The 55,632-nt window shown below is 62.3% G+C and carries 53 protein-coding genes and 3 tRNA genes (2 of these 56 running past the window's edge); 25 read left to right on the top strand and 31 right to left on the bottom strand.

What is annotated here, in order from left to right:
* From BLU15_RS11960 to BLU15_RS11950, 3 genes are all read left to right on the top strand, one after another.
* Positions 1–683, top strand: partial view of a BMP family ABC transporter substrate-binding protein gene (locus BLU15_RS11960; RefSeq protein ID WP_090295794.1) — the 3' portion only. 388 nt of this gene lie to the left of the window's left edge; only the last 683 of its 1,071 coding nucleotides appear in the window; the start codon falls outside the window, past its left edge; it ends in the stop codon at positions 681–683.
* Between the two features lie 219 nt (positions 684–902).
* On the top strand, positions 903–1,682 hold the full coding sequence (locus tag BLU15_RS11955; protein ID WP_051659212.1) for a FadR/GntR family transcriptional regulator: 780 nt from the start codon (positions 903–905) through the stop codon (positions 1,680–1,682).
* 166 nt (positions 1,683–1,848) lie between these two features.
* Complete coding sequence (locus tag BLU15_RS11950; RefSeq protein ID WP_090295591.1) at positions 1,849–3,141, top strand: hemolysin family protein; 1,293 nt, start codon at positions 1,849–1,851, stop codon at positions 3,139–3,141.
* A gap of 276 nt (positions 3,142–3,417) precedes the next feature.
* Here the strand turns inward: BLU15_RS11950 and glp are convergent, their stop codons facing one another.
* The 5 genes from glp to BLU15_RS11925 are packed head-to-tail and all read right to left on the bottom strand — an operon-like array spanning position 3,418 to position 8,872.
* Positions 3,418–4,629, bottom strand: coding sequence for a molybdopterin molybdotransferase MoeA (glp, locus tag BLU15_RS11945; protein ID WP_090295588.1), 1,212 nt, complete (start codon positions 4,627–4,629; stop codon positions 3,418–3,420).
* 4 nt (positions 4,630–4,633) lie between these two features.
* Complete coding sequence (moaC, locus tag BLU15_RS11940; RefSeq protein ID WP_090295584.1) at positions 4,634–5,122, bottom strand: cyclic pyranopterin monophosphate synthase MoaC; 489 nt, start codon at positions 5,120–5,122, stop codon at positions 4,634–4,636.
* Positions 5,122–5,937, bottom strand: a complete 816-nt coding sequence (trpC, locus tag BLU15_RS11935) for an indole-3-glycerol phosphate synthase TrpC (RefSeq protein ID WP_090295582.1) — start codon at positions 5,935–5,937, stop codon at positions 5,122–5,124. The genes moaC and trpC overlap by 1 nt, the downstream gene beginning before the upstream one ends.
* Positions 5,938–5,951: 14 nt before the next feature.
* A complete protein-coding gene (trpD, locus tag BLU15_RS11930; protein WP_090295580.1) occupies positions 5,952–6,965 on the bottom strand; it encodes an anthranilate phosphoribosyltransferase in 1,014 nt (337 codons plus the stop codon).
* A gap of 17 nt (positions 6,966–6,982) precedes the next feature.
* Positions 6,983–8,872: a peptidylprolyl isomerase gene (locus BLU15_RS11925; RefSeq protein ID WP_090295578.1), complete on the bottom strand. Its 1,890-nt coding sequence runs from the start codon at positions 8,870–8,872 to the stop codon at positions 6,983–6,985.
* 350 nt (positions 8,873–9,222) lie between these two features.
* Between BLU15_RS11925 and BLU15_RS11920 the strand changes: the two genes are divergently transcribed.
* A complete protein-coding gene (locus BLU15_RS11920) occupies positions 9,223–10,869 on the top strand; it encodes a Na/Pi cotransporter family protein (RefSeq protein ID WP_034791009.1) in 1,647 nt (548 codons plus the stop codon).
* An 11-nt stretch (positions 10,870–10,880) separates the two neighbouring features.
* Here BLU15_RS11920 and BLU15_RS11915 read toward each other — a convergent pair whose 3' ends face one another.
* Positions 10,881–12,641, bottom strand: coding sequence for a hypothetical protein (locus BLU15_RS11915; RefSeq protein WP_090295576.1), 1,761 nt, complete (start codon positions 12,639–12,641; stop codon positions 10,881–10,883).
* A 243-nt stretch (positions 12,642–12,884) separates the two neighbouring features.
* Here BLU15_RS11915 and glmU point away from each other — a divergent pair, with 243 nt between their 5' ends.
* The 4 genes from glmU to BLU15_RS11895 all read left to right on the top strand — a co-directional run bounded on the left by glmU (position 12,885) and on the right by BLU15_RS11895 (position 17,530).
* Positions 12,885–14,255: a bifunctional UDP-N-acetylglucosamine diphosphorylase/glucosamine-1-phosphate N-acetyltransferase GlmU gene (gene glmU / locus BLU15_RS11910; protein WP_090295573.1), complete on the top strand. Its 1,371-nt coding sequence runs from the start codon at positions 12,885–12,887 to the stop codon at positions 14,253–14,255.
* A gap of 231 nt (positions 14,256–14,486) precedes the next feature.
* Complete coding sequence (gene glmS, locus BLU15_RS11905; RefSeq protein ID WP_034791015.1) at positions 14,487–16,313, top strand: glutamine--fructose-6-phosphate transaminase (isomerizing); 1,827 nt, start codon at positions 14,487–14,489, stop codon at positions 16,311–16,313.
* Positions 16,313–16,810, top strand: a complete 498-nt coding sequence (locus BLU15_RS11900; RefSeq protein ID WP_034791382.1) for a GNAT family N-acetyltransferase — start codon at positions 16,313–16,315, stop codon at positions 16,808–16,810. Before glmS ends, BLU15_RS11900 begins: the two co-directional genes overlap by 1 nt.
* An 18-nt stretch (positions 16,811–16,828) precedes the next feature.
* Complete coding sequence (locus BLU15_RS11895) at positions 16,829–17,530, top strand: DUF502 domain-containing protein (protein ID WP_034791018.1); 702 nt, start codon at positions 16,829–16,831, stop codon at positions 17,528–17,530.
* A gap of 40 nt (positions 17,531–17,570) precedes the next feature.
* Here the strand turns inward: BLU15_RS11895 and recG are convergent, their stop codons facing one another.
* The gene (recG, locus tag BLU15_RS11890; RefSeq protein ID WP_090295567.1) at positions 17,571–19,676 is read right to left on the bottom strand and encodes an ATP-dependent DNA helicase RecG; all 2,106 of its coding nucleotides are present in this window, start codon (positions 19,674–19,676) and stop codon (positions 17,571–17,573) included.
* 155 nt (positions 19,677–19,831) lie between these two features.
* On the opposite strand from recG, the gene BLU15_RS11885 reads away from it, so the two are divergent.
* Together BLU15_RS11885 and mfd are read left to right on the top strand one after the other, a co-directional pair.
* Positions 19,832–20,137 carry an FAD assembly factor SdhE gene (locus BLU15_RS11885; protein ID WP_034791024.1) on the top strand — a complete coding sequence of 102 codons (306 nt, stop codon included), beginning with the start codon at positions 19,832–19,834 and terminating at the stop codon, positions 20,135–20,137.
* Positions 20,138–20,144: 7 nt separating this feature from the next.
* Positions 20,145–23,648 (top strand): transcription-repair coupling factor, encoded by a 3,504-nt coding sequence (mfd, locus tag BLU15_RS11880; RefSeq protein WP_060517410.1) that lies wholly within the window; start codon positions 20,145–20,147, stop codon positions 23,646–23,648.
* 77 nt (positions 23,649–23,725) lie between these two features.
* On the opposite strand, the gene BLU15_RS11875 is transcribed toward mfd, so the two are convergent.
* Together BLU15_RS11875 and BLU15_RS11870 are read right to left on the bottom strand one after the other, a co-directional pair.
* On the bottom strand, positions 23,726–24,388 hold the full coding sequence (locus BLU15_RS11875) for a DsbA family oxidoreductase (protein WP_060517076.1): 663 nt from the start codon (positions 24,386–24,388) through the stop codon (positions 23,726–23,728).
* Positions 24,389–24,476: 88 nt separating this feature from the next.
* A complete protein-coding gene (locus BLU15_RS11870) occupies positions 24,477–26,291 on the bottom strand; it encodes an extracellular solute-binding protein (RefSeq protein ID WP_090295566.1) in 1,815 nt (604 codons plus the stop codon).
* A 272-nt stretch (positions 26,292–26,563) separates the two neighbouring features.
* Here BLU15_RS11870 and BLU15_RS11865 point away from each other — a divergent pair, with 272 nt between their 5' ends.
* Positions 26,564–27,193: an invasion associated locus B family protein gene (locus BLU15_RS11865; RefSeq protein ID WP_034791027.1), complete on the top strand. Its 630-nt coding sequence runs from the start codon at positions 26,564–26,566 to the stop codon at positions 27,191–27,193.
* A 78-nt stretch (positions 27,194–27,271) separates the two neighbouring features.
* Here BLU15_RS11865 and hspQ read toward each other — a convergent pair whose 3' ends face one another.
* The 3 genes from hspQ to BLU15_RS11850 all read right to left on the bottom strand — a co-directional run bounded on the left by hspQ (position 27,272) and on the right by BLU15_RS11850 (position 29,698).
* The gene (gene hspQ / locus BLU15_RS11860) at positions 27,272–27,601 is read right to left on the bottom strand and encodes a heat shock protein HspQ (RefSeq protein ID WP_034791060.1); all 330 of its coding nucleotides are present in this window, start codon (positions 27,599–27,601) and stop codon (positions 27,272–27,274) included.
* Positions 27,602–27,884: 283 nt separating this feature from the next.
* Positions 27,885–29,294 (bottom strand): type I glutamate--ammonia ligase, encoded by a 1,410-nt coding sequence (gene glnA / locus BLU15_RS11855; RefSeq protein ID WP_034791062.1) that lies wholly within the window; start codon positions 29,292–29,294, stop codon positions 27,885–27,887.
* 65 nt (positions 29,295–29,359) lie between these two features.
* On the bottom strand, positions 29,360–29,698 hold the full coding sequence (locus BLU15_RS11850; protein WP_003528058.1) for a P-II family nitrogen regulator: 339 nt from the start codon (positions 29,696–29,698) through the stop codon (positions 29,360–29,362).
* A 343-nt stretch (positions 29,699–30,041) separates the two neighbouring features.
* On the opposite strand from BLU15_RS11850, the gene BLU15_RS11845 reads away from it, so the two are divergent.
* On the top strand, positions 30,042–31,517 hold the full coding sequence (locus BLU15_RS11845; protein WP_090295563.1) for an NAD(P)H-hydrate epimerase: 1,476 nt from the start codon (positions 30,042–30,044) through the stop codon (positions 31,515–31,517).
* Between the two features lie 71 nt (positions 31,518–31,588).
* On the opposite strand, the gene gpt is transcribed toward BLU15_RS11845, so the two are convergent.
* Positions 31,589–32,086, bottom strand: coding sequence for a xanthine phosphoribosyltransferase (gene gpt, locus BLU15_RS11840; protein ID WP_034791068.1), 498 nt, complete (start codon positions 32,084–32,086; stop codon positions 31,589–31,591).
* 129 nt (positions 32,087–32,215) lie between these two features.
* Entirely contained in the window at positions 32,216–32,971 is a 756-nt protein-coding gene (locus tag BLU15_RS11835) for a competence/damage-inducible protein A (protein ID WP_090295560.1), read from the bottom strand.
* A gap of 164 nt (positions 32,972–33,135) precedes the next feature.
* Here BLU15_RS11835 and wrbA point away from each other — a divergent pair, with 164 nt between their 5' ends.
* From wrbA to BLU15_RS11820, 3 genes are all read left to right on the top strand, one after another.
* Entirely contained in the window at positions 33,136–33,735 is a 600-nt protein-coding gene (gene wrbA, locus BLU15_RS11830; protein ID WP_034791083.1) for an NAD(P)H:quinone oxidoreductase, read from the top strand.
* 229 nt (positions 33,736–33,964) lie between these two features.
* Complete coding sequence (locus BLU15_RS11825) at positions 33,965–34,207, top strand: DUF2188 domain-containing protein (protein WP_034791085.1); 243 nt, start codon at positions 33,965–33,967, stop codon at positions 34,205–34,207.
* 80 nt (positions 34,208–34,287) lie between these two features.
* Positions 34,288–34,506, top strand: coding sequence for a hypothetical protein (locus BLU15_RS11820; protein ID WP_034791089.1), 219 nt, complete (start codon positions 34,288–34,290; stop codon positions 34,504–34,506).
* A gap of 84 nt (positions 34,507–34,590) precedes the next feature.
* On the opposite strand, the gene BLU15_RS11815 is transcribed toward BLU15_RS11820, so the two are convergent.
* The 5 genes from BLU15_RS11815 to BLU15_RS11800 all read right to left on the bottom strand — a co-directional run bounded on the left by BLU15_RS11815 (position 34,591) and on the right by BLU15_RS11800 (position 37,854).
* A tRNA-Leu gene (locus BLU15_RS11815) sits at positions 34,591–34,675 on the bottom strand.
* A 70-nt stretch (positions 34,676–34,745) separates the two neighbouring features.
* The gene (locus BLU15_RS40635; RefSeq protein ID WP_255380875.1) at positions 34,746–34,880 is read right to left on the bottom strand and encodes a hypothetical protein; all 135 of its coding nucleotides are present in this window, start codon (positions 34,878–34,880) and stop codon (positions 34,746–34,748) included.
* A 132-nt stretch (positions 34,881–35,012) separates the two neighbouring features.
* Complete coding sequence (locus tag BLU15_RS11810) at positions 35,013–35,723, bottom strand: HAD family hydrolase (protein ID WP_210187439.1); 711 nt, start codon at positions 35,721–35,723, stop codon at positions 35,013–35,015.
* Positions 35,724–35,727: 4 nt separating this feature from the next.
* Entirely contained in the window at positions 35,728–36,318 is a 591-nt protein-coding gene (locus tag BLU15_RS11805) for a hypothetical protein (RefSeq protein ID WP_034791097.1), read from the bottom strand.
* 81 nt (positions 36,319–36,399) lie between these two features.
* On the bottom strand, positions 36,400–37,854 hold the full coding sequence (locus BLU15_RS11800; RefSeq protein WP_034791099.1) for a TrkH family potassium uptake protein: 1,455 nt from the start codon (positions 37,852–37,854) through the stop codon (positions 36,400–36,402).
* A 155-nt stretch (positions 37,855–38,009) separates the two neighbouring features.
* On the opposite strand from BLU15_RS11800, the gene ilvA reads away from it, so the two are divergent.
* Together ilvA and BLU15_RS11790 are read left to right on the top strand one after the other, a co-directional pair.
* Positions 38,010–39,257: a threonine ammonia-lyase gene (gene ilvA / locus BLU15_RS11795; protein WP_090295555.1), complete on the top strand. Its 1,248-nt coding sequence runs from the start codon at positions 38,010–38,012 to the stop codon at positions 39,255–39,257.
* Between the two features lie 74 nt (positions 39,258–39,331).
* A complete protein-coding gene (locus tag BLU15_RS11790) occupies positions 39,332–39,652 on the top strand; it encodes an HlyU family transcriptional regulator (protein ID WP_090295552.1) in 321 nt (106 codons plus the stop codon).
* A gap of 171 nt (positions 39,653–39,823) precedes the next feature.
* Here the strand turns inward: BLU15_RS11790 and BLU15_RS11785 are convergent, their stop codons facing one another.
* Positions 39,824–41,797: a bifunctional 2',3'-cyclic-nucleotide 2'-phosphodiesterase/3'-nucleotidase gene (locus BLU15_RS11785; protein WP_090295792.1), complete on the bottom strand. Its 1,974-nt coding sequence runs from the start codon at positions 41,795–41,797 to the stop codon at positions 39,824–39,826.
* 42 nt (positions 41,798–41,839) lie between these two features.
* On the opposite strand from BLU15_RS11785, the gene BLU15_RS39515 reads away from it, so the two are divergent.
* Both BLU15_RS39515 and BLU15_RS11780 read left to right on the top strand, forming a co-directional pair.
* Positions 41,840–42,016, top strand: a complete 177-nt coding sequence (locus BLU15_RS39515) for a hypothetical protein (protein ID WP_156552957.1) — start codon at positions 41,840–41,842, stop codon at positions 42,014–42,016.
* A 23-nt stretch (positions 42,017–42,039) separates the two neighbouring features.
* On the top strand, positions 42,040–43,287 hold the full coding sequence (locus tag BLU15_RS11780) for a GGDEF domain-containing protein (protein WP_176960284.1): 1,248 nt from the start codon (positions 42,040–42,042) through the stop codon (positions 43,285–43,287).
* Between the two features lie 14 nt (positions 43,288–43,301).
* On the opposite strand, the gene BLU15_RS11775 is transcribed toward BLU15_RS11780, so the two are convergent.
* A complete protein-coding gene (locus BLU15_RS11775) occupies positions 43,302–43,763 on the bottom strand; it encodes an Lrp/AsnC family transcriptional regulator (protein ID WP_034791115.1) in 462 nt (153 codons plus the stop codon).
* A gap of 155 nt (positions 43,764–43,918) precedes the next feature.
* Here BLU15_RS11775 and ald point away from each other — a divergent pair, with 155 nt between their 5' ends.
* Entirely contained in the window at positions 43,919–45,037 is a 1,119-nt protein-coding gene (ald, locus tag BLU15_RS11770; protein ID WP_034791117.1) for an alanine dehydrogenase, read from the top strand.
* A gap of 53 nt (positions 45,038–45,090) precedes the next feature.
* Here the strand turns inward: ald and BLU15_RS11765 are convergent, their stop codons facing one another.
* From BLU15_RS11765 to BLU15_RS11750, 5 genes are all read right to left on the bottom strand, one after another.
* Positions 45,091–45,558 carry a DUF1203 domain-containing protein gene (locus tag BLU15_RS11765; RefSeq protein WP_090295550.1) on the bottom strand — a complete coding sequence of 156 codons (468 nt, stop codon included), beginning with the start codon at positions 45,556–45,558 and terminating at the stop codon, positions 45,091–45,093.
* 92 nt (positions 45,559–45,650) lie between these two features.
* Positions 45,651–46,214, bottom strand: a complete 564-nt coding sequence (locus BLU15_RS39975) for a GNAT family N-acetyltransferase (protein ID WP_034791121.1) — start codon at positions 46,212–46,214, stop codon at positions 45,651–45,653.
* A gap of 4 nt (positions 46,215–46,218) precedes the next feature.
* Positions 46,219–47,073, bottom strand: a complete 855-nt coding sequence (gene sseA, locus BLU15_RS39970) for a 3-mercaptopyruvate sulfurtransferase (RefSeq protein WP_244546735.1) — start codon at positions 47,071–47,073, stop codon at positions 46,219–46,221.
* 16 nt (positions 47,074–47,089) lie between these two features.
* Complete coding sequence (locus BLU15_RS11755; RefSeq protein WP_090295547.1) at positions 47,090–47,839, bottom strand: alanyl-tRNA editing protein; 750 nt, start codon at positions 47,837–47,839, stop codon at positions 47,090–47,092.
* A gap of 7 nt (positions 47,840–47,846) precedes the next feature.
* Complete coding sequence (locus BLU15_RS11750) at positions 47,847–48,887, bottom strand: cysteine synthase A (protein ID WP_090295546.1); 1,041 nt, start codon at positions 48,885–48,887, stop codon at positions 47,847–47,849.
* 283 nt (positions 48,888–49,170) lie between these two features.
* Between BLU15_RS11750 and BLU15_RS11745 the strand changes: the two genes are divergently transcribed.
* Entirely contained in the window at positions 49,171–50,010 is an 840-nt protein-coding gene (locus BLU15_RS11745; protein WP_090295543.1) for an SDR family NAD(P)-dependent oxidoreductase, read from the top strand.
* Here BLU15_RS11745 and BLU15_RS11740 read toward each other — a convergent pair.
* The 5 genes from BLU15_RS11740 to BLU15_RS11720 form a co-directional block, all read right to left on the bottom strand.
* Entirely contained in the window at positions 49,998–50,324 is a 327-nt protein-coding gene (locus BLU15_RS11740; RefSeq protein WP_034791131.1) for an SMR family transporter, read from the bottom strand. The genes BLU15_RS11745 and BLU15_RS11740 overlap by 13 nt on opposite strands.
* Entirely contained in the window at positions 50,311–50,682 is a 372-nt protein-coding gene (locus tag BLU15_RS11735) for an SMR family transporter (RefSeq protein ID WP_060517105.1), read from the bottom strand. The genes BLU15_RS11740 and BLU15_RS11735 overlap by 14 nt, the downstream gene beginning before the upstream one ends.
* A 78-nt stretch (positions 50,683–50,760) precedes the next feature.
* Positions 50,761–52,014 carry an SAM-dependent methyltransferase gene (locus BLU15_RS11730; protein ID WP_090295540.1) on the bottom strand — a complete coding sequence of 418 codons (1,254 nt, stop codon included), beginning with the start codon at positions 52,012–52,014 and terminating at the stop codon, positions 50,761–50,763.
* Between the two features lie 85 nt (positions 52,015–52,099).
* Entirely contained in the window at positions 52,100–53,563 is a 1,464-nt protein-coding gene (locus BLU15_RS11725; RefSeq protein ID WP_090295538.1) for a cryptochrome/photolyase family protein, read from the bottom strand.
* Between the two features lie 98 nt (positions 53,564–53,661).
* Positions 53,662–53,736: transfer RNA gene (locus tag BLU15_RS11720), tRNA-Asn, on the bottom strand.
* 159 nt (positions 53,737–53,895) lie between these two features.
* Between BLU15_RS11720 and BLU15_RS11715 the strand changes: the two genes are divergently transcribed.
* The 4 genes from BLU15_RS11715 to BLU15_RS11700 form a co-directional block, all read left to right on the top strand.
* The gene (locus BLU15_RS11715) at positions 53,896–54,189 is read left to right on the top strand and encodes a hypothetical protein (protein WP_090295787.1); all 294 of its coding nucleotides are present in this window, start codon (positions 53,896–53,898) and stop codon (positions 54,187–54,189) included.
* A 222-nt stretch (positions 54,190–54,411) separates the two neighbouring features.
* Complete coding sequence (locus BLU15_RS11710) at positions 54,412–55,146, top strand: thermonuclease family protein (RefSeq protein ID WP_090295536.1); 735 nt, start codon at positions 54,412–54,414, stop codon at positions 55,144–55,146.
* 152 nt (positions 55,147–55,298) lie between these two features.
* Positions 55,299–55,372, top strand: a tRNA-Cys gene (locus BLU15_RS11705).
* Positions 55,373–55,569: 197 nt separating this feature from the next.
* Positions 55,570–55,632, top strand: partial view of a hypothetical protein gene (locus tag BLU15_RS11700; RefSeq protein ID WP_034791197.1) — the 5' end (the start) only. Its footprint extends 279 nt past the window's final position; 63 of the gene's 342 nt are visible here — the first part of the coding sequence; its start codon is at positions 55,570–55,572; the stop codon falls past the right edge of the window.

Raw genomic sequence — 55,632 nt, 5'->3', positions numbered from 1 at the left:
GCCGCTTCTATGAAGGCCGCTACATCCAGGGCGTGATCGCCGCCAAGATGTCGCAAAAGGGCGTCGCCGGCTACATCGCCTCCTTCCCGATCCCGGAAGTGGTGATGGGCATCAACTCCTTCATCATCGGCGCGCGCTCGGTCAACCCGGACTTCAAGATCAAGGTCGTTTGGGCAAACACCTGGTTCGACCCCGGCAAGGAAGCCGATGCTGCCAAGGCATTGGTCGACCAGGGCGTCGATATCCTGACGCAGCACACCGACACGACGGCACCGATGCAGGTTGCCGCCGAGCGTGGCATCAAGGCCTTCGGCCAGGCCTCCGACATGATCAAGGCCGGCCCGGAAACGCAGCTGACGGCGATCGTCGATACCTGGGGCGCCTACTACATCAAGCGCACGCAGGCCTTCCTCGATGGCAAGTGGGAAACGACGTCGAGCTGGGACGGCCTGAAGGACGGCATCTTGACGATGGCGCCCTACACCAACATGCCTGACGACGTGAAGAAGCTCGCTGAGGACGCCGAAGCCAAGATCAAGTCGGGCGAACTGAAGCCCTTCACCGGCCCGCTGAAGAAGCAGGACGGCAGCGAGTGGCTTGCTGGAGGGGCGACGTCTGACGACGGCACGCTGCTTGGCATGAACTTCTACGTCGAAGGCGTCGACGATCAGCTGCCGAAGTAAGCAAGAGCCTACGAAACAGAATGCAAACCCCGCCATTTCGGCGGGGTTTGTCGTTTGGAAAACGCGTAAGGGTTGTTTCATCGTTCGGCGGTGCGCGGTTTACGGTTTTGCGGCCACCCTGGGGCTTTCCGGAATCGACTGTTCAAACTACATTCATTTGCGCAGGTTTAGGGGTGCCCCGCGTGCTCCGCACGAAGGCCTTGTGGCGCGTCGCGCCGTATGAAATCAGGCAGGGGAGTGCCTGGAGGAGATGGATTGAACAGGAGTTTGCTGGAAACCGTCGTGTCCGGCTCGCGCAAGCGCACGAGCCACGCACATGTTGTCGATCAACTCGGCAAGGCAATCATATCCGGCGAATTTCCGGTCGGCTCCATTCTTCCGGGTGATCCGGAACTTGCGGCACGCTTCAAGGTATCCCGAACTGTTCTGCGCGAAGCCATGAAGACGCTGGCCGCCAAGGGGCTGGTCGTGCCGCGTGCCCGCATCGGCACCCGCGTGACGCCGCGCAACGACTGGAACCTGTTCGACAACGACATCCTGACCTGGCACTTCGAATGCGGTGTCGACGAGGACTTCCTCTATCACCTCAGCGAAGTGCGCCTGGCCTTCGAGCCGCATGCGGCAGCACTTGCGGCGCGAAACGCGTCTGAGGCCGAAATCAGCCGCATGATGCGGCTCGCGGTTGCGATGGGCGAGGAGGGGCATAGCGCCGAGAGCCTCGCAAGCGCCGACCTGAAGTTCCACCTGGCTGTCGCCGAGGCCTCCGGCAACCCATTCATGCGCACGGTCGGCGGGCTGATCGAAGCGGCGCTGGTCGGTGTCTTCAAGCTGAGCTCTCCGGTCGCCGAAAAGGGCGGCATAGACGAGGTTGCCCGCAACCACATCCGTATCGTTGAGGAGATCGGCAGGCGTGACGAGGTCGGCGCACGGCTTGCCATGGAAAACGTGATCAAGATCGGGCGCGAGCGCGTTCGCAGCGCGCTGCAAAGTCGCAGTTGAGGCTGCGACCGGTCGAGATTGTTCAACAAAACAGCGCTCGGCCCTTCCAATGTTCAGAAGATTGCAGCGATTTCATTGCTTGTGCTTGCTCGGATCGCGCGCTGGCCTTATTTGGTGAGGGCTCGCTCCTTGTGGAGCGGCTTTCGTCAACGGTGATCTGGAGACCATGTCCGAGTTTTTTGTCATTTTCGTCCTGCTTTTGATCAATGCATTTTTTGCTCTCTCGGAAATGGCAATCGTCTCGGCAAGCAAGCCAATGCTTCGCCAGATGGCAAAACAGGGAAATGCCCGCGCCGAAGTGGCGCTGAGGCTCGCTGAAGATCCCGGCAAGTTTCTTTCTACCGTACAGGTCGGCATCACGCTCGTCGGCACCTTAGCCGGCGCCTACGGTGGCGCGACAATCGCTGCGAAATTTGCACCGCTGCTCGATGAGGTCGCTTGGATCAATCCTTACGGCAACACGGTTGCCCTCGTACTCGTCGTTACCCTCATCACCTTCCTGTCCGTGGTTATCGGCGAGCTCATTCCGAAGCAGCTGGCGCTGAAGAATTCCGAGGCGCTGGCCATGTTCGTCGCGCGCCCGATGCACTTCTTGTCGCGGATCACCGCGCCGGTCGTCTATCTCTTCGAGACCGCGGCGTCGCTTGCCATGCGTCTCCTCGGCATCCGTCCTGACGATCCTGATCATGTGACGGAAGAGGAAGTCCACGCGATCATGGCCGAAGGCGTCGAAAGCGGCGCCATCGAAAAGTCCGAGCACGAGATGCTTCGGCGAATCATCCGCCTCGGCGACCGCAACGTGAAGTCGATCATGACCCACAGGACCGAAGTGAGCTTCATCGACGTCAATGACAGCTTGGAAACGGTCGGTCGTAAGATCGATCAGTTCGGCCATTCCCGCTATCCGGTGGTCGATGGTCCGAGCGGCGACGTTCTCGGCGCGGTTCTCGCCAAGGAAATCCTGAACGCGCCGACCTCCGGTCCGTTCGACGTGCGTAGATACATCAAGGAAATCCACACCTTGCCGGAGACGGCGTCGTGCCTAAAGGCACTGGAAGCCTTCAAGTCGTCAAGCATCAACATGGCGATGATCGTCGACGAATATGGAAGCACTGAGGGCATTATCACCATCGCCGACATTCTCGAGGCGATCGTCGGCGTGCTGCCGTCGAACTACGACGACATCGAGCATGCGTTGATCCGCCAGCGCGAAGACGGAAGCTACCTTGTCGACGGCCGCACGCCGATCGACGAAATCCACCTGACGATCGGCATCGAGGGAATCGACGCCGACGGCAACTTCGAGACCATCGCCGGCTTCCTGGTGCAGCAGTTGCGCAAGACGCCGGAGGAGGGCGATGTCGCGATTGCCCATGGCTACCGCTTCGAAGTGGTCGACATGGATGCGCGCCGCATCGACAAGATCCTGGTCAGCCGCTCCGACGAGACGGTCAACTGATCCATGCGCGGCCAGGGGCGCACCCCGGCCTGCTGCGGCAAGAGCGGTGGCTGCCCCATGCGGCCACTTACACCGCTGCAAAGTGCTTCGTCACAAAACGTAGAGGGTCCGTGTCACGGCGCCGAATTGATGGCGCTCAATGACGAGGCCACGTGATCATCGCTGAGATTGTCCGAATAAGGATGATCGAGAGGACCCGCCATGAACGCGAAAAAGGTCGGGTTCTGCCCGGTCTTTTGTTTTTGCGCTCCCAGAGGTGGCTCGCGCTTGGTTCGTTCAGCGAAGCCTGAGAATGTCGCAGGTTGTGCCCGCAGGCGCTTCGGTGGCGTGCGGCGGGCGCACGATCAGGCAATCAGACTGCGCGAAAACCTTCATCATCGACGAGTCCTGCCGCGAGAAGGGATGGGCGACCAACGTGCCGTCGCTGTCCCGCGTAAGGCGCGCGCGCACATAGTCCTGCCTGACGTCGTTGCCCGGAAGCGGGCCTGCAAGCCGCGCGGTCGTTATGCGGTCGCGCGATGGTAAGCGGGCGAGCTTACGGGTCAGCGGCTCGAGGAAGAGCAGGGCGCAGACGAGGCTGGAGACCGGATTGCCCGGCAGGCCCAGCACCGTGGCCGTTCCGAGCTGGCCCACCATGAGCGGCTTTCCCGGCCGCATGGCGATGCGCCAGAAGTCGAGCGTCATGCCGCAGGCAATGAGCGTCGATTGCACCAGGTCATGGTCACCGACCGAAGCGCCGCCGAGCGTGACGATCACGTCGACATCGGCGTCCTGCGCCCGCCTGACCTCGGCACTGATCGCGTCCCGATCGTCGTAGACGATGCCGAGATCGATGACCTCGGCGCCGTTGTCGCGCGCGATCGCCGCGACGCCGAAGCTGTTGGAGGCGATGATCTGATCGTCGCCCGGCTTGTTGCCCGGAGCCACCAGCTCGTCGCCCGTGGCGAGGATTGCGATCCGCGGGCGCTTGAAGACCGGCAGGCTCGCATGGTTCATCCCCGCAGCGAGCGTCAAGCGTCCGGCGTCGAGCACGTCGCCCGCCGAAAGTGCCGCTTCGCCGGCGATAAAATCCTGGCCGGCCGTTCGAATATGCCGCCCCTTGCCGGGCACGAATTTGGTGCGGATCCGGTTGCCCGGCAACCGCTCGGTATCCTCCTGGATGATCACCGTATCGGCGCCCAATGGCACCGGCGCACCGGTGAAGATGCGCACGGCTTCGCCCGCTTTCATCTCCCCCTTGAAGCCGTGGCCCGCAGCCGATTGGCCGATCACGGTCAGTTCGGCCCCGACGGTCTCAATGTCCCCGTGGCGCACGGCGTAGCCATCCATCGCCGAATTGTCGAAGGCCGGATGGGTGACGCGCGCCGGGATATCTTGAGACAGCACGCGGGCGAGCCCGTCATGGAGGCCGACGAGCTCTGTCAATTGCGGTGGCGTGGCGCCGTGTAGGATCCGCTCGAGCGCGTCTTCGACGGACAGCAACACCATGGCCTCAGTTCCCTTCGCGTCGATAGTCGCCGGATCGCCCGCCGGACTTGCTGACCAGCTGGATGCCGCCGATTTCCATCTCGCGATCGGCCGCCTTCGCCATGTCATAGATCGTAAGGCAGGCGACGCTCACGGCCGTCAGCGCCTCCATCTCGACGCCGGTGCGTCCCGTCAGCTTGGCAAGCGCCTCGACCCGGAGGCCAGGAAGCGCCGGGTCCGGCGTGATATCGACCGTTACCTTGGTCAGCATCAACGGGTGGCAGAGGGGAATGAGGTTGGCCGTCTGCTTGGCGGCCATGATGCCGGCAAGCCGCGCCGTACCGATGACATCGCCCTTCTTGGCGTCGCCTTCGAGAATGAGTGTCAGCGTTTCAGCCTTCATGCTCACATGGCCTTCGGCGACGGCGATGCGTACCGTCTCGGCCTTGTCGCCGACATCCACCATGTTCGCTTCGCCGCTGCCACCGATATGCGTGAGCTTCGGCTTGCTCATCACTCGGCCGCCAGCGTGGTCGTAGCGCCGGTCAGGAGCGTGCGCGTTGCCGATTCGACGTCGCTCTTGCGCATCAGGCTCTCGCCGACGAGGAAGGTGGTGATGCCGCTCTTTTCCAGCCGCTGGCAATCCGCATGCGTGAAGATGCCGCTTTCGCCGACGAGCAGACGGTCGGCAGGCACCATTCCCGCAAGCTGCTCGGAAACCGAGAGATCAACCTCGAAGGTCCTGAGGTTGCGGTTGTTGATGCCGACGAGCGGCGAGGTGAGCTTCAGTGCCCGTTGCATCTCTTCGGCGTCGTGCACCTCGATCAGCACGTCCATGCCAAGCTCGAGGGATGCGTCTTCGAGGCGGCGGGCGTCGTCGTCGCTGAGCGAAGCCATGATGAGAAGGATGCAGTCGGCGCCCCAGGCGCGCGCCTCGAACACCTGGTAGGTGTCGAACATGAAGTCCTTGCGCAGCGCCGGCAGGGCGCAGGCCGCACGCGCCGCTTCGAGAAAGGCAGGCGCACCCTGAAAGCTCGGGGCGTCCGTCAGCACCGACAGACAGGCCGCTCCACCCGCTTCATAGGCCTTGGCGAGCGCCGGCGGATCGAAATCCGGGCGGATCAGTCCCTTCGACGGGCTTGCCTTCTTGATTTCGGCGATCAGTCCGAACGTGCCGGCGGCCTTGCGTGCGGCGAGCGCCGCATGAAAGCCGCGCGGGGTGGCCTGATCAGCGATACGCGCCTTGAGTTCGTCGAGCGAAACGTTCGACTTGGCAGCGGCGATCTCGTCGCGCTTGTAGGCTTCGATCTTGCGCAGGATATCCGTCATGTGCTGATCCTTCCTCAGGCCGCGTTCGATACGCTGATCAGGCGCTGCAGCGCGGTCTTGGCGCTGCCGCTTGAAAGCGACTGGCGCCCAAGCGCCATGCCTTCGGTGAGGTCCTTTGCCCGTCCGGCTATCATCAGCGATGCGGCCGCATTGGCAAGGGAAATGTCCCGGTAGGGGTTCTCGGCACCATCGAGCACTGCCTGGAGCGCGACCGCATTGTACGCGCCGTCGCCGCCCTTGAGCGCATCGATCGTCACCGTCTGAAGGCCGAAATCGGCGGGCGTCAGGGTGAAGGTGGAAATCTTGCCGTCCTTGAGTGCTGCGACCTCGGTCGTGCCGGTCGTCGTGATCTCGTCGAGGCCATCGCCGTGAACGACCCAGACATTGTCCGAGCCGAGATCACGCAGTACTTCGGCCAGCGGCTGCACCCATTGCGGCGCGTAGACGCCGACGAGCTGGCGCTTGACGCCTGCGGGGTTGGAAAGCGGGCCGAGCAGGTTGAAGATCGTGCGCGTTCCGAGCTCCACCCGCGTCGGGCCGACATGGCGCATGGCGGAATGGTGCTGCTGGGCGAACATGAAGCCGACACCGGCCTCGCGGATGCATTTCGATATGGCGTCCGGACCGATGTCGAGCTTGACGCCGAGGCAGGAGAGCGCGTCGGCGGTGCCTGACTTCGAGCTCAGCGCGCGGTTGCCGTGCTTGGCAACAGGCACGCCCGCGCCGGCGACGATCAGCGAGGCAAGAGTCGAGATGTTGTAGGTGCCGGCGCCGTCGCCACCGGTTCCAACGATATCGACCGCATCCGCTGGCGCATCGACCGGCAGCATGCGGGCGCGCATCGCGCTCACCGCGCCGACGATTTCATCGACGGTTTCGCCGCGCACCCGCAATGCCATCAGGAAGCCGCCGATCTGCGACGGCGTTGCGGCACCCGACATGATGATTTCGAAGGCGGCACGTGCGTCTTCGCGGTTCAGCGCCTCGCGGGCGGCGACCTTGGCGACGAATGGCTTCAGATCACTCATCGATGGTTTCCTTGGGCCTATCGTTGCGCAATGGCGGTTTCAGCGAGCGTCTGGTTGATCGAAACGCCGTAGGCGGCCTGCAGCGTGGCGACCATCTGGTCCAGGATGTCCTCGCCGCTGACACGGGCGAGGGCCTCGATCTGGCGGCTGTCGTCCTGCAGCACGTCTGCCGGGCCGGCGGTGTCAACCGAGGTGACCTGCAGGAGGATCTGCCCTTCGCCGCCGATTCCGGGAGCGTTGGTGACGTGGCCGTTCGCGCCGGAGAAGGCGGCAGCGACGGCTGCCGGGCTAAGGGCAGCATCAGCGGTCGCGCGCGTCAGGCCGGCCTTGGTTTCGACGACGAGGCCGAGTTCGGTCGCGACGTCGGCAAGCTTTGCGCCCTGCTCGACGCGCTGCTTCAGTTCGCCGGCCTTCGTGGCAAGTGCTGCGCGCTGCTGCTCAGCCATCCAGTCGGCGCCGATTTCGTCGCGGGCTTCGTCCAGCGTGCGATCGCGCGCCGGGATGACTTCATCGAGGTCGAACCAGACATAGCCTTCGCGGCCGACGTTCACCGGCAGGGTTTCAGCACCGACGTCGGCCTTGAAGACTTCCTGGAGAAGGGCTGCCTGTTCCGGCAGGCCGGCGACGTCATCGCCGTTCTTGTCCTTGCCGGTCGCGTCCACCGCATCGACGGTTACGAGCTTCAGCTTGAGCTGGTCGGCGACTTCCTTGATCGGCGCGCCGGAAGCGCGCTCGTCTTCGATCTTGTCGTGCAGGCGCATGACTTCTTCGCCCGCTGTGGAAAGGGCGATGTCCTTGCGCAGTTCTTCCTTCACTTCGTCAAGGCTGCGGACGGTTTCCGGGCGGATGTTCGTCACGCGCAGGATGACCGGCCCGAAGGCACCGTCGACAACCGGCGTCACGCCGTCGGCCTGAAGTGCGAATGCTGCTTCGCCGATCTTGGCGTCGGGAACGCGATCCCTCGTGAACTCGCCGAGAAGTACGTCGGCAGAAGACTTGCCTTCGGCCTTTACGAGATCGTCGAAGCTGGTGCCGGCAGAGAGCTTTGCCGACGCAGCGTCAGCCGCTTCACGCGACGTGAAGGAGAGCTGTTCGATTGTCCGCGCAGCAGCGCTGCGGAAGCTTTCCTTGCGGCGTTCGTATTCGGCGCGGATCTCGTCGTCGGTGACAACGGTCGGGTCGGCAACGTCAGTCGGCTCGAGCTTCACATAGGTGATCTTGCGATATTCCGGCGCACGGTAGTTCGCCTTGCGGCTGTCGTACCAGGGAGAAAGCACGTCGTCGCCCGGCACCTTGACCGGATCGATATTGGCGTTCGAGAGCAGCAGGTAATCGATCGTGCGCTTCTCGTGCCGGTAGGCGCCGATCGCGTCGGTGAGAACCTTCGGAGCGACATAGCCGTCAGACAGCGCGTCGACGATCTGCGAGCGGATCGCCGTCTGGCTCTGGCTGTTGATGTAATCCTGTTCGCGCAGGCCCGCATTGCGCAGCACGCTCGAGAACGTCAGTCGGTCGAACTGGCCGTTGACGCTGTGGAATGCCGGATCGTCGGCGATCAGTTTTGCGAGCCGATCCTGCGACAGGCCGAGATTCATGTCGTTGGCGAGTTGGTCGAGAGCCGCGCCGGCGACGATCTGCGAGTAGACCCGCTGCTCGATGCCGAAGGCACGTGCCTGCTGCGGCGTCAGCCGCGTGCCGAGCTGGCGGGAAGCCTGTGCCAGCATGGTCTCGTAGGCGAGCCGGAATTCCGGTGGCTTGACCTTGACGTCACCGACGACCACCACCGCATCCGACTGGTTCGTCATCGTCAACGATGAGCCGCCCCACACCATGAACGACAGAACGAGAACGATTAGCAGGCCTTTGACGACCCAGGTCTGGGCGGCGCTTCTCAGAAATTCGAGCATGGGGGCAGAAACCTCGTTGCAATGCGGTGGCCATCGGCCAAACGAATTCGTTCCTTAAAACAAACGAAACAGGAAATGAAGGGTTGTTTGCCGCAAATTGCGCCCATGCAACGGGATCGGCCGCCCGGAGCAACCGTCTGGTTTTCAATGGCTGCCGCGACAGCTGCGCGAGCTGCCTGGATGAGGCGGGCGGCGTCCGTCGATCGGACCGGCGCGGGTGACCAACTCGATGTCGGATTCGTTAGCCGGCAACCGAAAATTATCTGTCACATTGGCTCGAACATGCCGCGGTTCTGTGGTTCTGTTGCAGGGGCGGAGCGATTCTTTGGAGCTTCCGCGGGAAAGATTCCATGCAGTCGACAATCGTGATGGTAAACCTGTTTGGAGCAGTGGCACTGCTTCTCTTCGGCCTGTCCCTCGTCAAGGACGGGGTGACCCGTGCCTTCGGGGCACGGCTGCGCGCCGGCCTTGCCCAGGGAACCGACGGCTCTCTCCGTTCCTTCGTGACCGGACTTGTCGCGACGCTTGCGCTGCAAAGTTCCACGGCCACCGCATTGATGACCGCATCCTTCGTGGAAAAGGGGCTCATCCGCTCGCGCATGGCGCAGATCGTGCTGCTTGGCGCCAATCTCGGCACGGCGATGACGGCCTGGATCGTGGCGACCGGAATAGAATGGCTGTCGCCGCTCGTCATTCTCATCGGCGTGGTCTTGCACCGCGCAAGCCGGTCGAACGCGCGCCAGGGTCTGGGTGCTGCTTTCGTTGGCATCGGCCTCATGCTCCTGTCGTTACATCTTTTGGGCGCGGCGACGGAGCCGATGCGTGACAGTCCGGCCCTTGGGGCCTTCCTCTCGATGCTCGACAGCGCCTGGCCCGTAGCGCTTCTCATTGCCGCGGGACTTGCCTTTGCGTCGTCGTCCAGTCTGGCTGTGGTGATGCTGGTGCTGTCACTCTCGACGACGGGCATCCTCAGCGTCGGGTTGACGGTGGCACTCGTGCTTGGCGCCAATCTCGGTGGCGCCGTTCCGCCTGTCATGGCAACGCTCGGTTCCGCCCCGTCGGCGCGCCGCGTCACCATAGGCAACCTTGTCGTTCGCGCCATTGGCTGCCTGATCGCGCTTCCGCTGACAGGCATGAGCGTGGAGTTTCTGCAGAGCCTGCCGCTGCCGCGCCAGAACCTGCCGGTCGACATTCATCTGGCCTTCAACCTCGCGGTCGCCATTCTTGCCTGGCCCTTTGCCGGTTTGCTGTCGCAGCTGATGGCCCGGTTCATTCCGGATGGAGAGGCCGAGGAGACCGGCCCGCGTTATCTCGATGAGACGACGCTGAATACGCCGGTCATGGCGCTTTCGGGAGCCACCCGCGAGGTCTTGCGCGTCGGCGATCTGGTCGAGGCGATGCTGATGCGTGCCGCGAACGCCTTCAACAACAATGACCTCTCGGATATTCGCGATATCGGCAAGTTCGAAAAACAGGTCGATCAGCTGCAGCAGGAGGTCAAGATCTTCCTGTCGCGCTTGGGCCGCGATGGCCTGAGCGCCGAAGACGGCCGCCGCTCGATCGTCATCATCGACTACGCCATCAATCTCGAGCATATGGGCGACATCATCGAGAAGGGGCTGTGCGAGCAGATCACCAAGAAGGTCAGTAACGGCCTGAAGTTCTCGGAGGAGGGCTATCAGGAGCTCAAGAGCCTCTTCAACCTGACGATCGACAATCTGCGAGTCGCCCAGACCATCTTCGTCACCCGCAATGCCGATCTCGCCAAGCAGCTCATCGAGGTGAAGGTCAACGTGCGTCACATGGAGAAACGCTCGGCGGAGCGCCATATCGAGCGGCTGCGCGACGGGCTGGTCCAGAGCCTGCAGACGAGCTCCCTGCATCTCGACATGCTCCGGGATCTGAAGCGCGTCAACGCGCATATCGCTTCCGTCGCCTATCCCATCCTTGAGGAAAATGGGCTGTTGAGCGAGAGCCGCTTGCGGCCGGGCGCCTAGCGTCGCGTCGATCAGCCGCCGGTGTTGGCAGCGGGCTTCAGGCTGTTTCGGACAAAGGCGTCGTAGCAGCTTGTCAGCGTGATCCGGCTGTGAGCCGTTTCAAGGCTCGGCAGATAAAGCGACAGCAGCGTCTGGTTGACATTGGTCACCGGGCAGGTCGGCACCAGCGCGACGTCGACCGCATCGAGGGCGGCGCGAACATTTTCATCCGGCGGCGGAATGGCGCGGAAGGGATCTGCGCCGATCGCGACATGCAGCGGGGCACTGCGGTCCATCAGCCACGGAAAGGGATTGGTGAAGTCGACGTTGAAGATCGTCCGGAAGCGTACGCCGCTCGAAGCCTCGTAGGCCGTCAACGCGTCGATCGCTTCGTCGACATTCATCAGCCATCCCGTCTGAAAATCGAAGTCGCTGTAGAGCAGGAACGACGGCAACTCGCCAGTTTTGGCGAAGGCGTCGAATGCGGGACGCTCGGTCGCGTAGAGGATGCGCAGACGCTCGGCGCGCAGTGCCAGGATGGGCCGTACATTGACGGCGCCCATGGTTTTGAGGTTGCGGCTTTCCAACGGCACGTTGTTGACAGCCCCGATCCATGCGCGGGTGCTTTTTTGCACGACGGCTGTGGCCGGCGGCAGGGCTGCCGCGAGGGCGAGAACAGCGACGGCAACTGCGACAGGCCGTGTTTTGGCGGCTGCGACCTCATCGATCGCGAGCTTGAGGAGCAGCGGCAGCAGGAAGATGAACGCCTGACTGCCGGTGTTCTGGCTCTCAAAGACGATACCGGCAAGAACGAAGGCTGCAAGCCAGAAAAACGGCTGGTCGAAACTTCGGCAGAGAGCCGCCATTGACGGGCCTTTTCCAAGCTGGCGCAGCGACTGGGCGAAGGGCGCAAGCTGCGTGCCGAGGAGCACCAGGCACAGCAATCCCGCCGGGATCAGCAGACCGGCATTGAGGGAGGCGGCCTGCAGCAGCCGCGGCAGCAAGCTGCCGTCATTGACGGAAAGCAGCGCCAGGATATCGGCAAGATAGGCAGAGACGCCGCCGCGGGCGAGTTCGACGCTCGCAAGGATGGCGATGACCACGAGCCCCGCCATGATAGCCGACCGGAACGGCAGGCGCCCCGCAGCAAAGGCCATGAGGCACATGAGCGTGCCGGCAACCGCGCCGGTGATCTTGACGAAGAACAGTGCCGCCATGGCGCCGGCGACCGTCGCGACGAGCAGCCGACGATCGCGTACGTGGACAAGTGCGGCTGCGAGTACATAGAGAAGCTGGCAGACCTGGCGGTTGTAGATGCCGAAACCGTCGGACCCGGGATAGGGGTAGAAGTCGCCGGTGTTGAACGGCAGCACCGAAAACACCAGGAACGGCAGCAGGATCGCATAGGCGACTGCCGTCGAACGCTTCTGGACATCGGTGACGACCAGCGCGATCAGCGGCCCACTGACGAGAAGCAGGCACCAGCTCGCCAGGAGCAGCGGCTGGCCGTTCGGAAAGATGCCCTGCAGGGCGGCGAAGAGATAGTAGCCGAGGGCGCCGACGGGGGTGAAGAAATCGACCGACGGGATCTGGCCGTCGCGGATACGATTGGCGGCATCGAGATAGAGATAGTGGTCCCAGAACATCGGACCGATCGGCTGCGGGATCGTGAAGCTGAGCAGAACCGCGAGCACACCGAGCACAAGGGCAAGCAACAGAAGCGGAGATCGCGCGAGAGGAATGACCGCGCCGGTAGACTTTGCCGGTGTGTCGATGTCAGTGCGGCTGTGCATTGCGGCTTGATCCCCCGAAGGAGCGATGCACCCGCACGGTTTTGCTGACACAGGCTCCGCGCCTTCTTATGCCATCATCCGGTTTTAAGCCGGTTAATGCGACGTGATTGTGAGAATTATGCTTCTCGCAATATGTTGCTGCTAGCACCGCGCCGAATCGAAAGGCGATTTTGTACTTGAGCCGATTCCGATCTAAGGGATTGTGCAGTGGGCGTGAGCCTGGAAGAGACCAAGGAGAGATATATGGAACGGACGTGCCTGGCCATCGTTTTGGCTGCGGGTGAAAGCACGCGGATGAAATCGTCCATGTCGAAGGTGCTGCATCCGGTGGCGGGCCGGCCGATGATCGCCCACGTCGTCGAGGCGCTCTCAAACGCTTCCATCTCGGATATCGCTCTCGTCGTCGGCCGCGACGCCGACGCGGTCTCGGCTGCCGCCGACATCGGCGGCGTGTCGGTTTCGTCCTATCTGCAGAAGGAACGGCTCGGCACCGGCCATGCGGTGCTTGCTGCCCGCGACGCCATCGCAAAGCGGTTCGACGACATTCTCGTCGTTTTCGGCGACACGCCGCTGATCCAGCCTGAACCACTTCGGGCCGCTCGCGAGGGACTTGCGGCCGGCAACGATGTGGTGGTGATCGGCTTCGAGGCGGCAGACCCGTCGGGCTACGGCCGCCTGATCGTAAAGGACGGCGCGCTGCTCGCCATTCGCGAGCACAAGGACGCAACGGAAGAAGAGCGCCGCATCACCTATTGCAACGGCGGCCTGATGGCGATCGACGGTCGCAAGGCACTCGATCTTCTCGGCCGCATCGGTAACGCCAACGTCAAGGGCGAGTATTACCTGACCGACCTCGTGGAGATCGTCCGCGAGATCGGTGGGCAGGCGATTGCCGTCGAGGCCCCCGAAGAAGAACTGACTGGCTGCAACACGCGCGCCGAGCTCGCCTTCATCGAGCGGCTTTGGCAGCAGCGCCGCCGCCACGAGCTGATGCTGTCGGGCGTATCGATGATCGCGCCGGAAACCGTGTTTCTCGCCTGGGATACCGCGCTGGAGCAGGATGTCCTGGTCGAGCCGAATGTCGTCTTCGGCCCGGGCGTGCGCGTCGAGAGCGGCGCGATCATTCATGCCTTCTCGCATGTCGAGGGTGCGACGGTGCGCGCCGGCGCGACGGTCGGTCCGTACGCACGCCTGCGCCCGGGTGCCGATCTCGGCGAAAACTCCAAGGTCGGCAATTTCTGCGAGGTCAAGAAGGCTGAGATCGGCGCCGGCGCCAAGGTCAATCACCTGACGTATATCGGCGATGCGTTCGTCGGCGCAGGCACCAACATCGGCGCCGGCACGATCACCTGCAATTACGATGGTGTGAACAAGCACGAGACGCGGATCGGCGAAAATGCCTTTATCGGCTCGAACTCGTCTCTGGTTGCGCCGGTGACGATCGGCAACGGCGCCCTGGTCGCCTCCGGCAGCGTCATCACCGAGGATGTGCCGGCCGACGCCGTCGCCTTTGGCCGCGCACGCCAGGAGATCAAGCCTGGCCGGGCACGGCTGCTGCGCGAGCGGTACGAGGCGGTGAAGGCAGCCAAGAAGTCGGCGAAGGCTGCCGGTTAGGCCCGTGGTGCCCGCGTGTCCGCGGGTTCGCCTCGGATTTGCTGCATGTCGCTTGATTCCGCTAGGATTCGCGGGAACATGCGGCGGCGTTAAACATTGAAATCGAAAGTGAAATCGGGGCGGATTGCCTCGACCTGCAAATGCTTTACCAAGACAGCGCGCCGGGCGGCATTTCCGCCCTCGTTGAACAGGGGCGCCGATCGCGGCGCGGGGACGAATTCGGAGACGACTATGTGCGGTATTGTAGGCATCGTTGGCAACCAGCCGGTATCGGAACGACTGGTCGATGCGCTGAAGCGCTTGGAATACCGCGGTTATGATTCCGCCGGTGTCGCCACCGTCATTGGCGGCAAGCTGGAGCGGCGGCGCGCCGAGGGCAAGCTCGTCAATCTGGAGATCAGGCTGCGCGAAGAGCCGCTCGCCGGCACGATCGGCATTGCCCACACGCGCTGGGCAACCCATGGCGCGCCGACCGAACGCAACGCCCACCCGCATTTCACCGACGGGGTCGCCGTCGTCCACAACGGCATCATTGAGAACTTCGCCGAGCTGAAGGACGAACTGATCGCCAGTGGCGCAAAGTTCGAGACCGACACCGACACCGAGGTTGTGGCCCATCTGCTCTCCAAGTTCCGTCGCGAAGGCCTCGGCCGGCGCGAAGCCATGCACGCGATGCTGAAGCGCGTCACCGGTGCCTATGCGCTGGCGGTGCTCTTCCAGGACGATCCTTCGACGATCATGGCGGCGCGTAACGGCCCGCCGCTTGCGATCGGTCACGGCCGCGGCGAAATGTTCCTCGGCTCCGACGCGATCGCGCTTGCGCCCTTCACCAACGAGATCACCTATCTGATCGATGGCGACTGGGCGGTGATCGGGGCGAACGGCGTGCATATCTTCGACCTCGACGGTAACGTCGTCGACCGGCCGAAGCAGCTGTCTACGGCCGCCGCCTACATGATCGACAAGGGCAACCACCGGCACTTCATGGAGAAGGAGATCTATGAGCAGCCGGAGGTGATCGCGCACGCGCTCAGCCACTACATCGATTTTGCCGGCAACCGCATCAAGGCGCTCTCAGGCACGATCGATTTCGCCAAGATTCCGAGCCTTGCGATTTCCGCCTGCGGCACCGCCTATCTCGCAGGCCTCGTCGGCAAGTACTGGTTTGAGCGTTACGCGCGCCTGCCGGTGGAAATCGACGTCGCGTCCGAGTTCCGCTACCGCGAGATCCCGCTGCCTTCCGAGGCGGCCGCGTTGTTCATCTCTCAATCCGGCGAAACCGCTGATACGCTGGCGTCGCTGCGCTATTGCAAGGAACTTGGCCTGAAGATCGGTGCCGTGGTCAACACGCGTGAATCGACCATCGCGCGTGAATCCGATGCGGTCTTTCCGATCCTTGCCGGCCCGGAAATCGGTGTCGCCTCGACCAAGGCCTTCACCTGCCAGCTCGCAGTGCTGGCGTCGCTCGCGATCGGTGCCGGTCGCGCCCGCGGCACGGTGAGTGCTGAGGAAGAGCAGGTCTTGGTTCGCTATCTCGCGGAAATGCCGCGCATCATGGGGCAGGTGCTGAACGCCGTTCAGCCGAAGATCGAGCTTCTTTCGCGCGAGCTGTCGAAGTGCCGCGACGTTCTCTACCTCGGCCGCGGCACCAGCTTCCCGCTGGCGATGGAGGGGGCGCTCAAGCTCAAGGAGATCTCCTATATCCATGCGGAAGGTTATGCCGCCGGCGAACTGAAGCATGGACCGATCGCGCTGATTGACGAGAACATGCCGGTTATCGTCATCGCGCCGCACGACCGCTTCTACGAGAAGACCGTTTCCAACATGCAGGAAGTCGCGGCCCGCGGCGGCCGGATCATTCTCATCACCGACGAGAAGGGCGCCGCCGCCTCGAAGCTCGAGACCATGGCGACGATCGTGTTGCCTGATGTCGATGAGGTCATCGCGCCGATGATCTTCTCGCTGCCGATCCAGCTCCTTGCCTATCACACGGCGGTGTTCATGGGCACCGACGTCGACCAGCCCCGCAACCTCGCCAAATCGGTGACCGTCGAATGATCTATGTCCGGCACGAGCGCCCCGGCGACGAAGCGGTGATACATGCCGTGACCGCGGCCGCCTTCGAAGGGCATCCGCACAGCGACCAGAGCGAACCCTTCATCATCGAGCGACTGCGTGAGTCCGGTGCGCTGAGTGTGTCGCTGGTCGCCGAGATGAACGAGGAAGTCGTCGGGCACATCGCCTTTTCGCCCGTCACTCTGACGCCGGAAGAGCCCGGCTGGTTCGGGCTTGGGCCGGTCTCGGTCAAGCCGGACGTTCAGGCCCAGGGCATCGGCCGGCAGCTGATCCTCGAGGGGCTCGAATGGCTGCGGGCGGAAGGGGCCGCCGGCTGCGTTGTCGTCGGTGATCCGGCCTTGTATCAAAAGTTCGGTTTCCGTAACGAATCGGCTCTTGTATTCCCCGGTTGTGCGCCGCAATATTTCATGGCGCTGGCTCTCTCCGGCGCGATGGCGGCCGGTACGGTCGCCTATCATCCGGCCTTCGGCGTCGAGTGAGGTTGAGACGGAAGAAGCATGACGGAACATTCGAAACGCGGCTATATCGGCACCCGGCTGCGCAACTACTTCCTGACGGGTTTGATCATCTGCGCACCGGTCGCGATCACCGTCTGGCTCGTGCGCACCTTCATCGACTGGGCCGACGGTTGGGTGAAGCCCTACCTGCCGAACTTCTATAATCCGGACACCTATTCGCCCGTGGCCATTCCCGGCTTCGGTCTGCTCGTCGCCATTTTCGTGATCACCTTCGTCGGTTTCATGACCGCAAACCTCGTCGGTCGGTCGATCGTGAATTTCGCCGAGTCGCTCCTCAATCGGACGCCTCTCGTCCGCACGATCTACAAGTCCACCAAGCAGATATTCCAGACGGTGCTGCAGGAACAGTCCTCCTCCTTCAAGAAGGCCGGGCTGATCGAGTATCCGAGCCCGGGCATCTGGTCGCTGGTGTTCATCGCAACGGATGTGAAAGGCGAGATCGCCTCGAAATTCAAGGAACGCGGCATGGACATGGTCGCGGTCTTCCTGCCGCCGACCCCGATCCCGACGGCGGGGTTCCTGCTGTTCATCCCGCGCGACAAGATCATCCCGCTTGACATGAGCGCGGAGGACGCGGCGAAGCTCCTGATCTCGGGGGGCCTCGTGACGCCCGACCAGAAGCCGCTCGCCAATGCACCTTTGAAAATCGGTCAGCAGAAGACTGAGATTCCCGTATCTTGATGCCGGGCCGCCGTGATCGTCGGTTTGGCAGGGTGGTCGGTCAGCCGGCGCGCAGGAAGCGGATCGCCTCATCGCGGCGGTAGAGATAGAGCAGCGTACGGAGCGCTTCGCCGCGCTCCGAAGTGAGGTCCGGATCGCGCTCGATCACGTAGGCGGCGTCCTTCCGCGCGATTTCGAGCAGATCGCCGTGGGCCTCCAGGCTGGCGATGCGAAAACCGGGCGTGCCTGACTGGCGCGTGCCGAGCAACTCGCCTTCGCCGCGCAGCTTCAGGTCTTCCTCGGCGATCAGGAAGCCGTCCTCGCTGTCGCGCAGGATCGAGAGCCGCGCGCGGCCGGTTTCGCCGAGCGGTCCCTTGTAGAGCAGGATGCACGTCGATGCCTCGTCGCCACGGCCGACGCGGCCGCGCAACTGGTGAAGCTGGGCAAGGCCGAAGCGTTCCGCATGCTCGATCACCATGATTGTTGCGTCGGGCACGTCGACGCCGACTTCCACGACTGTTGTCGCAACCAGCAGGCGGACCTCGCCGTTCTTGAAGGCGAGCATGACGGCGTCCTTCTCCGCCCCGTTCATACGGCCGTGTACCAGGCCGACATTGTTGCCGAAGCGCTTGGCGAGGCCTTCGTATCGTTCTTCGGCCGACATGACGTCGACGGCTTCGGACTCTTCCACGAGCGGGCAGATCCAATAGGCCTTCTTGCCTTCGCGAAGGGCAGCGTCGAGCCGATCGACGATGTCGCCAACGCGCTCCGTCGGGATCGTCACCGTCTGGATCGGCTTGCGTCCGGCGGGCTTTTCCGTGAGCTTCGAAACGTCCATGTCGCCGAAGGCGGCAAGCACCAGCGTGCGCGGGATCGGCGTTGCCGTCATGACCAGCATATGCGGCGAGATGCCCTTGGCGGTCAGGCGCAGGCGCTGGTGAACGCCGAAGCGATGCTGTTCGTCCACCACCGCCAGTGTCAGCTCCTTGTAGCTCACCGTGTCCTGGAAAAGCGCATGCGTGCCGATCACCATGCGCGTTTCTCCGGACGCGATGCGCTCGAGAATGGCGCCGCGCTCCTTGCCCTTGGTGCGGCCGGTCAAAACGTCGATGGCGATGCCGGCGGATGCGGCCATCCTTGCAAGCGTCGCATGGTGCTGGCGGGCGAGAATTTCGGTCGGCGCCATCAGCACCGCCTGACCGCCGGATTCGACGGCGGCGAGCATCGCCATCAGCGCCACCATCGTCTTGCCGGAGCCGACATCGCCTTGCAGCAGCCGGAGCATACGCTCGGTGCCGGCCATGTCCTTCAGGATGTCGGCGATCGCCGTCGACTGACTGGCTGTCAAGGAAAAGGGAAGGGCGTCGATGACCGGACGGGAAAGCACACCGGTCGCGTGAACCGGTACTCCCGCGACCTTGCGCAGGCGCTGGCGAACGAGAGCCAGGGACAATTGCCCGGCGAGAAACTCGTCATAGGCGAGGCGGCGGCGGGCAGGTGCCTGCGGATCAAGGTCGGTCGCGTCGCGGGGATCATGCAGCGCGCGGAAACTTTCGGCTGCGGTGCTGAAACTTTGTCGCGTCAGCAGCGCGTCGTCCATCCATTCGGGCATGTCCGGAACGCGGGCGACGGCGGCCTCGATCGACTTGCGCAATATCCTTGGTGAAAGTCCCGCTGTCAGCCCGTAGACCGGCTCGACCAGCGGCAGGTTTTCCGCCTCGCTTGCCCGGACCGCATAGTCAGGGTGAACCATGGAGGGGCGGCCGTTGAACCAGTCGACCTTGCCGCTGACGATGACTGTCTCATCGACCGGCAGCGATTTTTCCAACCAGTTGCCCTTGACGCGGAAGTAGGTGAGCGCCAGCTCCCCGGTCTCGTCATGCAGGAAGACGCGATAGGGCAGGTTGGGCTTTCCGCGCGGGGGCGGCTGGTGGCGATCGACCCGACCGGTGATGGTGACGATAACCCCTTGAGGCGCGTGGGCGATGCCAGGCTGTTGGCGCCGGTCGATCAACGAATGCGGCGCGTGAAAAACGAGATCGACCACGCGGCAGTCTTCGATCGTCTCGCGACCGAGCAAACGGGCATAAAGTTCGCCGATCTTCGGGCCGATGCCTGGAAGCGTGTCGAGCGGGGAGAAGAGCGGATCTAGCAGGGCGGGGCGCATGGCGATGAAATTGCGATGATAATTCGGGCTTTGGCAAGGCTGACAATCGGCTATTCAGAGTTTATAGAGCCGTTGACGACAAACCGTACCCCAAAGGCCTCGCGCGTTCGTCCGAGCGTGCAGGCGTCATCGCGGGCGGCAGGAAGGAATTTCCCATGACCGGTATCTCTCGCACCAGCGCCGATCTCGATCCGCGTCGACGGCGGATCCTGTTCCGTGCCTGGCATCGCGGCATTCGCGAGATGGATTTGATCCTCGGGCAATTTGCAGAGGCTGAGCTCTCGACGCTTTCTGAAGCACAACTCGATGAACTCGAGACGATCATGGGCGAGGAAGACAACGATCTCGTCAAGTGGATCATCGGCGAACAGCCGGTGCCGGCTTGCTATCAGACGCAGATGTTTCAGCGCATCGCTGCCTATCGTCCGGATTTCGACAAGCTTCCCGAAGGGATGAAATAGACCGATGATGCTGGCTGGCCTTGATCCGAAGAAGATTGTCGAAGCACAGCGAGAGATCACGATCGGGCCGGTGCCCTCCGGGGCCGAGGCGCTGATCCTTGCTGAGCTCGCCCGCGCCGGCCAGCCGGTCGCCTACATTCTATCGGACGGCCAGCGGATCGCCGATCTTGAGCAGGTCCTCTCATTCGTCGCGCCCGACATTCCGGTGCTGACGCTTCCCGGCTGGGACTGCCTTCCCTATGACCGCGTCTCGCCGAGCGCCGACACGTCGGCACGGCGGCTGGCGGCGCTGAGCGCCTTGATTGCGCACAAGAAGAAGCCGCATGCGGCGATCGTGCTGGTGACGGTCAACGCCGCCCTCCAGAAGATCTCGCCGCAGGACGTGATCCAAAGCCTGGCGTTTTCGGCCCGTCCGGGCAATCAGGTGCGTATGGACGACATCGCGATGCGGCTGGAGCGCAACGGCTTCGAGCGTGTCGCGACCGTGCGTGAGGTTGGCGAATACGCAGTGCGCGGCGGCATCCTCGATGTCTTCGTGCCGGGGAGCGGCGAGCCGCTGCGCCTTGATTTCTTCGGCGATACGCTCGAAACAATCCGCTCGTTCGATCCTGCAAGTCAGCGCACGACCGGTCAGGTCCGCTCCCTCGATCTCAATCCGATGAGCGAGGTGTCGCTGACGCCCGAAACGATCAGCCATTTCCGTAAGCACTACCTGTCGCTGTTCGGCGCGACGACCCGCGACGACGCGCTTTACCAGGCTGTCTCCGAAGGCCGGCGCTATGCCGGCATGGAGCATTGGCTGCCGCTGTTCTATGACGGGCTGGAGACAGTCTTCGACTATCTCGACGGCTTCCGTATCGTCACCGATCATCTGGCGCGCGAAGCTGCGGCTGAGCGCTCGAAGCTCATTCTCGACTATTACGACGCCCGTTTAGCCTCGGCGTCTCCGGGCAAGGCGCAGGCCACCCAGGGTACGCCCTACAAGCCGGTTCCGCCGGAGCTGCTCTATCTCAGCTCGCAGGGCTTCAACGCCGGCCTGAGCTCACGCGACGCCATTCGCCTGTCGCCCTTCAACGAGCACGAGGGCGAAGCCCGCCAGGTCATCTCGGTCGATGCGCGCCAGGGCATGCGTTGGGCGAAGTCGGCGGGTGAGGGCGAAGCCGAAGACGAACGCGTTAACGTCTTCGATCAGGCGGTCAAGTACATCGCCGAGCGGCGCTCGAAGGGCGCCAAGGTGGTGATTTCAGGCTGGAGCGAAGGATCGCTCGATCGCCTGCTCCAGGTTCTCGCCGAACACGGTCTCGGCAACGTCAAGCCCATCAAGGCACTCGCCGAGATCAAGTCGCTGAAGCCGGGCGAGGCGGCCTCGGCCGTGCTCAGCATCGAAGCCGGTTTCGAGACGGGCGATCTCGTTATCATCGGCGAACAGGATATTCTGGGCGACCGCATGGTCCGCCGCTCGAAGCGGCGCAAGCGCGGTGCCGACTTCATCGCCGAGGTGGCTGGTCTCGACGAGGGCAGCTATGTCGTGCACGCCGAACACGGCATCGGCCGTTTCGTCGGCCTGCGCACCATCGAGGCGGTCGGTGCCCCGCATGATTGCCTCGAGCTCGTCTATGCCGACGATGCCAAGCTGTTCCTGCCGGTCGAAAACATCGAGCTTCTGTCGCGCTACGGTTCAGAAGGCACCGATGCGATCCTCGACAAGCTCGGCGGCGTCGCCTGGCAGGCGCGCAAGGCCAAGCTCAAGAAGCGGCTGCTCGATATGGCGGGCGGCCTCATTCGCATCGCCGCCGAACGCCATACGCGCCGGGCGCCGGTGCTCGCCGCACAGGACGGCGTCTATGATGAGTTTGCCGCTCGCTTCCCCTATGACGAGACCGAAGACCAGCTGAACTCGATCGAGGCGGTGCGGGAAGATCTCGGCAGCGGCCGTCCGATGGACCGCCTCGTCTGCGGCGACGTCGGCTTCGGCAAGACGGAAGTGGCGCTTCGTGCCGCCTTCATCGCTGCCATGAACGGCGTACAGGTCGCGGTCGTCGTGCCGACGACGCTGCTTGCCCGCCAGCACTTCAAGACCTTTTCCGAACGGTTCCGTGGGCTGCCGATCCGCATCCAGCAGGCGTCGCGCCTCGTCGGTTCCAAGGAACTGGCGCTGACGAAGAAGGAAGTGGCCGATGGCAAGACCGATGTCGTCGTCGGTACCCATGCGCTCCTCGGCACGTCGGTCAACTTTGCCAATCTCGGCCTCTTGATTATCGACGAGGAACAGCACTTCGGTGTCAAGCACAAGGAGCGGCTGAAGGAGCTGAAGTCCGACGTGCACGTGTTAACGCTTTCGGCGACGCCGATCCCGCGCACGCTGCAGCTTGCCCTGACCGGGGTGCGTGAACTGTCGCTGATCACGACGCCGCCGGTCGACCGCATGGCGGTGCGCACCTTCATCTCGCCCTTCGATGCGCTGGTGATCCGGGAAACGCTGATGCGCGAGCACTATCGCGGCGGCCAGAGCTTCTATGTCTGCCCGCGCCTGAGCGACCTGTCGGAAATCCATGATTTCCTGAAGTCGGACGTTCCGGAGCTGAAGGTAGCCGTCGCCCACGGCCAGATGCCGGCAACCGAGCTCGAAGACATCATGAACGCCTTCTATGACGGCCGTTACGATGTGCTGCTGTCGACGACGATCGTCGAATCCGGTCTCGACGTACCGACGGCCAACACGCTGATCGTGCATCGTGCCGACATGTTCGGTCTTGCGCAGCTCTACCAGCTTCGCGGTCGCGTCGGTCGCTCGAAGGTGCGCGCCTTTGCGCTGTTCACTCTGCCGGTCAACAAGACGCTGACGGGCATGGCCGAACGCCGGCTGAAGGTGCTGCAGTCGCTCGACACGCTCGGTGCCGGTTTCCAGCTCGCAAGTCACGACCTCGATATCCGCGGTGCTGGCAACCTGCTCGGCGAAGAGCAGTCGGGCCATATCAAGGAGGTTGGCTTCGAGCTTTACCAGCAGATGCTCGAGGAAGCGGTCGCCGAACTCAAGGGTGAGGAAGAAATCCACGACACCGGCTGGTCGCCGCAGATTTCGGTCGGAACGCCCGTCATGATCCCGGAACACTACGTTCCGGATCTGCATCTGAGGCTCGGCCTTTATCGTCGTCTCGGCGAACTGACGGACCTGAAGGAGATCGACGGCTTCGGCGCCGAGATGATCGACCGCTTCGGTCCGCTGCCGATCGAGGTCCAGCATCTCTTGAAGATCGTCTACATCAAGTCGCTCTGCCGCACGGCGAATGTCGAGAAGCTCGATGCCGGGCCGAAGGGCGTCGTCGTGCAGTTCCGCAACAAGGAATTCCCGAACCCTGCGGCACTGGTGGGTTACATCGCCAAGCAGGGCACGCTTTCGAAGATCCGGCCCGACCAGAGCATCTTCTTCCAGCGCGAACTGGCGACGCCGGAAAAGCGCCTGTCCGGTGCAGCAATGGTGATGACGCAGCTCGCCGGCCTGGCGAAGTAAGAAAAAACCGTACTGCCGCGTGGTGCGGCAGTACGGTCGAGGTCTGTCGAGCAAGTCTGTTTCAGGTCGTGTCGAGATCAGTTCGGCTTGCCGCTCGCCTTCATCTCGGCGATTTCGCGCAGCGCATTCGTCAATACGTCGACCGATTGCGCGCCCATCACGGCATATTGTCCTTCGAGGATGAAGCAGGGAACGCCGGTCACGCCCATCTCGCGGGCCATGCCAACCTCTTCCTTGACCGCATCCTTGTCGGCATCGGAGCCAAGCAGAGCCGCAACGACGGGGCGATCGAGGCCTGCTTGCTCGGCGATATCGAGCAGGACCGCGTGATCACCGACATTGCGGCCTTCTTCGAAATTGGCCTTGAACAGCAAGCCGACGACGGCCGACTGCGCCTGCTCGCCGTTGGTCGCGGCCCAGCGGACAAGCCGATGAGCGTCAAGCGTGTTCGGGCTGATCTTCACCGCATCGAAGTCGAAGGCGATGCCGTCGGCATTGCCGAGTTCGCGCAGCGTGTCGTGGGCGCGATCGACGGCCGCCTGGCCTCCGAGCTTCTCGGCAAGATGCCGCTTGTGATCGATCCCCTCGGGCGGCAGGTCGGGATTGAGCTGGTAGGGGCGCCAGTTGACCGTGACCAGCACGTCCGGAAGATTGGCAATCGCCTGGTCGAGCCGCGCCTTGCCGAGATAACACCAGGGACAAACAACGTCCGAGACAATATCGATGCTGACGGTTTGCATGGTGTGGGCGCCTTTCCTTGTTCGGTTGAAGGCGAGATAAGCCGGTTTCATCCGGCTTTCAATGCGTTACCAAAAGGGAACCAACCCTCTATTGTGCGTTTTGATCCCACCAGGTCGGAAGCTGGTAGCCGTAGAGCGGCATGGTATCGGGCCGGCCGATATGCTTGCGTCGCGTCACCCACTGTGCGTCGAGGTGATAGAGCGGCACCAGATAGGAATTGTTGACGAGCAACCGGTCATGCGCACGCACCGCCGCCGTGAAGTCTTCGCTCGTGCGGGCCTGCAGGATGTTATTGACCATCCGGTCGACGTCCTTGTCGGCGACGCCGGCGAAGTTGTCGCTGCCCTGCCGGTCGCGCGCCTGTGAGGTCCAGCGCCCGGCCTGCTCGATGCCGGGTGACAGCGTCGAGGGGAAGGATTTGATGATCACGTCGTAGTCGAAGGACTGGCTGCGCTGCTGGTACTGCGAATCGTCGACAGTGCGCACGGACGCCTGGATGCCGAGAGGTGCGAGAAATCGCTGGTAGGCGAGGGCGATTTTTTCCTGGCCGGCATTCTGGCTCATGATCTCGAACGCGAGCGGTTTGCCCTGCGGGTCGACCATCTTGCCGTCCTTGATCTGATAGCCGGCCTCGCGCATCAGAGAGACGGCAACACGCAGCACGTTGCGATCGCGCCCGGACGCGTCGGTCACCGGCAGGCGATAGGTGCCGTCGAGGATCGCCGGGTTGATTCGATCGCGGGCGTCGCCGATCAGGCCGAGTTCGCGGTCGTCGGCCGGTGCGCCGAGAAAACTCAGCGCCGAGTTCTGCCAGTAGCTCTGCGTGCGCGTATAGGCGCTGTCGAAGAGGTTCTTGTTGACCCACTCGAAGTCGAAGACCAGCGCCAGGCCCTGGCGGAGCTTCAAGTTGTCGAACATTGGCCTGCGGGTATTGAAGACGATGCCGAGCATGCCGGACGGCGTCTTCGGCGTGAAGGTTTCCTTGACGACCTCGCCGGAACGAACCGCCGGGAAATCGTAGCCGCGCGCCCACTTGGTGGCGCTGCCTTCCGGATAGATGTCGATCTCGCCCTTCTTGAAGGCTTCGAACAGCGAGTTCTCCTGGAGGAAATACTCCACGGAGATCTCGTCGTAATTGTCCTGGCCGACCTTCGAGGGCAGGTCCTTGGCCCAATAGTCCGGGTTTCGCTTGTAGACGATGCGCTCGCCCGGTTTCACCTCCGCGACGCGGTAGGGGCCGGAGCCGAGCGGCGGCTTCAGCGTGGTCTGGTCGAAGGTCGCAAGGTCGATGGCATGTTTCGGCAGCACCGGCGACAGGCCGAGCAGGAGCGGCAGCTCGCGGTCGGCATCCTCGGTGAAGGTAAAGCGCACGCTGCGCTCCCCGACCTTTTCGAGCTTCGCCACCTTGGCCATGCGGTTGCTGAAGGGGACACGCCCCTTGTCACGCAGCAGCTCGAAGCTGAAGATCACGTCCTCGGCGGTAACAGGTTGCCCGTCGGCCCAGCGGGCCTTCGGGTTGAGATTGAACTGGATGAAGGTCCGGTCGTCATCCCACTCCACTGTTTCGGCGAGCAGGCCATACATGGTGAAGGCCTCGTCGCGCGAACGCTGCATCAGCGATTCGTAGACGAGGTTGCCGTATTCCGGATCCCACATGCCGCGTGCGGTGGTGCGCATGCTCTTCAGGATGAAGGGATTGAGGCTGTCGAAGCTGCCGACGACGCCATAGGAGATCTTTCCACCCTTTTTTACGTCCGGATTGACGTAGGGAAAGTTCTTGAAATCGGCAGGCAGCGCCGGCTCTCCGTGCATGGCAATCGCATGCACGGGAGCGGCTGCCGCAGCAGTGCCGAATGAAGTGGCGGTCAGGATCAGCGCCAGACCGGAAAGAATTGCACGCAAGGTCACCTCCCGTGAGGGGTATCAACAGGCCGATTCCCCGAACGTTACCAATGCCGACGGATGAATCCAACCGATCCGCGGTCCAAATTCCGCCTAGTATGAAGTCAAAAAATGACAGGAAACACTGGATAATCGAAGCGAGCCAATGTAACAGGTGTTTCCGGAAACGGGGTCATGCATTTGCCTTATTTGGCCAACAGGACAACGGCGGCTGACGATACTCACCTGCGGAACAACTGTTCCGTTACCGGATTTCAGGAGACGGAATCACAATGATCTTCAAGTCGAATATTGCAAAACGTTCGGGCATGGCAGCGCTGGCGCTCACTGTAGCTGCTGCGGGCGTTCCGAGCGTTGCGTCTGCACAGCAGGCTGGCGGCAAGCCGCCGCAGGGCTGGTTCAAGGTTTGCACCAAGCAGGAAGACAACGATGTCTGCATCGTTCAGAACCTGCTGACCGCCAACAACGGCCAGCTCGTGACCGCTGTCGGCCTCATCACCGTCTCCGGCAAGGTCAACCGCAAGATCATGCAGGTTTCCGTACCGTCCGCGCGCCTCATTCCGACCGGCGTTCAGATGCAGATCGACGGCGGCAAGCCGGTCAAGCTCGACTACGCCATCTGCATGCCCGACAAGTGCGTTGCAGAAGCGCCGCTTTCCGACCAGCTGATCGCCAGCCTGAAGAAGGGCAATGAGGTCGTCTTCACCTCGGTCAACTTCCAGCGCGCTCCGAACCCGATCAAGATGGCCCTGACGGGCTTCACCGGTGTGTTCGACGGCGAGCCGATCGAGCAGTCGCAGCTCGAAGAGCGTCAGCGCCTGCTGCAGGAAGAAATGCAGAAGAAGGCCGAGGACGCGCGCAAGAAGCTTGAAGAAGCCCAGAAGGCCGCCAAGCAGAACTAAGCGGTCCTCCGCAAACTCATAAAGAAACGCCCGGACCTCGCGGTCCGGGCGTTTTCATTTGTTCGAGAGCGCAGTGCCTTAGTGCCGGAACGTCGCCTTGGGTCTGTAGTGACCGACGCCATCCTTGTCGAACAGGGCATCGACTTGCGCGTGGCGCATCGGCCGGTCGCTGTCGTCGAATTCCAGGTTCTGCTCGGAGACGTAGGCGACATACTCGCTGTCGTCGTTCTCGGCGAACAGGTGATAGAAGGGCTGATCCTTGCTCGGGCGGATCTCCTGCGGAATGGCGTTCCACCACTCCTCGGTGTTGGCGTATTCCGGGTCGACGTCGAAAATGACGCCGCGGAACGGGAAAACCCGATGGCGAACCACCTGTCCGATCTCGAATTTGGCGTTTCTCTGTTTCATGACGCAACACATCCTTTCAGGAGATTATCTGGGTTGGCGAACCCAAAACATCAATAGGGAATTCCCTACACCCTCCATTGATCGATCTCGCCGCGCGTGTCCCGCGGACGCGCAAAAGTTGTTGGCAACATAATATCACACAATTCGACGGTTTCGTGCCGCTCCTTGTTCAGGGCGCTCGCAATCGTGCGCGCCAAAGAAAAGGCTGGCGGCTCCGTTTGAGAAGCCGCCGGCCCTTGAGCACGGCTTGAACCGGTTGCCGATGCCGCCGGTTCCAATGGTTTTAGACCGAGTAGTACATGTCGTACTCGACCGGATGCGGGGTCATTTCGAAGCGCATGACTTCCTGCATCTTAAGTTCGATGAAGGAATCGATCTGGTCGTCGTCGAAGACGCCGCCGGCCGTCAGGTACTTGCGGTCCTTGTCGAGGCTTTCCAGCGCTTCGCGCAGCGAGCCGCAAACGGTCGGGATCTTCTTCAGTTCCTTCGGCGGCAGGTCATAAAGGTCCTTGTCCATGGCCTTGCCGGGGTGCAGCTTGTTCTTGATGCCGTCGAGGCCGGCCATCAGCATGGCTGCGAAGGCGAGGTAGGGGTTGGCGGTCGGGTCCGGGAAGCGGACTTCGACGCGCTTGGCCTTCGGGTTGGTGCCGAACGGAATGCGGCACGAAGCCGAACGGTTGCGTGCCGAATAGGCGAGCAGAACCGGTGCTTCATAGCCCGGGACGAGACGTTTGTAGGAGTTCGTCGACGGGTTGGTGAAGGCGTTCAGCGACTTGGCATGCTTGATGATGCCGCCGATGAAGTAGAGGCAGGATTCCGACAGGCCGGCATATTCATCGCCGGCGAAGGTCGGCTTGCCGTCCTTCCAGATCGACAGGTGTACGTGCATGCCCGAGCCGTTGTCGCCGAAGATCGGCTTCGGCATGAAGGTTGCCGTCTTGCCATAGGCATTGGCGACCTGGTGCACGACGTACTTGTAGATCTGCATCTTGTCGGCGTTGCGCACCAGCGCGTCGAACTTGACGCCGAGCTCGTGCTGGGCGGCCGCCACTTCGTGGTGATGCTTTTCGACGGTGACGCCCATTTCGGACAGAACCGTCAGCATTTCAGAGCGCATGTCCTGGCAGCTGTCGATCGGCGGAACCGGGAAGTAGCCGCCCTTGACGCGCGGGCGGTGGCCGAGGTTGCCGGTCTCATAATCGGTGTCGTCGTTCGACGGCAGTTCCGAGGAGTCGAGCTTGAAGCCGGTGTTGTACGGGTCGGCCTTGTACTTGACGTCGTCGAAGACGAAGAATTCTGCTTCCGGGCCAACGAAGACGGTGTCGCCGATGCCGGATGCCTTGAGGTAGGCTTCAGCCTTCTTGGCCGTGCCGCGCGGGTCGCGGTTGTAGGATTCGCCCGAAACCGGATCGAGAATGTCGCAGATGATGACCATCGTCGACTGCGCGAAGAACGGGTCCATATGCGCTGTTTCCGGATCGGGCATCAGCACCATGTCGGACTCGTTGATGGCCTTCCAGCCGCCAATCGAGGAACCGTCGAACATGACGCCATCGGCGAACATGTCTTCGTCGACGCAGACCACATCCATCGTTACGTGCTGCAGCTTGCCCTTGGGATCGGTAAAGCGCAGGTCGACGAACTTGACGTCGTTGTCCTTGATTTGCTTCAGAATATCGCTTGCAGTCGTCATTTGCCGTTATTCCCTGTGTGAGATGACGAGGATTTGAAAAGAACCGGGCCGAACGGCCCGTGATGTCAGATGGCGTCGAGGCCGGTTTCGCCCGTGCGAATTCGGATGACTTCTTCCACATTGGAAACGAAAATCTTTCCGTCACCAATGCGGCCGGTTTGCGCGGCGTTGCGGATCGCCTCGATGACGGCCTCCGCGTTTTCATCCGCCAGCACGACTTCGACCTTTACCTTCGGCAGGAAGTCCACCACGTATTCGGCGCCGCGATACAGCTCCGTGTGACCCTTCTGCCGCCCGAAGCCCTTGGCTTCCGTGACGGTGATACCCTGCAGACCGACTTCCTGAAGGGCTTCCTTCACTTCGTCGAGCTTGAAGGGCTTAATGATCGCTTCGATCTTTTTCATGAGAAAATGTCTCTCCGCTTCTCCCTTGAAAGCAGGATCATGCCCGCTCGCCCTGAATATGCACGTTGCATGCCAGTTTTTCTGCGAAAATCTGTCAGAACGACAAAAAATCTGCTGTCGGCGCGCCGATTGCGGGATTTCCATACCTTCGGCGGGCGCGATCTGCCTATTTTTTATGATTTCCGATCTAAAGATGCCCGCTTTTTGCGGCGTCTCCGCGTCATTGCTGGCGCAAAGCTTGTTATTTGAGCAACAATTATGTGCAAATGCATGATTTTAAGGCAATCGTGAAGGAGGAGCTGAGGCCTTGCTTCACGCGCGTGGGCATGGATAAGTCTGGCGCATGCGCTCCGACCTTCAGCACCTGTTGATCACGCCCGCCGAAATGACGGCAATCGACCGGGCGGCAGCCCAATCCGGCATCGATAGTTTTACGCTGATGCGCAACGCCGGACTGGCGGTGACGGCGGCGGCCCTGCGACATTTTCCGGATGCCCGCCGCTTCGTCGTGCTCTGCGGTCCAGGCAACAATGGCGGTGACGGGTACATCGCAGCCCGCGGCCTTGCCGAAAGCGGGGCGGATGCCGCGGTGTTCGTCCTCGGCGATCCCGCCAGGCTTCAAGGCGATGCAGCGCGGGCCTGGTCCGACTGGAGTGGTCCTGCTGCGCCAATCTCTGCATTCGAACCACAGGCTGGCGATGTCGTCATCGATGCGCTCTTTGGGGCGGGCTTGTCACGCGACCTCCCTGACGACGTCGCTCACCTTATAGAACGGGTCAATGCCAGCGGCGTTCCGGTCGTTGCCATCGATCTGCCGAGCGGCATCGACGGCCGGACGGGCGAGATCCGGGGCGCCGCCTTTGCCGCTCGCCACACCGTCACGTTCATGGCGCCCAAGCCCGGTCATTGGCTTCTGCCCGGGCGATCCCTCTGCGGCACACTCGAGGTGTTCGATATCGGCATTCCCGCGCGGATTGTGCGTGCCGGTGCAGGTTCGCTGCGCCTCATCGCGCCGTTCCTCTGGGCGGGCTGGGGAGGTGACCTGGCGGCCTCGACCCACAAGTTCAAGCGCGGGCATCTGGTCGTTTTCTCAGGCGACCGCCAAGCAACGGGCGCGGCGCGACTTTCGGCGGCAGCGGGCCTTGCGGCTGGCGCTGGCCTGGTTACCGTCGCCACCGGCAAGGCCGCGCTCGGCATCAATGCGTCTCATCTGACGGCGGTGATGGTGAAGGAGATAGAAGGAAGGCGGGAGCTTACCAAATGGCTACAGGACCAGCGCCTGGGAAGCTTCGTGCTTGGGCCGGGTTTTGGCATCGGCAAGAGGGCGAGGGACTTTGCGCTTGCGCTCTGCGATCGCTCTCTGGTGCTCGACGCCGATGGCATCACCTCGTTCCAGACGAACCCCGGCGAACTGTTCGCAGCGCTGGCGAAAGGCGGCGGGCAAATGGTGATGACGCCGCATGATGGCGAGTTCGCTCGCCTCTTTCCGGAGATCGCCGGAGACCATGGGCTTTCGAAGATCGAGAAAGCGCAGGCCGCGGCGCGGGCGAGCCATGCCGTGATCGTCCACAAGGGCGCCGACACCGTCGTTGCCGCGCCGGACGGGCGGGCCGTCGTCAACAACAATGCGCCGCCGTGGCTGGCAACCGCCGGATCAGGGGACGTACTTGCCGGCATCGTCGGCGCGCATCTGGCGAAAGGAATGCCGGCCTTCGAGGCGGCGGCCGCCGCGGTCTGGCGCCATGGCGCAGCGGGCGCCAAGGCAGGGCCAGGCTTGACCGCTGAAGCGCTAATCGGCGCGATACCGCCGATCAGCTGATCGAAAACGCGCGGCCCGACAAGTCACCGCTTGGAAAGGCGACGTACGCCGCATCCGGAACGTATGGGCAGTTAGCCGCGCGTGCCCTTGGCGATCGGCTCCTGGTAGGTGAAGCCCAAGTCCCAGGGGAAATAGATCCAGGTGTCCTGGCTGACTTCGGTCACGAAGGTATCGACGAGCGGCCGGCCCTTCGGCTTTGCGTAGACGGCAGCGAAATGCGCCTTCGGCAGCATTGCCCGTACTTCGGCCGCGGTCTTGCCGGTGTCCGTCAGGTCGTCGACGATCAGCACGCCTTCACCGCCGTCCTTGGTGATTTCAGGCGTGATGCCCTTCAGCACTTTCATCTGCCCCTGCGTGTCGTAGTCATGGTAGGAGGCGACGCAGACGGTTTCGATCATCCGGATATTGAGTTCGCGCGAAATGATCGCGGCCGGAACCAGGCCGCCACGGGTGATGCAAACCATGGCACGCCATTCCTGGCCGTTGTCGGCTAGCCGCCAGGCAAGCGCCCGGGCATCGCGGTGGAACTGGTCCCAGGAAACGGGAAAGGCTTTATCGGGCAGCGACATGGGTGGGCTCCGGCTTGTCTGAACGAGGGTAAGGCGAAGCGTCCGGCAGATCGGGCAGGCGGGAACGCGTCATCCTGATTTGCCGACATGCAATAACGGCATTGAGGCCTTGAGTGCAAGGGCTTCGCGCTATCCCTTTGCCCGCGCATCGGCGATTGCCTGGATCATCGCCTGGACATCAGCCTCCGCTGCAGCAAGCGCTTCCGGATCGCGGGCCCGCACGACGATATCCGTCGAGAAGGTCTTGCCGTCAAATTTCGGGTAGGAGCCGATGCTCGTCTCCGGATGGTTCTGCTGCACTTCGGTCAGCGGGCTGCCGATATCGCCCTCGCCGAAGGGCGAGCGTACGGTGCGGGAGAGGAGGGGCGAGCCGACGTTCAGGCCGGGCAGCAGCGCGTCGAGCATGGCCTGGAAGACCTGCGGCACGCCGGCCATGACATGCACGTTGCCGATGGCGAAGCCAGGCGCTGTCGATACCGGGTTGGGGATATGGCGTGCACCGAATGGCATGCGCGCCATGCGCTTGCGCGCGTCGGTAAACTCCATGTTGCGGCGTTCGTACATGGCGCCGAGCAGCGCCATCGCCTCGGACTCGTAGATGCATTCGACGCCGAAGGCGCGAGACACGGCATCGGCCGTGATGTCGTCATGCGTCGGGCCGATGCCGCCGGATGTGAAGACGTAATCGTAGCGGCTGCGCACCGCGTTGATCGCCTCGACGATCGCCGCCTCGTCGTCGGCGACGATGCGCACTTCCTTCAGGTCGATGCCGACCATGGTCATCATGTCGGCGAGGTGACCGATGTTCTTGTCCTTGGTTCGCCCCGACAGAAGTTCGTCGCCGATGGCGACCATGGCGGCAGTGACGACTTTTATGCTGCTCATCGGGTGATCCTGTTTGTTTAGTCAGTCATTTAACAGTGAATTATTATTGTTCACATTGCGAGAACAGTCTGTTTCCCGGACGGCTCCTCGCATGCGGCTGCATTTTGATAAATCTTCCGCGCAGCAGTGATCAAGTGGGATCGCTTGTATCCAAAGGAGCAATTATGGCCAAGGTTCTCGTTCTCTACTATTCGGCATACGGACACGTCGAAACCATGGCTTACGCCGTGGCCGAAGGCGCCAAGTCTGCCGGCGCCGAAGTCGACGTCAAGCGCGTTCCGGAACTGGTGCCGGACGAGATCGCCAAGGCCTCTCATTTCAAGCTCGACCAGGCCGCGCCGATCGCCCATGTCGAGGAGCTTGCCCAATACGACGCGATCATCTTCGGCGCCGGCACGCGCTTCGGCACCGTTGCTTCGCAGATGCGCAACTTCATCGATCAGACGGGTAGCCTGTGGGCGTCTGGCAAGCTGGTCGGCAAGGTCGGCTCGGTCTTCACGTCCTCGGCCACCCAGCATGGCGGTCAGGAATCCACCATCCTCGGCTTCATTCCGACGCTGATGCATCACGGCATGGTCGTCGCTGGTCTTCCCTACGCCTTCCAGGGCCAGATGGGCCTTGACGAAATCAAGGGCGGCTCGCCCTATGGCGCCTCGACGATCACCGATGCCGACGGCTCGCGCCAGCCGTCCGAGGTCGAACTCCAGGCGGCCCGCTTCCAGGGCGCGCACGTCGCCAAGATCGCTGCGAAGCTTTCGGCCTGATCATTTCGACGCAATCGTTTCAAGAGCTTAGGCGGCACCGCAAGGGGCCGCCTTTTTGTTTTGCGGCTAGCCTTTCCGGGTGATTCGCGAATGTGGCAATTCGTACCACACTTGTGCTAATATCCGCGGCGTTCGGCATTGAGTATGCCTTTGACGAGGAGGAATGCAGGGCCGTGCGGCAACGGCCCGCCGAAGACGGAAACGTCTTTCGGATTATCGGGAGGGAAGTATGGCGCGAATTACGTACACCATCGTTCCTCATGACGGCGGATGGGCCTATAAGGCCGCCGACGCCTTTTCGGAACCCTTTCCCAACCGCGAAACGGCGCTTGCCGCCGCCAAGGCCGCCGCCGCCGAACAGCAAGTCGGCGGCGACGACGAGGAGATCAGCTTCCAAGACGAAGAGGGCCACTGGCACTTCGAACACACGGATGGCGGCGATCGGCCTGAAGCGACCGTCGAAGACGGCTGAAACGGTCAAGGCGACCGGCTCATTGCGAACACATAGCGTTTAGTATTGCGTGCACACCATCTCTCCACGGAGGATATTCGATGCACTACAGCGTTCAGATCTTCACCTGGACCCCGCGGCAGGGTGTCCACCAGGTCGGATCGGCAATCGAGGTGGACGCCCCCAATTCCAAGGCGGCAGCGGTCTCGCTTCTCGGCCTCAGGCTGGAAAACCAGGGATGCGCAACGAAACTCGCCGTCCGCGTCTGGCACGACGACGCCTACCAGGCGGAATGCGATTGTTATTACTACAACAACTGAGCGGCCAGTCTCGCCGGCGCAACGTCTCGCTCTCCTGAGAGCGTCGGATGCGCCTATCCTGTTGATCCTTGAAAACCGATTGCCTGGTGCGGGCGGCGGGGATCGAACCCGCACAGCCAAGGCCGAGAGATTTTAAGTCTCTTGCGTCTACCAGTTTCGCCACGCCCGCATACAGCCTAGATCAAACACTCAGGTCAAACAGTCAAGGGTGATCGGGGGTTTCGGGGTGGACAACGCGCTTAGGCGCGCTGTTCTCTCGTCTTCATGAAGTAGAAGACGGCCGCGGCAATCAGTGCCCCAAGGCCGTAGACGATAAACGCGTCGACAAACGGCCAGCCCGAATTGAACGAGTAGATGGCGGGTGCGGGAAACAACAGAACCGCCGAAAACAAGCGCCAACATTGGTTCCCCTCATCTAAGCCACCATGGGGACGATAAGCTGACTCGTGTATCATCGATACGAATCATCTTATAGTTTCAATCGACTTGGCGCTTGCGGACGACAGTCAAGCCTTCAGTGTCAAGCGCTCAAGGACCGTGGCCAACCCGCCGAGATCCGCAATCTCGCGAAAACGCGGATGGTCCTCCGGCTTATCGTGGTGTTCGAACGACCAGGTGAGCGCGTGCGGGACATAGACACCCCAGCTTCCGGCACCGAGTGCAGGCACGATATCCGACTTCAGCGAATTGCCGACCATCATGCTTTTCAGCGCTCCGTCGCCGTGGCGTTTGAAGATGCGCTCGTAGGTGGCGACGGTCTTGTCGCTGACGATCTCGACGGCGTTGAAGTAGTCGCCAAGGCCGGAGGCGGCGAGCTTGCGCTCCTGGTCGAAGAGATCGCCCTTGGTGATCATGACAAGTCGAAAATGGCCGTGAAGCGCCTCGAGGGTTTCCTTGACATGCGGCAGCGGCTCGACCGGGTGCACGAGCATGTCGCGCCCAACGGCGAGGATTTCTGCGATGACCGAGGAGGGGACTTTGCCACCGGTAACGTCAACGGCGGTTTCGACCATGGAGAGCACGAAGCCCTTAATGCCGAAGCCGTAGAGCCCAAGGTTGCGCTTCTCTGCGGCAAGCAGCCGGTCGGAGAGATGTTCGGTGTCGGTGTGCGGCCTCAGAAGCTCGGCGAAGCGCGCTTCCGTCAGCCGGAAGAACTGCTCGTTCTGCCAGAGTGTATCGTCGGCATCGAAGCCGACGGTCGTTACAGTATGGGGCATAATATTACGGTCCGGCAATCTTGAAGGGTTGGTCGACGCTGGCACTTTTGCCGCTGTTGACGTCATTGAAGTGGAAGCGCAGCACATAGTCGCCGGCAGGCGCGCCGGAAACGTCGATGGTCAGCGTCGAATAGATTTCCTGGTTTCTGAGGTGGCCGGTGAAGGTGAAATCGCCGAACGCCTTCTGGCCGGCGAGCACGTCGCCCTTCGGATTGAGAATATCGAAATCAACGGTGAAGTGGCTTTCGAGTTGGCCTTTCGTTGCCGAATCCTTCCAGGTGAGGCCGATCGGCTCGATATAGGAGATCAGCGACTCTCCCTCCTTGAAGACTGCGCCCTCGCGCGGATCGTACATGGCGTAGCCAGTCGGCGCCTTGGTCACGAAAACCGCCTTGCCGATCGCCAGCGGCAACGTTTGCGAAAAGTCGCTCATCGCCTGGCGGAGCAGGTCATGGGCTTTCGCCGCGTCGCCGGAAGCCGCGAGCTTTTCGGCCTGCACCGCCGCGTCGGCAAGCGGGCCTGCATGGGCCGCGAGACCAGCCGAAAGCGTCACGGCGGCGGTCAGCATCGCCAGACGACGTATATGTTTCACCATGACGTTCCCCCATCGCCGGTTTCGACCGACTTTCGGCATCTGCTGCACCGAGTCAAGACGATAGGGCCGCCAGGCGAATGGTCAATGCTTCCAGAAGACCGGCGTCAGGATTACCAGCACGGTCAGCACTTCGAGACGACCGAGCAGCATCATCAGCGACAGCAGATAGAGTTCGGGATCGCCGAGCGTCGAGAAGTTGCCGGCCGGCCCGATGATCGGACCAAGGCCCGGGCCGACATTGGAAAGGCAGGTAATGACGGCCGAGGTGGCGGTGACCAGATCGTAGCCGAGCGCGCCCATGGCGAGACTGCCGAGCACCCAGAGCAGCATATAGGTGATGAAGAACAGGAAGATGGAGCGCTGCGTGTCCGCGTCGACGGTGTTGCCGCCATAGCGCACCGCATAGATCGCATTGGGGTAGACGATCTTGTTCAAACCCGACCGGATCGCATTGAAGAGCACGATGAAGCGATAGGCCTTGATGCCACCGGCGGTCGAGCCGGAGCAACCGCCCATGAAGGTGGCGATGAAGGCTGCGATGACGACGAAGGGTCCCCAGAGGCTGTAGTCCTGGCTGGCATAGCCGCTGGTCGAGAGGATAGAGGTGATGTTGAAGAAGGAGTGTGCCAGCGCCAGATGGAATTCCACGCCATTGGCGAGCCGATGATAGACGGCAACGGCAATCGAGAAGGCCGAGAGATAGCCGAGGAACACGATGATCTGCGGGTCGCGCAGCGCATCCAGCCTGCCACGGGCGACCAGCACGATCAGGATCGAGAAGGGCAGGCTGCAGAGCGCCATAAAGAAGGTGGCGGTCCAGAGCAGCGGAATGCTGCCGAAATAGGCGAAGGATGCGTCATGGGTGGAAAAGCCACCCGTCGCCACCGTCGACATCGCGTGGTTGATCGCATCGAAGCGGTTCATGCCCGTCAGGAAATAGCCGATCGTGCAGAGAAGCGTGATGACGACATAGATCGCGAGGAAAGCGCGGCTGAAGCTCGCGAGCCGGGCAAATGGTTTGTCACCGGTGTCGGAGGATTCCATCTTGAAGAACGACATGCCGCCGACCCTGAGATAGGGGATGATGAACAGGCCGAGCACGACGATGCCGATGCCGCCGAGCCAGCACAAAAGTGACCGCCAGAGGAGGAGCCCGGGCGGCGCATCGTCCAGACCGACGATCACTGTCGCACCGGTCGTCGTGATGGCCGAGACGGATTCGAACAGTGCCTGGGCAAAATCGAGCTTCATCGATGACAGCCAGAGCGGGATCGCGCCGACAACCGAGAACACGGCCCACAGCATATTGACGAGAACAAAGCCGAACTTCTTGGAGAAGGGCGGCGGGCCCATGCGCGTCGCCATGAAGGTCGCAAGCGAAAGGCCGCCGACCATGAACGCCGAAGCGGCAAAGATCTGCCAATCCGAATGGCCGTAATAGAGATCGACCATCGCCGGCACCAACATGGCGCAGGCAAGATATATGCCGAGGATCGCCGAAATGTGCACGGCATGCCGGATCAGGGTTGCGTTCAAGCGTTTATTTCCCGGAAGAACAGTGTGGCCGTGCCGGTGGAACGGTCAGTGCGTCATTTTCAACGTCGGCCCGATTCGAGTCAAAGCCATGGCTTCGGGCGTTGCGATGTGCAATAGCGACGGCCAGCGACCAACTCAACGGAAGACCGCACGTGATGAAGCAGGATGTCGAAACCGCAACCGAAGCCTTGCGGGAGATCTTCCCGCCGACGCCGCTGCAGCTCAACGAGCATTTGAGCGCACGCTACGGTGCGAATATTTATCTGAAGCGCGAGGATCTTTCGCCGGTTCGCTCCTATAAGATCAGGGGCGCCTTCAACTTCTTCCGCAAGGCGATCGGTGCCGGCGCCTCGGGTAAGACCTTCGTCTGCGCCTCGGCCGGCAACCATGCCCAGGGCTTCGCCTTCGTCTGCCGCCATTTCGGCGTTCCGGGTGTCGTGTTCATGCCGGTGACGACGCCGCAGCAGAAGATCGACAAGACCAGGATGTTCGGCGGCGAGTTCATCACCATCAAGCTGGTCGGCGATATCTTCGACCAGTGCTACAAGGCGGCCCGCGATCACGTGGACGCAATCGGCGGTGTCATGGTGCCGCCTTTCGACCACGCCGACATCATCGAGGGACAGGCAAGCGTCGCGGCGGAAATTGCCTGGCAACTGCCGGAAGAGGTGGTTCCGGATCTCGTCGTGCTGCCGGTTGGCGGTGGCGGTCTTGCCGCCGGCGTCACCGGCTACCTCAAGGATAAGGTTGCAGCCGATCACTTCATCTTCTGCGAGCCGTCGGGTGCGCCGAGCCTGCGCGAAAGCCTGGAAACCGGCAGCGTCGTGACCCTCGATCAGGTCGACAACTTCGTCGACGGTGCCGCGGTTGGGCGCATCGGCGACCTCAATTTTGCGGCACTTCGGCGTTTCTCGCCTGACCAGGTCATGTTGCTGTCGGAGAACGCGATCTGCCAGACGATCATCGACATGCTGAATGTCGAAGGCGTCGTGCTTGAGCCGGCTGGCGCTCTTTCGATCTCGGCGCTGGAAGCGCTGGGACCGGAGACGCTTGCGGGCAAGACGGTGGTCGCGGTCGTTTCCGGCGGCAACTTTGATTTCGAGCGCCTGCCTGACGTCAAGGAGCGGGCGATGCGCCACGCCGGCCTCAAGAAGTACTTCATCCTGCGCATGGCACAGCGGCCGGGCGCGCTCCGCGACTTCCTCAACCTGCTCGGCGACGAGGACGATATCTCGCGCTTCGAATATCTGAAGAAGTCAGCGCGCAACTTCGGTTCCATCCTGATCGGCATCGAGACGAAACATGCCGAGAATTTCCCGGTGCTGAAGGCTCGCTTCGACGCCGCGGGGCTGCGCTACCAGGACATTACCGAGAACGAGATCCTTTCCAACCTCATCATCTGACGGGAGTGGGCGTCGCGGTCAATTATCGGCACTTAGGCTTTGACAGTGTCGGCCGCGGCGTCTAAGTCTTGGGCATGGCATCGTTTTTCTCGAAATTGTTCGGCCGATCCGGCAACTCCGAAGACCAGGCGCAGGCAGCACCGGGGAAATCCGAGGCCTATGCGGATTGCACCATCCGTGCGACACCGATGCGCGAGGGCTCGCAGTACCGTCTGGCGGGTAACATCGAGAAGGCCTCGGCCGAAGGCGGCGCCAAGGTTCGCAGCTTCATCCGTGCCGATCTCTTCACGTCCGAGCAGGACGCGATCGACGCGGCGCTGCGCAAGGGGCGCCAGATCATCGACCAGACTGGCCCGTCGCTGTTTTCCGACGTCGCCTCGTCGCGCCAGGTCTGAGCCGGCCTGTCTCTTCAAGATAATCTAATGTAAACATAAGCTTGCCTGTCGAAGCTCATGTCTTGCGGTAGGAATGCCGTGGACTTGTGTCGGCGGTTCAGCCGGCTGGTCGACTGCGCGCCAAGTGTGTGGGCGGCCGCAAGCGGCAGCCCACACTGATCGGTTGGGGGCTCAGAGCTTAATGCGGAAGCGCGCAAAACCTTCGGCGGCGTCGCCAGCGTCCTCGATCGTCACGCCCTTCACCTGTGCCAGGAACTGCCGTGCCTTCGGTCCACTGTCAAATGTCACGCTCGTCCCGGCGAGCGGAACGAAGGTCCAGTTGGCGTCGGCCGACGGATTGATCGTGCCCTGGTCGATGATGTAGCGCACCACCACATCGCGGTTGGTGTCGGGAGCCACGAACACCACCTTGTCGGCGGTGATGTCGGGGAAGTTGCCGCCGCCGCCGGCCCGGTAGTTGTTGGTGGCGACGACGAATTTCTGCGCCGGATCAATCGCTTGTCCATTGAACTGCAGGTTCTTGATGCGGTTCGAGGCGGCGTTGATCGTGTTGCCGTCCTTGTCGAACTTCGGCGGTACGGAAAGGTCGATTTGATAGGTGACCCCATCGATGACGTCGAAATTGTAGGACGGGAAGCCACCATTGATCAGCGGCGCGTCGGAAGCCCCCGGCTTGACCTCGTTGAAGATGCCGGCCGACATTTCCAGCCAGTTGCGCACCTGTTCGCCTGTTATGACCACGGCCTGCACCGTGTTCGGATAAAGGTAGAGATCGGCGACGTTCTTGATCGCGATGTCGCCGGCCGGGACGTCTGTGTAGTAATCGGCGCCGCCGCGGCCGCCGGCCTTGAAGGGGGCCGCGGCCGAAAGCACCGGCAGGTCGCGGTGCTCGGTGTCCTTCAGCATGTCCTTGATGTACCAGGTCTGCGCCTGGCTGACGATCTGGACCGACGGGTCGTCGGCAACCAGGGCGAAGTAGGAATAGAGCGGCGCGCTGGTCTTGCCGACGGGTGTGCGCACATAGGCAAGCGTCGCCTCGTGGTCCTTTTGTGCGGCGGCCAGAACGTCTTTTCGATCGGCGACTTCAGCCACGACTTTCTTTTCAACGCGCCGATAGATCGGCCGCGCTTCGCTTGTCGAGTTGACGACGCGCCAGGCGCCACCCTCACGCTCGATCAAGAGGTCGATCAGGCCGAGATGCGAACCCCAGAAGCCGCCCATGACGCCGGGCTTGCCGGAGATCAGGCCCTTTTTGTTGTCGACGCCGCCAACGCCGTCGAACTTCGGCCCAGGAAAATCGAGATGGCTGTGACCGGTGACGATCGCATCGATGCCTTCGATCGCGGCGAGCGGAACGGATGCGTTCTCGAGGTTCTCCGCATAGGCTTCCTGGCCAATGCCGGAGTGGGAGAGCGCCACGACGATGTCGGCGCCTTCCTCGCGCATCTGCGGCACCCAGGCTTCCGCCGCCTTGACGATGTCGCGGGCATTGGCCTTGCCCTCCAGGTGCTTGGCGTCCCAGGTCATGATCTGCGGCGGTACGAAGCCGATGAGACCGATGCGGATCTGATGCTCCTGGCCGGAACCGTCCTTCACCTTGCGGTCGAGGATGACATAGGGCTTCAGGAACAGCTCATCCTCCCGCGCACTGGCGGCAAGCGCTCCCTTCGTCAGGTTGGCGCAGACGAGCGGGAACTTCGCCCCGTTCAGCACCTTGAACATGAAGTCCAGGCCATAGTTGAATTCGTGGTTGCCGAGCGTGCCACAGTCATAGCCGAGCACGTTCATGGCCGCGACGATCGGGTGGAGATCGCCGTCCTTCATGCCACGCTGATAGGCGATGTAGTCGCCCATCGGGTTGCCCTGCAGGAAGTCGCCGTTGTCCACGAGGATGGAGTTGGTCGCTTCGGCGCGGATGGCGTCGATGATGGAGGCGGTGCGCGCAAGGCCGACCGTGTCGTTCGGCTTGTCGCCGTAATAGTCGTAGGGGAAGACGTGGACGTGCAGGTCCGTCGTTTCCATGATCCTAAGATGCGCCTGGTTGGCGGCAGCGCGAACCGAGAATGGATGCAAGATGACGAGTGCCGAGGAGGCTGCGGCCCCCGCAAGAAGCGAGCGGCGCGTGAGGTTAAGCGGGGAAGTCATCGATGTCATGCGGTCCTCCATTGATCAAGAATGCGGGTCTTCATGGAAAAGGAATACAATTGGGGGTTTTGTTCGCTGGCGGGCGAACGACGGTGGGTTGGCGCTGAATATGCCGGAAAGCTGGCGTTTCCGAAAGCGGCAGATTTTCGCACTGAAAGGTCGAGCAACAGCGGACACCCGGTAAAGTTTTCTTCAAGTTTCCTGGTTAACGGTGCTTGAGGAAACGGAACCTTCTCAAGCACATGCCAAACGCCAACCTTATTCTCTTCGTCGGCGAGGCACTGGTCTACGTCACGGCGATGATCGGGCTTTTGCACCTTCGTGCCCGGTTGGGTCTCGGGGTCTTTGTCGCGGCCCTCGGCGTCATGCACTTCATCGAGACCTATCTTGCCGCGGTCTTTTATGTGCAACTGCCGTTCGGCGTGATTTCGCCCGGATCGGCCGTGCTGTTCTCCGGCAAGCTGATGATGATCCTCCTCCTCTATGTGAAGGAGGACGCAGCAACGGTGCGCCAGCCGATCTATGGTCTGCTCGCCGGCAATTTCCTGACGGTGGCGCTCAGCCTTCTGCTGCGGCAGCACGATACGGTGTCGATCGTGGCGGAGCGCTCCGCCGACCTCGCCTTCATCGACGAGATGGGGTGGCTGATGGTCTGGGGAACGACGATCCTCTACTTCGATGCGCTGATGATCATCCTGCTCTATGAGCGCCTCGGGCGGTGGTTGCGTCACTTCGTGACCGTCCGTTTCCTCATCTGCGGTTTCGTGGTGCTCACCTTCGATCAGGCCGCCTTCTATGCGGCGCTGCGCTGGTGGAACGGCGCGCCGGCCGAGGTCTTCTGGGGCGGCTGGATGGCGAAAATGCTGGCAGCACCCTTCTATGCCATTGCCGTCGGGCTTTATCTCAACCTCTCGCGCCACCCGTCGCTTGCCATGTCGGACCGGCCGCTTGGCGACATCTTCAACACGCTGACCTTCCGTGAGCGCTACGAGGACCTCTTGTCGCGCTCCGGGCAGGACACGCTGACGGGCTCGCTCGACCGTAGCCGGTTCGAGGCCGAGGCACCGGCAATGCTGCGCGCCGCGAGCGCCGAAAACGCAGCCGTGACGCTGATGATCATCGACGTCGACCACTTCAAGGGTGTGAACGATCGATTTGGCCACCTGGAAGGGGACCGTGTGTTGCAGCGTCTGGTGGAAACGGTGAAGTCGAAATTGCGCCCGGTCGACCGGCTGTTTCGCTATGGCGGCGAGGAATTCGTGATCCTGTGTCCGGCAATGATGCATGCCGATGCGCTGCGCCGCGCCGAGGAGATCCGGATTGCGATCTCAGATCAGATTGCGACGCCGGACGGTCGCTCGGTTACGGCGAGTATCGGGCTTTCTTCGACGCCTACCGATGGGGTCTCTGTCGAGGATTTACTGGCGCAGGCCGATCTGAGGCTCTACGCCGCCAAGGGACGCGGCCGCAATTGCGTCGTCGGCCGATAGGTTTTCGGCCGCTTTCAGATGCCGACATTGGGCCGATCGATGATTTCGCGCAGCGAGAAGCTGGAATTGATCTTCACCACATGGGGCAAGGCCGAAAGCCAGTCACGGTGAATGCGTTCGTAGTCTTGCAGATCCTTGGCCGCGACCCGCAGGATGTAGTCATATTCTCCCGACATCAGGTAGCAGACAAGCACGTTCGGACAGAGCTTTACCGCTGCCTCGAATTCGGCGAGCGTCTTTGCGAACTGCCCCGAGAGCGAAATATGCACGATGACCATGATCTGGTAGTCGAGCGCCTTGTGGGCGATCCGCGCATGATAGCCGGCGATCGTTCCCGATTTTTCCAGGATGTCGACGCGCCGAGAACAGGCGGACGGAGAGAGTCCGACCTTCGCTGCGAGGTCGGCATTCGAGATCCGGCCGTTCTGCTGAAGAATGCGCAGAATCGCATGATCGATGGCATCAAGTTCGCTCATTCGTGATTTCCCTCAATCCTGCGCCCATTGTCGCAACATTCTTCGAAATCAATGCGCGCTGTCTTTCGTCTTTGCAAGGACATTCGATTGTCGGCGTGTTTTGCTGATTGCCTCATCAAAAGCGGCGCAAAGCCCAACAGGAGAGGAACGCAAGGATGCGTGTCGGTTGCCCGAAGGAAATCAAAAACCATGAATATCGTGTCGGCTTGACGCCCGGCTCGGTGCGTGAATATGTTGCCCATGGCCACGAGGTAATCGTGGAGACCAAGGCCGGGGCAGGGATCGGCGCGGACGACGATGCGTACCGTGCCGCTGGCGCGAAAATCGTCGCGACGGCGAAGGACGTGTTCGAAAAGTCGGACATGATCGTCAAGGTCAAGGAGCCGCAGCCCTCCGAATGGGCGCAACTGCGCGAAGGCCAAATTCTCTATACCTATCTGCATCTTGCGCCCGATCCGGAACAGACCAAGGGCCTGTTGAATTCCGGCGTCACGGCGATTGCCTATGAAACCGTCACCGACGATCGCGGCGGCCTTCCGCTGCTTGCGCCGATGTCGGAAGTTGCCGGGCGCTTGGCGATCCAGGCCGGTGCGACCTCGCTGCAAAAGGCCAATGGCGGCCGCGGCATCCTGCTCGGCGGCGTGCCGGGCGTGCTGCCGGCCAAGGTGACCGTCATCGGCGGCGGTGTCGTCGGCCTGCATGCCGCCCGCATGGCGGCGGGTCTTGGCGCTGACGTCAGCATCATCGATCGCTCGATCCCGCGTCTGCGCCAGCTCGACGATCTCTTTGCCGGCCGCGTGCACACGCGCTATTCGACCATTGACGCGCTGGAAGAGGAAGTGTTTTCAGCCGATCTTGTCATCGGCGCCGTGCTCATCCCGGGGGCGGCAGCACCAAAGCTTGTGACCCGCGAAATGCTGACCGGCATGAAGAAGGGGGCTGTCATCGTCGATGTCGCCATCGACCAGGGCGGCTGCTTCGAAACCTCGCATGCCACGACCCATTCCGATCCGACCTATGAAGTCGACGGCATCGTGCATTACTGCGTTGCGAACATGCCGGGTGCCGTGCCGGTGACCTCGGCGCATGCGCTCAACAACGCGACACTGCATTATGGTCTGCAACTCGCCGACAAGGGCCTGAAAGCGATTGCCGAAGACCGGCATCTGCGCGCCGGCCTCAACGTGCACCGCGGTCGCGTCACAAACGCACCCGTCGCTGAAGCACTCGGCTATGATGCCTATGCGCCGGAAGCGGTGCTGAACGTCGCCTGACGGAATTGATCCAGCGGCCCGGCAGCGATGCCGGGCCGGTTGCCACGAAGGCGTCAGGCGGTGACGATCCGGCACTGGTAGCAGCTGTACTTGGTCGAGCGCACATGGACGGCTGAAATGTCGGATTGTGCCAGCAGTTCATTCGCTCGAGTTTCAAGCTGTTCCCTGGCGATTACGTCACCGGTCCCATAGACGATCCGTTCGTCGGGGCCGTAGCCGCGCAGGAGATAGCTGTCACGCGAGCTCAGGATCGGCGGCAGGGTTTCGCCATCATGCGCCGGGCACGCCTCGGCGTGCATGAACACCGGGCCGGTTTCCGCATAAGGCTGCAATGAGGAAAACGGTCGAAGCGCGAAAACCAAATAGGGCGCGCCGGCTTCGACATAATCCAGGCAATGACGGCACGGTACGCCGTCGCCATCGGAGATCTGTCGCTCCGGCGCATTGCCATACGCGTCCAGCCCGCCCTCTCTCATCCGGCGGGCTTCCGCGTCAGACATCGGAATATAGCGCAGCGACATCGTGTATCTCCTTGATCGGCTTGAATTGTTCGATCAGGAGAGTGCACCGGCCGCAGCCATCGGGACACCCGGAACTTGCCGGATGGTGTTCGTCAGAGGTTTTTCACCAGGCTCAGAAGCTCGGCATCGGTCAAAGGCTCGACCGTGGCCTCGCGGGTCGCGACTGGCGAGAAGCCGAATTGCTGATAGAGCTGCAGCGCGCGGGGATGGTCGAGGTTGTTGGTGGTCACCTTCAGCTTGCTCGGATTCAGCGCCCAGGCGGCAAACAGCGTCTGCAGCAGGAACCATTTGCCGAGCCCGAGGCCGAGTGCGTGTTCCATCAGCCCGAAATGCACAAGTTCGACCACATCGTCGTCGCCCTGATGCAGTTCGAAGAATCCGGCCGGCGCGCCGTTGACGTAAAGAACCGTCACGCTCCTCCGCTTGTCGCCAAGCAGTGCTGCCAGATCCTCGTCGCTCATCCGCAGCCGTTCGGTCCAGTGCCAGCGACGTCCGACGCGCAGATAGAGAAACCGATAGTAGCCGAGCGGAATGTCGGAGACGCGCAGGATCGCCGTCTGGATATTGACCGGCATCGGCAGGCTCTGCTTCGGCGGAGCGGTCATTTCGAGTTCGGTGACGTGCGCCGTCAGTGAGGCGAGCTTCGGAGGGCGCATGGCGTCACTCGCGACCTGTGACGACGGCGGTGTCGGTGCGGCCACCCCATTCCGACCAGGATCCGTCATAGAGCGTGTTGTCGGTGTGGCCGAGCGACTGTAGCGCCAGGGTGATGATGGCGGCAGTTACGCCCGATCCGCAGGTCGTGACCACGGGCTTCGAAAGATCGACGCCGGCCGCTGCGAAGGTCTGGCGGAGGCTCTCAAGATCCTTGAGCTTCCCGTTTTCCGAAAAGACGCCGGAAGGAAGGCTGTGGGCGCCGGGCATGTGACCGGAACGAAGGCCGGCACGCGGCTCGGCTTCCTCGCCATAAAAACGCGGGGCGCCACGGGCATCGGCGATCTGGATCGCGCCGTCGGCGACGATCTGCTTCATTCCGGCCAAGGAGGTAACGGCGGTGGGCGTAAAGCTCGGCTTGAACGTGGCCGGCTTGGGCGAGGGGACATCCGTGCTGACGGGTCGGCCTTCCCGGTTCCAGCCGTCCATGCCGCCATCCAGCACATAGACATTCTTGGCACCCATGATGCGCAGTTCCCACCAGACGCGCGGCGCCGTCATGATGCCCGGGCCGTCATAGACGACGATCGTATCCGTCTCGCTGACGCCAAGCGTGCCGACGGCTTCAGCAAAGGCTTCCGGCGAAGGCAGCGTATGCGGCAGGCCGCTCGTATGGTCGGCAATGGCGTCCTGGTCGAAGAAGACAGCACCGGGAATGTGGCCGGCGTCGTATTCCGCCTTCGGGTTGCGCTTCTGTGCCGGCAGGTACCACGAGGCGTCCAGGATCCGGATCGAGGGATCGCCGAGGCGCTCCTGCAGCCAATCGGCGGAAACGACAAAGGCGCTCTTGTTGTTGGTCACGATCGCAACTCCTTACTCAAACTGATGCGCGGTCTTCGGCGCTGCCGAAGCGGATACGGAACCGGCGGTTCTCCTTACCCTTTTTCTCGATCTTGGCGATGTGGATGGCGCCGACTTCCTGCGTCTCCGACACATGCGTACCGCCGCAGGGCTGGCTGTCGACCGCCGAGTTCTCGCCGATGCAGACAAGGCTGACGCGCCCAAGGCCGATCGGCGGGCGAACATTCTTCGACTTGACGATGCCGGGGTTGGCGGCCAGCTCGTCATCGGTGATCCACTGGACGTAAACGGGGTGGTTTTCGTCGACGAGCTTCATCAGTGCTGTTGTGACCTCGTCCCGGTCGATCGTCTCGTTCATGTCGAAATCGACACGGCTCTCGTCCTCGCCGACCGACGCTCCGGTGATCGGGAAGGGGCAGACGACCGAAAGCAGATGGCAGGCCGTGTGCATGCGCATCAGCCGGTAGCGGCGCGGCCAGTCGATGTGCAGAACCAGCTTCTCGCCGATCTCGGGCGCCGGCTGGCCCTCGGCTGGCACATGGATGATGATATCCTTGGTCTCCCCATGGCGGGCGACCGCGATGTCGATGCGGCTGCCATCGGCGCGCTCCAGAAAGCCCGCATCGCCAGGCTGGCCGCCGGAGGTGGCATAGAAGCAGGTCTGATCAAGCTCGATCCCGCCATCTTCGAGGATTCCGGTGACGCTGGCCTCACATGTCGAGAGGTAGAAGTCGTCACGGAAGAGGGCAGTCACGGTCCTGGTCATCGCATTCCTATCCAACTGATTCGTATGGCACTGCAATGTTGGAAGCCGTCTTCAACCACGTCGGCACCGGCAGCCCCTTGGAGGCGAGGAAGTCCGGGTTGAAGAGCTTCGACTGATAGCGGTTACCATAGTCGCACAGGATCGTCACGATCGTATGTCCCGGCCCGAGGTCCTTGGCGAGCCGCACGGCCCCGGCGATGTTGATGCCCGTCGAGCCACCCACGCAAATGCCTTCCCGTTCGATCAGGTCGAAGACGTAAGGCACGGCTTCCGAATCGGGAATCTGGTACGAGAAGTCGGGTGTGAAGCCTTCCAGATTGGCGGTGATTCGGCCCTGGCCGATGCCCTCGGTGATCGAGCTTCCTTCGGATCTCAGTTCGCCATTGGCGTAGAAATTGTAGAGGGCCGCACCTTGCGGGTCCGCCAGGCCGATCTTGACCGCGGGGTTTTTGGCTCTGAGGCCCTGGGCGACGCCGGCCAGCGTGCCGCCGGAGCCGACGGCGCAGATGAAGCCGTCGACCTTGCCGTCCGTGTCGCGCCAGATCTCGGGCGCCGTGGACTCCACATGGGCGTCACGGTTGGCGACGTTGTCGAACTGGTTGGCCCAGATCGCCCCGTTTGGCTCGGTCTTGGCCAGTTGCTCGGCGAGGCGGCCGGAGATCTTCACGTAGTTGTTGGGGTTCTTGTAGGGAACGGCCGGTACTTCGACCAGCTCGGCGCCGAGCAGCCGCAGGGCGTCCTTCTTTTCCTGGCTCTGGGTTTCCGGAATGACGATGACGGTGCGGTAGCCGAGCGCCTGGCCGACCAGCGCCAGGCCGATGCCGGTATTGCCGGCCGTACCTTCGACGATGACACCGCCCGGCCGCAACTGGCCGGTGCGCTCCGCATGGCGAATGATCCAGAGCGCCGCGCGGTCCTTCACCGATTGTCCGGGGTTCAGAAACTCGGCCTTGCCGAGGATCGTGCAGCCTGTCGCGTCGGATACGGATTTCAGCCGGATCAGAGGCGTGTTTCCGATTGCTTCGAGCACGGACGGGAGAATGGCCATTTTCAGAACCTCGTGTTTGAGGACAGGCACCGCGGTAAGGCGGCACGTACCAGGTAAAAGCGAACGGCGGCCAGCGAATATCGACAACGTTCCGGGACCGCCGAAATGTTGGCGTGTTTTCGGCTCAGCCTGCACTTCAGGCAAGAAATAGCGTTTCGCCGTCGCTCTGTCCCGAACAAAAATCGTCTCCAGGGACTGCGAGAGCCGGCGGCAAGGAGCGCTGCCGCGAAGAAGGGTCGGGCAAGGGCGTACGTGTTTCCCGGCGCGTGCCGAGGAGTGAGTGATGAGTATTCAATCTACGAAATCGGAACAGAAACTGGCTTGGGTGACGGGCGCAAGCTCGGGAACCGGGCGGGCACTGGCGCTCGCGCTGGTGCGGGAAGGCTATTCCGTCGTCGTGACGGCGAGAAACCACGACAGGCTCGTGGACCTGCAGCATGAAGCAGCAAGCGAAGGGCGGATCACCGTGCTCGACGGCGATGTCACCGACCCTGCCGACATGGAGCGGGTGATGGCGGCGATCGAATATGATCACGGGCACCTTTCACTCGTGGTGCTGAACGCCGGGGTCGCGCTGCCGGTGCGCGGAGACGAGCTTCACCGCGAGGCCTTCGAGAAGAGCTTTGCCGTCAACCTCAACGGCGTCGTCAACTGTCTCTTGCCGGCGGTGGACCACATGAAGACGCAGGGGTACGGACACATCGCCATCGTCTCGTCGGTGGCCGGCTACGGCGGACTGCCGACCAGTGCCGCCTATGGCGCCACCAAGGCCGCGCTGATCAATATGGCGGAAAGCCTGAAGTTCGATCTCGACCGGCTCGGCGTCCGGCTGCAGATCATCAGCCCCGGCTTCGTCGATACGCCCGGGACCGCGCGCATTCGCTTTCTGCGACCGGCGCCGGTGAACAGTGAAGAGGCGGCAAGGCGCATCGTTGCCGGCCTGAAGTCGCGAAGGTTCGAAATTGCCTTCCCACGCCGGTTTGCCTACGCGGTGAAGCTCATGGACCTGCTGCCCTACAGCCTCTATTTCCGCCTGCTGAACTGGCTGACCCGCGGCAAGACGGAGGCCATGGAAGGACAGAAGCGCGCCGGACCCGGCGGGCGCCCGCGTCAGGCGGTGTGAAGCACCAGCACCGCGCCGAAGATGAGCGCCAGTCCGACCCAGCCGATCGGCTTCAGCTTCTGACCGAACAGGAAGCGGCCGCAGATGGCCGTCCCGAAGATCCCGGTTGCGCCAAGTACGGCATAGGCGATGGCGAGCTCCATGCCCTTGATGGCTTCCGCCAGGAAGGCAAAGGCGGCGAGCACTAGCAGAATCGAAAGGATGCCCCAGCCGCGGCGGGCGAACCCTTCCGATTTCGTCGAGGCGAGGTTGGCCGCAATATCGAGGATGCCGGCCACGACCGCGAGAACGAAGTAGATGCTAGGCGCGCTCATCGGCGGCTCCTTCACGCGCTGCCTCGTCCTCGTCATGATACTCGCCGGCATTGACGAGCAGGATGCCGACGATCGCCATCGAAAGCCCGAGCATTTCGCGTCCGGTCAGCACATGGCCGAAGACGAAAACCGAAACCAGGGTGATGATGGCGACGCCCGAACCTTCCCAGATCGCATAGGCGACGCCGACCGATATCGTCTTCACCGCCTTTGCCAGGAAGACGTAGGAGAGTGCGATCGAGACATACATGACGATGTGGCCGAGATAGGAGCCGCTTTCGGAAGCGGCCTTCATCACCGTCAGGCCCACCACTTCGGTCGCGATGGCGAGCGCGAGGAAAAACCATGCAAGACGCATGCTGTACCTTTGAACAGAAACTTGGATCGACCGCCTCTTAAGCGCTACGGGTGACGCGGTAAAGACGCGCCGTGCGCTTCACTCGAAGACGATCTGCCGGACGTCGATGTTGCGGGCACGGAACCCGGCCTCGCAGTAGTAGAAGTAGAACTCCCACAGCCGCTTGAAGCGCAGGTCGAAGCCGAGCGGCTCGATCCTGTTCCAGACCGCCCAGAACCGCTCCCGCCATTCGCCGAGTGTGCGGGCATAGTCGACGCCAAAGCCGAAGTCGTTGATCATCTGCAGGCCGACATTGCGGCCAAGCTCGACCAGATGCTCGCGCGTTGGCAGCATGCCGCCCGGGAAGACGTATTTCTGGATGAAATCCGGATTGGAACGATACTCCTCGTAGGATTCGGGCTTGATCGTGATGATCTGCAGTCCGGCCTTGCCCCCGGGTTTCAGGCACCGCTTCAGCTGCGAGAAATAGGTTGCCCAGAATTTTTCGCCGACGGCCTCGAACATCTCGATCGAGACGATGCGGTCATAGGTACCCCTTTCTTCACGATAGTCCTGGAACTTCAATTCGACCCGGTCGGCAAGGCCCGCACGCTGCATGCGTTCGCGTGCGAAGGCCAGTTGCTCGCGGCTGATCGTCAGCCCGGTGATCTTGCAGCCGATTTCCGTTGCCGCAAATTCGGCAAAGCCGCCCCAGCCGCAGCCGATCTCAAGCACATGATCGCCGGTGCGCAGGTTCGTCGCTTCCGCGAGCGCGCGGTATTTGGCTTTCTGCGCTGAGCGCAGATCATTGGCGCCCGTTGCATAAAGCGCAGACGAATAGGTCATGCTCGGATCCAGCCATTCGCTGTAGAAGGCGTTGCCGAGGTCGTAATGGGCCGAGATGTTGCGGCGCGCGCCGGAGTGGGTGTTGGCATTGCGCCAGTGCAGGAACTTGTCGAAAAGGCGCAGGAGCCCGCGCGCACGGTTCGGAAAATTCCTGCCGATTTCGGCGTTGACGAGGAACAGTTCGAGAAAGGCGCCGACATCGGGACTGTCCCAGTCGCCGTCGATGTAGCTTTCCGCAGCCCCGATGGTGCCGCCCGAGATAGCACGCTGCGGCAGGTTCCAGTTGTTGAGGTTGAGGATGGCGCTGGGGCCGGCCCTGGCGCCTTTGATCACCAGCCTGCGGCCGTCTGGCGTGGCGAGCATCAACGTTCCCACCTGAAGGTGCACCAGGGCGCCAAGCACCATGCGCGCCTTGAGCGGAAATTCCCGCACGGCCGTCGCCAGATTTTCGGAAGATAGCTCCACCGCACCGGCAAATGCAGCAAAATCGGCTTCCAGGTTACGCATACACCACCCCCTCAGCTGTTGCATCCGTAACGTGAGCCTAGCCGCAATCGGGCGAGACGCCAACTGAGGAATTCTACCGGAGGCTCTACGTCTCCTCGGAAACTCCCGGTGCGCTTGTGATCTGCCGGAAGGCTGCCAGTGCCCGATCGCGGGCAAGGGCATGGTCGACGATCGGTTTCGGGTAGGTCGTGCCGAGTTCGATGCCGGCTTCGGCAAGGGTCGTGGCGGGCGCTGCAAAGGGGCGATGGACATAGCGCGGGTGGAGGCGCTCCAGCTCTGGCACGAAGCGCTTCACATAGAGACCGTCGGGATCGAATTTCTCCCCTTGCAGGAGCGGGTTGAAGATGCGGAAGAACGGTGCGGCGTCCGCGCCCGATCCGGCGACCCATTGCCAGCTTGCGGCATTGTTGGCCGGATCCGCGTCGACCAGCGTGTCACGGAACCAGGCTTCTCCCTTGCGCCAGTCGACGAGCAGGTCCTTGATGAGAAAGGAGGCGACAATCATGCGAACGCGATTGTGCATGTAGCCGTGGCGCCATAGCTGGCGCATGCCGGCATCGACGATCGGGTATCCGGTGAGCCCTCTGGTCCATCGAGTAAAATCGTCCTCGTCGTTCAGCCAGTGGAAGCGGTCGAATCGACGGTCGAGGTTGCGGCGGCCAAGCTCAGGATAATGAAACAGCAGATGATAGGAGAATTCGCGCCAGGCGAGTTCCTTGCGGAAGGTGGCCGCCCCTTCGCCGCTATCGGCCTGGGGCCCAGCTGCCGCATGCCAGGCCTGCGCCGGCGAAATTTCGCCAAAGGCGAGATGAGGCGAGAGCAGGGATGTGCCATCCGCGTCGGGAATGTCGCGGCAGCGTTTGTAGGCGTCGAGCTTCTCATCGACGAATTCTTCGAGACGGGTGGCCGCACCGTCTTCGCCCGGCGTCCAGACCTCGCTGAATGTCGCCGCCCAGTCCGGTTTCGTCGGCAGCAGCGACCAGTCGTCAAGGCGTTCCGATCGCGGCCATGCTCCCGGGGCTGCGATATGGTGCGGCCGGTCGATCGGCGGTGCTGGCTCGTTTTTCAGTTCGAGCGCGCGCCAGAACGGCGTGAACACGCGGTAGGGGCCGCCCGTCGTCGTCAGCAGCCGCATGGGCTCATGCAGCAATTGTCCTGCAAAGCTCTCCGCGATGATTCCCCGCTCGGCCAGCGCCTTCTTGAGCGCGGTATCCGTGGCGATGCCGTTCGGGTCGTAGCGCCGGTTCCAGTAGATGCGCTCCGCACCGCTTGCGCGCGCAATCTCGACAATCACGTCAAGCGGCGCGCCTGATCGAAGAACGAGGCGAGAAGCGTGCCGCGCGAGACTTGCGCCCAAGGCCTCGAGCGAATGGTGCAGCCACCACGCCTGCGCCGCCCCGAGCGGACCGTTGCCGCTGTCGGCGGGTTCGCGAATATAGAGGGGAATGACGGCTGCCTCGCCGGCGGCAGCCGAGAGGGCGCGATTGTCGGCCAGGCGGAGATCCTTGCGGAACCAGACGATGATGGGCGGCGCCGCGGCCTTTGTCATAAAGAACCATCGGGGGGTTGGGGATTGATCACTTGGAGAACATAGGTGCAAAATGAAAAAAAGCCATTCGCATCGCTGCAAATGGCTCTTTTAGAAAGTGGCTCCCCGGGCCGGATTCGAACCGGCGACCTGTCGATTAACAGTCGAATGCTCTACCGCTGAGCTACCAGGGATCATCCGCGCCGCTGTTGTGCTGTGCGCTTCAGAAGTGAGGCTGCTAATACGCATGCTTTTCTGATTTGCCAAGCGCTTTTTTCAAAAAAAATGACAAGTTCCGTTGCGAGGCTGTGGAGAAGTCCCCAATTGTGGGAAAACACGCCGGATAGGGAATGATGAATAAAAACAGGAAGCAGACGCATTTCGGCATTGATCCGCAAACACGACAAGTCGTGCTGGGAAAATGGCGTATCGCGTTGCCCGACTCGCCCCTGCTGCGGATCCTGCTGGGTTCGCTGCTGGTGTTTTGTGGTTTTCTCGGTTTCTTGCCCGTGCTGGGCTTCTGGATGATACCGTTGGGCCTGATCGTGCTTTCCCACGACATTCCCTCGGTTCGCCGCCGCCGTCGTCGTCTGGCCGTCTGGTGGGCGCGCTGGCGCGGGAAGGCCAACTCCTCGAACGGCTCCTGAGGCGGACGCCGATTTAACGATCTTGTTGTCGAGGGCAGGGCGGTCGGCAGTTTTCGGTTCCTCGCGGCCGTCCCGTAGCAATTCCGAATCTCTCAACAAGGGCCGTGGCCGCGCAGGCGAATGACCGGTTCCTCGCGGTCTTCCCCTCTGTTGGGGTGCCCTCGAAAACTTTTCGGCAACCCATCAAACGCATAATGCGGTCTCGAATCAGGATGGGGACCGATGGCCAAAGCCACTACGAAACGTCGACGCCGCAGTTCGGGCCGAAGCACCAGCAAACAGGGCGGCATGGCGCCGTGGTATCTGGCCGCAGCGCTCACCCTTGGCGGCGTCATGGCCCACGACCATCGCGCCGAGTTGCGGCACTGGCCGGTGGTTTCCGATGTCATGGCCTTTGCATCGCGATCGGAAACGAAGCCGAAGCCTCAGCGCGCGGTTCCTGAAGCGCAGGAGCGCGTTGCGCAGCAGGCGGATAGGCACAAACCAAATCCGAAGCCCAACCCGGCGACGAAGGTTGTCCTGGCCGCCCCGGTGCCGTCGGTGAATGTCGGCGTCACGCCGCCAACCCCTCTCGTGCGGCCGAATGAAGAGGTGAAGACGGCATCCATCCGTACCGATCAGTTCTATTTTTGCGGCATTCGCAACGACAACTGCGTGATCGATGGCGCGACCTTCGTCTTCCATGGCGAGACGATCCGCGTCGCCGATGTCGATGCACCGCGAATCCGCCAGGCAAGCTGCGACAAGGAGCGTTCGCGCGGCTTCTACGCCAAGCAGCGCCTGCGCGAATTGCTGAATGCAGGCGACTTCAGGCTGATCTCGGCGGGAGGGCGATCAGATGCCAAGGCCGGCGAGAAACTGCGCCTGGTCACCCGCGGTGACCAATCTCTTGGACGTGTACTCGTTTCCGAGGGGCTCGTGCGGCCGTGGGAAGGGCGCCCGACGCCCTGGTGCTGAGATCAGCTGGGAGACGCTCGGCGGACATCGTCGATCGTTCTGTGGAAAGTATCCGTCCTGCAATTCGACGGCGCGTTTTTCAGAAAATGCCTCTTGCGGTTTTTCTGCAATCATTCTAAATCCGCGCCAACGCTTGGTTATCCGAGCTGTGAGGCCTCGTGGCGGAGTGGTGACGCAGAGGACTGCAAATCCTTGTACCCCGGTTCAATTCCGGGCGAGGCCTCCAAAAATCTCACCTCGTTAAATTTGGTTTGGCGTTCTGCCTTAGGGCAGCGCGGTAAAATTCGCGACACGTCCGCGCAAGCCACGTCTCCTATGCCTCCGTCGGATCTTATCGCTTCGGTGAATTCGGTAGAGGGGGAACGATGACTCCGCTGAGATCAACCGCATCGGTAGCGTCCGTCAACATTAAGAACGGAGGCAATGGCATCAATGAAAAAGAGACTGATCCTGACGGCGTTGGCGTGTTTTGCGGCGACCGCTATG

Origin of the sequence: Ensifer sp. YR511, assembly GCF_900103045.1 — a bacterium.
GTDB lineage: Bacteria > Pseudomonadota > Alphaproteobacteria > Rhizobiales > Rhizobiaceae > Ensifer > Ensifer adhaerens.
The sequence above is the reverse complement of the archived record's forward strand: the minus strand, read 5'-3'. Positions and strand labels throughout refer to the sequence as shown.

Bases quoted from the DNA above. Each gene is read 5' to 3' on its own strand.
- BLU15_RS11725 (WP_090295538.1), bottom strand. From the start codon at position 53,563: ATGACAAAGGCCGCGGCGCCGCCCATCATCGTCTGGTTCCGCAAGGAT.
- BLU15_RS11735 (WP_060517105.1), bottom strand. From the start codon at position 50,682: ATGCGTCTTGCATGGTTTTTCCTCGCGCTCGCCATCGCGACCGAAGTG.
- wrbA (WP_034791083.1), top strand. From the start codon at position 33,136: ATGGCCAAGGTTCTCGTTCTCTACTATTCGGCATACGGACACGTCGAA.
- BLU15_RS11810 (WP_210187439.1), bottom strand. From the start codon at position 35,723: ATGCCCCATACTGTAACGACCGTCGGCTTCGATGCCGACGATACACTC.
- BLU15_RS11825 (WP_034791085.1), top strand. From the start codon at position 33,965: ATGGCGCGAATTACGTACACCATCGTTCCTCATGACGGCGGATGGGCC.
- mfd (WP_060517410.1), top strand. From the start codon at position 20,145: ATGCTGGCTGGCCTTGATCCGAAGAAGATTGTCGAAGCACAGCGAGAG.
- BLU15_RS11895 (WP_034791018.1), top strand. From the start codon at position 16,829: ATGACGGAACATTCGAAACGCGGCTATATCGGCACCCGGCTGCGCAAC.
- recG (WP_090295567.1), bottom strand. From the start codon at position 19,676: ATGCGCCCCGCCCTGCTAGATCCGCTCTTCTCCCCGCTCGACACGCTT.
- BLU15_RS11920 (WP_034791009.1), top strand. From the start codon at position 9,223: ATGCAGTCGACAATCGTGATGGTAAACCTGTTTGGAGCAGTGGCACTG.
- BLU15_RS11820 (WP_034791089.1), top strand. From the start codon at position 34,288: ATGCACTACAGCGTTCAGATCTTCACCTGGACCCCGCGGCAGGGTGTC.
- BLU15_RS11845 (WP_090295563.1), top strand. From the start codon at position 30,042: ATGCGCTCCGACCTTCAGCACCTGTTGATCACGCCCGCCGAAATGACG.
- BLU15_RS39515 (WP_156552957.1), top strand. From the start codon at position 41,840: ATGGAAAAGGAATACAATTGGGGGTTTTGTTCGCTGGCGGGCGAACGA.
- BLU15_RS11865 (WP_034791027.1), top strand. From the start codon at position 26,564: ATGATCTTCAAGTCGAATATTGCAAAACGTTCGGGCATGGCAGCGCTG.
- gpt (WP_034791068.1), bottom strand. From the start codon at position 32,086: ATGTCGCTGCCCGATAAAGCCTTTCCCGTTTCCTGGGACCAGTTCCAC.
- BLU15_RS11915 (WP_090295576.1), bottom strand. From the start codon at position 12,641: ATGCACAGCCGCACTGACATCGACACACCGGCAAAGTCTACCGGCGCG.
- trpC (WP_090295582.1), bottom strand. From the start codon at position 5,937: ATGACGGATATCCTGCGCAAGATCGAAGCCTACAAGCGCGACGAGATC.
- BLU15_RS11850 (WP_003528058.1), bottom strand. From the start codon at position 29,698: ATGAAAAAGATCGAAGCGATCATTAAGCCCTTCAAGCTCGACGAAGTG.
- BLU15_RS11730 (WP_090295540.1), bottom strand. From the start codon at position 52,014: ATGCGTAACCTGGAAGCCGATTTTGCTGCATTTGCCGGTGCGGTGGAG.
- BLU15_RS11780 (WP_176960284.1), top strand. From the start codon at position 42,040: ATGCCAAACGCCAACCTTATTCTCTTCGTCGGCGAGGCACTGGTCTAC.
- BLU15_RS11710 (WP_090295536.1), top strand. From the start codon at position 54,412: ATGGCCAAAGCCACTACGAAACGTCGACGCCGCAGTTCGGGCCGAAGC.
- BLU15_RS11835 (WP_090295560.1), bottom strand. From the start codon at position 32,971: ATGAGCAGCATAAAAGTCGTCACTGCCGCCATGGTCGCCATCGGCGAC.
- moaC (WP_090295584.1), bottom strand. From the start codon at position 5,122: ATGAGCAAGCCGAAGCTCACGCATATCGGTGGCAGCGGCGAAGCGAAC.
- trpD (WP_090295580.1), bottom strand. From the start codon at position 6,965: ATGAGTGATCTGAAGCCATTCGTCGCCAAGGTCGCCGCCCGCGAGGCG.
- hspQ (WP_034791060.1), bottom strand. From the start codon at position 27,601: ATGAAACAGAGAAACGCCAAATTCGAGATCGGACAGGTGGTTCGCCAT.
- BLU15_RS11885 (WP_034791024.1), top strand. From the start codon at position 19,832: ATGACCGGTATCTCTCGCACCAGCGCCGATCTCGATCCGCGTCGACGG.
- glp (WP_090295588.1), bottom strand. From the start codon at position 4,629: ATGGTGTTGCTGTCCGTCGAAGACGCGCTCGAGCGGATCCTACACGGC.
- BLU15_RS11755 (WP_090295547.1), bottom strand. From the start codon at position 47,839: ATGACCAGGACCGTGACTGCCCTCTTCCGTGACGACTTCTACCTCTCG.
- glmS (WP_034791015.1), top strand. From the start codon at position 14,487: ATGTGCGGTATTGTAGGCATCGTTGGCAACCAGCCGGTATCGGAACGA.
- glmU (WP_090295573.1), top strand. From the start codon at position 12,885: ATGGAACGGACGTGCCTGGCCATCGTTTTGGCTGCGGGTGAAAGCACG.
- BLU15_RS11750 (WP_090295546.1), bottom strand. From the start codon at position 48,887: ATGGCCATTCTCCCGTCCGTGCTCGAAGCAATCGGAAACACGCCTCTG.
- BLU15_RS11745 (WP_090295543.1), top strand. From the start codon at position 49,171: ATGAGTATTCAATCTACGAAATCGGAACAGAAACTGGCTTGGGTGACG.
- ald (WP_034791117.1), top strand. From the start codon at position 43,919: ATGCGTGTCGGTTGCCCGAAGGAAATCAAAAACCATGAATATCGTGTC.
- BLU15_RS11765 (WP_090295550.1), bottom strand. From the start codon at position 45,558: ATGTCGCTGCGCTATATTCCGATGTCTGACGCGGAAGCCCGCCGGATG.
- BLU15_RS11805 (WP_034791097.1), bottom strand. From the start codon at position 36,318: ATGGTGAAACATATACGTCGTCTGGCGATGCTGACCGCCGCCGTGACG.
- BLU15_RS11790 (WP_090295552.1), top strand. From the start codon at position 39,332: ATGGCATCGTTTTTCTCGAAATTGTTCGGCCGATCCGGCAACTCCGAA.
- BLU15_RS11785 (WP_090295792.1), bottom strand. From the start codon at position 41,797: ATGACTTCCCCGCTTAACCTCACGCGCCGCTCGCTTCTTGCGGGGGCC.
- BLU15_RS11775 (WP_034791115.1), bottom strand. From the start codon at position 43,763: ATGAGCGAACTTGATGCCATCGATCATGCGATTCTGCGCATTCTTCAG.
- BLU15_RS11955 (WP_051659212.1), top strand. From the start codon at position 903: ATGAAATCAGGCAGGGGAGTGCCTGGAGGAGATGGATTGAACAGGAGT.
- BLU15_RS11715 (WP_090295787.1), top strand. From the start codon at position 53,896: ATGAATAAAAACAGGAAGCAGACGCATTTCGGCATTGATCCGCAAACA.
- BLU15_RS39975 (WP_034791121.1), bottom strand. From the start codon at position 46,214: ATGCGCCCTCCGAAGCTCGCCTCACTGACGGCGCACGTCACCGAACTC.
- BLU15_RS11875 (WP_060517076.1), bottom strand. From the start codon at position 24,388: ATGCAAACCGTCAGCATCGATATTGTCTCGGACGTTGTTTGTCCCTGG.
- BLU15_RS11740 (WP_034791131.1), bottom strand. From the start codon at position 50,324: ATGAGCGCGCCTAGCATCTACTTCGTTCTCGCGGTCGTGGCCGGCATC.
- glnA (WP_034791062.1), bottom strand. From the start codon at position 29,294: ATGACGACTGCAAGCGATATTCTGAAGCAAATCAAGGACAACGACGTC.
- BLU15_RS11950 (WP_090295591.1), top strand. From the start codon at position 1,849: ATGTCCGAGTTTTTTGTCATTTTCGTCCTGCTTTTGATCAATGCATTT.
- ilvA (WP_090295555.1), top strand. From the start codon at position 38,010: ATGAAGCAGGATGTCGAAACCGCAACCGAAGCCTTGCGGGAGATCTTC.
- BLU15_RS11925 (WP_090295578.1), bottom strand. From the start codon at position 8,872: ATGCTCGAATTTCTGAGAAGCGCCGCCCAGACCTGGGTCGTCAAAGGC.